Below are 49,903 nucleotides of genomic sequence, written 5' to 3'. Positions count from 1 at the left end.
GGCATTTGTATAGGATTGGGTGCCTGACCAATCGGTTTATCACTGATAATTTCTGCATGCACTCGAGCAAAAAATAGTGGCAATATCGGATTAATTAAGTTGCTATCCCATAATAAATCGAGTGTACTTTGCCCTGCATCTCGTAAACCACCCAATATCTGTAAGGGGACATCTTGATACCAGGCTCGGTGTTGTGCTTGGCGGTCAAAGACGACATCCACTAATTTTATATCCGGCTCAAGATTGACGTAAGCGTGTCCTCGACTATCAAGTTGACCCTGATAAATCATTCGTTGATTACTGTTATTAAATAACGTAAAAGAGTGATTCGGTAAGTTTTCGACACTGAATTCTATCCAGTTATTATCATCAAAGAAAGACAACTCCCGTTCCCGTATTTCTGCCGGGGTTAATCTACGTGGCTCTTTGTTACTCGGTAGTCTTAAAAAATTGGTTTGAGGCGGTAATAATCCACAATCAAATGTGAGTGGTTTTTCAATTAACAACGCCCGACCGGTTGTCAGTGCTTCTGTTAAGGCTTGCGTAACTTTGGCGTTATCATGACCATAGTGATTGTTGCCATAATATAACCCCAAGTTTTCCAGTGTCGGGTAAAGCTGTTGACATTGTTCAGGATGTTGAACGCAATGAGCAATAGCTTCTTCTTGTGCTGCGCTGTAATCGTAACGAACGGTGTTATAACCGGATGCTTGTAACTGTGTTTTGGGAAACTCATAAAACCCATACTGGGCTAACAGACTTTCGGGGGCTTTCTTTTGTAGTGCCAGCCACTCTTTTTGAGTAATCAATTTATAACATTTCATACAGCTTGTTGTTCTCTATCCCTTATATACCAAATCCGTAATGCATAAGCTTAAACTGACGATTTAAAGCTAACATTTTGCATTTTATGGTTTTATTTTGCATTTTTATATAAAACCATTTTTTTAGGATAGATTATTTTTTGACAGGCGACAAGCTTTTTTTTCTTTTTTAGAAATAAATACGCAATTTATTGGAAATGATTACCCGTTATTTTTTTAATCTCAACAAACAAATTCTAATTATAAATCATTAATCAAATGGTATTGCACAAGCAATAGCCGATCAAAGTTAGAATAATTAATTTATTTTTGGCTCTTTTAATCTAGGTATAATTTCTTTATGTTTGGTTTAATCATCAATTGTTAAATTGCGTGTCGTTAAATCAAATGGTGTTAATTGATAGACATAATAGTTAAGCCAATTGCTGAACAATAAATAAGCGTGACTACGCCATGTAGCTTTAGGGGTTAAGTCTGGATTATTATGAGGAAAATAATTTTCTGGGATAGTTGGCTGAATGCCAGCTTTAAGATCACGGAAATATTCATTGGCTAAAGTAAAAGAGTCATATTCAGGATGCCCGGTAACAAATGCCATCCGTTTATCTGCTGTTGCCATTAAATAAGGCCCAGTGATATCTGAATCTGCCAGTATTGAAAGATCGGTATAATTTTTTATTTTTTCAATCGGAAAATCTGCATACCGTGAATGCGGTGCTAAAAAAGAGTCATCGAATCCTCGGGTTAAAATGGCATTAGGTTGTAAAATCTGATGCTGATAAACCCCAGATAATTTATGTGATCGTGTAAATTTTGGTAAATCATAAAGTACATTCAATGCGGCTTGTACTGCCCAACACACAAACATGGTTGAGGTGACATGTTCTTTTGCCCATGTGATAATTTCAACTAATTTTGACCAATAGACTACATCCGTAAAGGCCACTTTTCCTAACGGTGCGCCAGTGATAATAAGCCCATCAAAATTTTGTTCACGTATATCGTCAAAATCACAATAGAAACTATTTAAATGCTCGACTGGTGTATTTTTCGATTCACGCTGATCAATACGTAATAGTTGAATATCGACTTGTAATGAGGAGTTAGAAAGTAGTCGTAAAAATTGGTTTTCTGTCTCTATTTTTTTAGGCATAAGATTAAGAAAGAGCAGTTTTAGCGGACGAATTTCTTGTGTATTTGCACGAGAAGATGTCATGATAAAAATATTTTCTTTACGAAGTACATCAACGGCTGGTAATGAATCAGGAATACAAATAGGCATAGCAAAAACTCCTAATAATCAACAATCTTTTAAAACCTAAAATAGACGTCTAGAAATCTGTATAGCTAAATATAAGATGTTTTAGATTATTTGTCGAGGTTTTTATTTTGATTAGCTAAATCCAATATCTCAAAGAAAATCATGATACTACTATATACGAATAACGTTAAATTCGCATTGGTCTTTTTTAGATTGGATAATTGACAACAGTAAGGGAAGAGTTAAAAAGCCCGTGTATCGGTGCGCCATGAGTCAGCGGTTAACGCTTCGCCAAAATAGCTATTAACGAGTTTTTGCGTGATATCACTAAGTGGCGAGGCTAACACTTCGGCGGTATTCCCGTATTCAACAAGTTCGCCTTTGTGCATCACTAAGATTTGATCACTGATATGCTTCATCATACCTATATCTTGAGTCACATAAATATAAGAGATGTTATGCTCGGCTTGTAATGACAACATCAAATTAACAATCTGTGAACGCATCGAGATATCTAATGCGGCTAACGCTTCGTCTAAAATAATAACTTTAGGTTTTAGAATTAATGCTCTCGCTAGGGCGACCCGTTGTTTTTGCCCCGATGCCATCACCGCTGGATAATAAGAAGCATGTTCAGGCAGTAACCCAACTTGCTTTAATACGTCGCTTATCATTTTTTCACGTTCAAACGCATCGTAATGTGTATTGTGTTTGAGTGGAATTTCAAGCAATTGACCAATGCGAAGTCTTGGATCAAAAGAGCTTTCAACATGTTGAAAAATCATGCGAATAAGTTGACAACGGTAACTATAATCGCCGTATTCGACTTTTGTGCCATCAATCCAAATATCACCACTATCCGGTTTGACCATTCCAACTAACATTTTAGCTAATGTTGATTTGCCCGATCCATTCTGACCAATAATTGCCAAGGTTTTTCCTTCATTGATCGAAAAAGATATTGGTTTAACAGCATCAATGTATAGATGCCCCAAAAATCCTTTAGGAATTTTAAATTGCTTTGACAAATTACGCACTTTTAAAATTGGGTTCATGGTTTAGTCCTGGTATTGATAATTTTACTCATCAGTATTTAAAGGAAAATGACAAGCAACAAAGTGATCTTTAATTTGGATTAATTCGGGTGCTTGAATACATTTTTTTTGTGCATAAGGACAACGTGGGCCCAATCGACAGCCAATAGGTAAATGCTCAAGTGACGGAATAACACCCGGTAAAGTATTTAACGGGCTTTTATGTGGCATTGCCTTACCAAAATCTGGAATGGCGTAAATGAGTGCCTGTGTATAAGGGTGATAAGGCGATTTTATTAAATCTTCGCTATCCGCCACTTCAACCGTCTGTCCACAATACAATACATTAATTCGATCTGTCCACCTTGTAATCATTTGCAAATCATGGCTAATAAGTAAAATCGTGGTGCCCATATTTTGATTCATGCTAGCCAGTAGCCTAAAAATTTGGGCTTCTGTCGTGGCTTCCATGGCATTAGTCGGCTCATCGGCAATGAGTAATTTAGGTTGATTGGCCAATGCAATGGCTATCATGACTTTTTGACATTCACCTTCTGTCAGTTCAAACGGATAAGACTTTAATATTTCTTTATGCTCTTTGATTCCAACCCGATGCAATAGTTCAATCGCACGATTTTTACGCCAAAATAGCCGTTGCCACCAATGACCTTTAAAGGTGCGTCTAGGTATCGCCTCGATCAGTTGTTGCCCAATTTTCATTGATGGATCTAAACATGATTGTGGTTCTTGGAATATCATGGAAATATTCGCACTAATAACTTTACGGCGTTGTTTAGGCGTAAGTTTTAATAAATCAATATTATTAAAATGAAAGCGATCTGCCGAAATTTTCCAATTGTGATTGGTGATCCCTAAAATCGCTTTCGCAATTAAGCTTTTACCAGAACCGGATTCGCCTACTAATCCTCGAATTTCACCTTCTGATAATCTAAGGTTAACCCGGTCGATAGCACGTAACAGACCGTCAGGAGTAATAAACTCAATCGTTAAATTACGAATATCTAACAATGCCATGATTAATGCCCTGCTCGTCGACCATTTAATCCAAAGTTTAATAAATAAACAAAGATAATGGTAGCTGAAACCGCAATTCCGGGGGATAAAAAGGCCAAGTAATTGGTACCAATAATGTCTTTCATTTTAAACATCATCATCCCTAAATCGGGTCTGGAGGTATCGTTAGCAAAACCTAAAAAGGTGATGCTGGTAATGGCTAAGATAATTGAGCTAAATAACGATACAATTTCAGTTAAATAGACCGGCAGAATATTAGGCAAAATATAGTGATTTAAAATCGTTATTTTGGATAAACCATCAAGCCGATAAGCCGTGATATAAGTTTTATTCCACTCCTTAATCACTCGTTGATGGATATTGTATATAAATCGTGGTGAATAAGATAACCCAATGATTAACAACATATTGGTTATGTCATCTTCAAATAACATACTGACAACGATAACCCCCAATAAAGGCGGTACGACCATAAAAAATCGGAAAATCAATAAAATAAAAGATCGTAGAAATGGAATAAAGAACATTAAATAATTAATTAATCCTGCAATCACAACAACATAAAATACCGCTTTTAGTGTCATCGATAAGGTTGAGCGATAACCAATTAATAAGTAATCAAAGATATCTTGTCCTTTAGCATTGGTGCCTAAAATGTGATTAATATCGCCATTCATAAACCATGCTGGCGGTAAGGAACTTGCATAAATAGGATCTAAATGAGCATGAAAAAACCACTTTGTTGAAACAGCAACAAAGACAATTGCCATAATGCCATAAAAGCCAACAATTGAATAAAGATTACTATGTAGCTTATTAAAACACAATGCCACGCTATTTAATAACCTTGTTACCTTAGACATGATGTTCCTTATGACGTAATGGATAAATAGCCACAGCGGTAATTTCGCCCAATAGTGTTAAAAAGCTTATCACCGTTCCACAAGCAAAAATAGCAATTGAGATAATAAAATAACTATGATGATGATAAGCACCCATGACCCATTGTCCTAAGCCAACACGGTTAAATAATATTCCGACAATCATTGTTGAAAACAACAATGTAGTCGTATTATAAGTCAATTGAGGAATAGTTGCTGGAATGGTATTGGGCAATAAATGTCGTCGTAAAATTTTTAAAGGTGACCTTTCTCGAATTGCAGCCATTTTTATGTAGTTCTGGCGTGAGGTATTTTTGACATTTTGGCTAATAAGCTGAATAGTCATAATGCTAGGCTGTATCGCAAGAATGATTATCGGAAGTTTCAAATATTGAAACTGCTCAATCAATAAATCTATTTTATTCTGTTTATCAGACAGTAAAATTTCCAATAACGATGTACCAATAGCGGAGGAAGAGGTATCAAAATGTATTGATACAGACCAATTTGGAGAGACCCAAAACATAACAATCACAATTAGCATCACAATAGGACATGAATATAGTAATAAGCACCCTAACCGAATTGTGCTATTTAACCAATTAATATTACTTAGTCCTAAAAAGATACCCAACGGTAAACCAACAATTAGTGCTACCGCTAAGGCTAGAATACACAGTTCAATCGTCGCGGATAAAGTATAAAGAAACGAGACCTTTTCCCCTGAAGTTAATGTGAATTGTCCTTGCAATAATTGCCTAAAGAAAGAACTGTAAGCATCAACAATATGAAGATGATTAAACATAGAATGGGGCGAAAAATAGACAAGGCAAAAGCTGATCTGAGCCAAAATGCAGATAATTAATACAAAAGTGACTATTTTTTTCAAAATATAAATAATCATGTTTATCTTATCGCTTTTATTTGTCTAAGTAGGAACAGAAGTGGTCTGATGACCACTCTGTTTATAAATATCAGTTTTGAAACTATTATTCTGAAGGATAGGAAGGTTTACTTGCTTTAGCAAAGGCATGGTTTTGAGAGCTTAAACCGCCCGCTTCTCCTTTCCCTTCAAAGTGATAGTCTGATTCTTCCCGTAGTTTGAAACCAATTTCAGAATCCACATACTCTGGTGCAGGGGCTTTAGTCATCACTGACGAAGCGTGACCCGTAGCTTGAGACACATCAGTATTCACATCGCTATCATGACTTTCTTGTTCACTGTCTTTTGCAGCATCATGAACTTGAGTTGATTCAGAATTGATAGATACATCATTCAAATCAGCTGTGTCAATTGTCGGTTCAGAACGGGCTTCTGTCACTTCATTTTTAACGATAACAGGTAATAAAAGTGAAGGAATAACAGGAACCACATTACTTGGTTCATCTTGTGTGATTTGACTATAATCAATCGCAACCCGACCTAATGCCAATTCAAGAGATGCAGCAGCAAATTGTAACGGCATAGGTGATTTTTTAAGATCGCCACTTCGTACCCGTCGTTTATTACGTTGTCCATTCATACGTAGATGTCTGGAAGTGCGTCGTTGACGTTTTGGTTGTGACTCTAAAACAGGTGTTGTCTCAGCCTGTTCAGGCACTATCACCGGTAATAATAACGATGGAATAACAACACGCTCTTCATTGACTTGAATCGGTGCTTCACTATTTTTCACACGTACGCTTTTTGTCAATGAACGTTGTTGACGTCTTGGTTTCACTTCTTTTTGTTTCGGTGTGACCACTTCATTACTATTCGCTGTTTTTTCAGCTTTAGTCGCATTTACCGCATTCGCCGAATGACTATTATTTTGCTTAGTACGACGACTGTTACTACGAGTAGTCTCTTTCACGTCTTCTGTTGCTGCGCTGTTATTAGCATTTGCACCATTGCTATTACGACTATTACGCTGACGGCGACTATTCGAACGATTATTTTCACGTCTTTTAGTCGGTTTTGGTTTAACTTCTGGTTCAGGTTCACTTTTTTCAGCAACAAATAATTTGCGTAACTTACTAAATAATCCACTGAACAAGCCCCCAGATTTTTCAACTTTAGGCTCGCTCTTTTCTTTCGATGTCGTGTTCGCTTCGACTTTTGGTCCCGATAATACCGCTTGTTCGACGATGATTTCAGCCGCTGCGTCTTCTTCCTCTTCTTCCAATTCTCGGATTAATTTCGGTAAGTTATAACTCAGTACATCAGTCTCTTCGCCAACACGTTTACGAATCACTTTATAAAGTGGCGTTTCCATCTCTTCATCACCCACAATGACAATTTTTACATCAGGGTGCATTCTTTCGATATTATTAATCGCACGACGTTTTTCATTTAATAAATAGCTGGCAATTGGCACTGGCACGATAACATCAATTTGGACAGTGTTATCTTTCATCGCTTCTTCTTGAATTAATCGAAGAATAGAAAGCGATAATGAATTATTATCACGAATCGTTCCCGTTCCTTGACAACGTGGACAAATGTGATGAGTCGCTTCACGCAAAGACGGACTTAATCGTTGGCGTGACATTTCAAGCAGACCAAATCGAGAAATTCGTGTTGTTTGAATACGTGCTCTGTCTGTTTTCATCGCCTCTTTTAAGCGATTTTCAACTTCACGTTGGTTACGAATTGGTGTCATATCGATAAAATCGATAACAATCAGACCACCTAAGTCACGTAAACGTAGTTGACGAGCAATTTCTTCAGCTGCCTCAAGATTAGTGTTAAAGGCCGTTTCTTCAATGTCACTGCCCCGTATCGATTTAGCGGAGTTAATATCGATTGCTGTTAATGCTTCGGTCGCATCAATTACAATAGAACCGCCAGAAGGTAAACGCACTTCACGTTGAAACGCAGATTCAATTTGACCTTCAATTTGAAAATGGTTGAATAGAGGTACATCCCCCTCATAAAGTTTTAGTCGATTAACGTATTCAACACGCCCCAAATCAACTAATCGTTTTTTAGCGATCTCAAGGACTTTCGGATTATCGATTAATATATCACCCACATCATCACGTAAATAATCACGAAATGCTCGGGTAATAATATCACTTTCCTTGTGGATTAAACTTGGTGCTGGATGATTCTTAGCTTCATTTTGAATCGCTGCCCAATAATTGACTAACGCATCTAAATCTTGTTGTAACTCTTCTTGGCTTTTACCAACACCCGCCGTTCTGGCAATTACGCCCATGCCTTTAGGCTTTTCAATAGCGTCAATAATACGTTTTAAATCTGCACGATCTTCACCTTCAATTCGGCGAGACACACCACCAGCACGTGGATCATTGGGCATTAAAACTAAATAACTACCGGCAAGACTAATATAAGTCGTTAACGCAGCACCTTTTTTGCCTCGAATCTCTTTTTCAATTTGAATGAGAACTTCTTGACCTTCTTCAAGATGTTTAATGGTGCGACGACCGGTCATATTGGATGGAAAATAACTATCGGCAATCTCTTTTAATGGTAAAAAACCATCTCGCTCTCCACCATATGAAACAAAAGCCGCCTCTAAACTTGGATTGATTTTAGTAATTTTACCTTTATAGATATTGGCCTTTTTCTGCTCATGCCCAAGACTTTCGATATCTAAATCATATAAGCGTTGGCCATCAACAAGCGCAACTCGCAGCTCTTCTTGCTGGGTTGCATTGATTAGCATTCTTTTCATTATTCTACACTCTTCATTAATCTTAATTAATTGTAGGTAGAATCGTATTATTGATAAATGCTTATTTTAACAATGATAAAAAAAGTACTTAATTCGATATTTCTATACAGTGTTCATTATTTTATTTGTGTTATTTTTGTTATTATTTTATGTGACACCGATTTCACATTGACTACATTAAAATAATATTTTAGGGGGATAACCGCTAAATTCAAAAGTACAAATGACACGCCGAATTATTCCTAAATATATAATTTATTGATATTATTTCAATGGTTAATTTGCAAACCTTCATTTTATTGGTTCTAGCAAATAAACTAAATCTTTATATGATTGTTTAAAATAAACATATTATCTAATTATCTTGATTCTACTTACGCTATTTTGTTTTGACAAACTGTAATGTCTAACGCCATTGCTGCATTACAAGGATAAAAATATCCCCCCTTATTATTCACGTTTCGGCAAAGGATAGCAAGAAAATTAAACTTCATATTTCATCGATAGTTAGATTAATATTTTGAGTTATTTACAAATAATATTTATCATTTCAATAAAATCATATTAGATATATTAAAAATTTATATTAACCACACTAAAAAGCCAAAATTGCTTTACATTTTTTTACGCATTATTTGAAAAATAAAAATTTGGAACTTACTCAGTAGAACATAAAGAGACTTAATTTGTATAATAGAAGAAAAATATAAAACAAATTCAAAAAAGAGACTTAACTTATTTATGAAATCACCCGAAAAAACAGCCTTACTTGATTTTACTTCTCGTTGGATGACTCAATTTGATTATGCCCCTAAAAGTGAAGAATTACATGCCATTCCTTCACCTTGTATACTAAAAACAGCGCAACTTGCAGTATATTGGCAACCTTTTTTATTAGAGCCGGCAAGAGATCTAACTATTGTAGAACAAGTCGTTAACATCAATCTGTGTCAAAGTGCTCATGTTTTTTATGGCACACAATATGCCGGAAATATAAACGCAAACTTTGCTGATACTCATTTAGTATTACTACAAGCATGGAATGATGACGATTTCTCAAATTTAGAGCAGAACTTAATTGCCCATTTGTCGCAACAAAAAAGATTAAAACGAATACCAACTATTTTTATTGCCTCTACCGATGAAAGTACCGAAATTATCGCCATAAATAATTTAACTGGCGAAGTGGTTAAAGAAGATCTCATTAGTGGAGAACTGACGATATTAGCTGAAAATTTAACATCATTTTTTAATAATCTTTCAATTTAATGTAAAAAAATAATTCATAAAAATTAACAAGATTATCGTCTAAACATTTATTCACAAATTGTATGTATCGAAATTGTGTATTATAAAATATTATGTATATAATGCGATGAAAGTGATTAGACGAAATAGGTGAATTATGTTTGAAAGTTTAACAGCAGCACCGGCCGACCCGATACTTGGATTAGCCGATCTTTATAATAAAGATGAACGCACCAGTAAGATTAATTTAAGTGTCGGTGTCTATAAAGATGAAACCACCCAAACACCTATTTTAGAAAGCGTCAAAAAAGCCGAACAATTTTTATTAAATAACGAAACCACAAAAAGTTACTTATCCATTGACGGAATCAAAGAATTTAATATCGCTACACAAATCTTATTATTTGGTAACGAAAATGAACGAGCCAGAACGGCACAAGCACCTGGAGGCACAGGCGCTTTACGAATCATGGCCGATTTTTTAGCTCGCCGAACCAAAGTAAAACGTATTTGGGTCAGTAATCCTTCATGGCCAAATCATCGAAGTGTCTTCCAAACTGCTGGTCTTGAAGTGCGAGAATACCGTTATTATGATGCACAAACCCATAGCTTAGACTTTGATGGATTGATGCAAGATTTAAGTAAAATTGCAGCAGGTGAGGCGGTACTTTTTCACGGTTGCTGTCACAATCCAACCGGTATCGATCCAACTCCTGAACAATGGCAAGCCATTTCAGATTTAGCCTTAAAAAATGGTTGGTTACCGTTGTTTGACTTAGCTTATCAAGGATTTGGACAAGGTATAGAAGAAGATGTGTATGGATTACGACTATTCACCGATCATCACCCAGAATTATTAATTGCTAGCTCATACTCTAAAAACTTTGGGCTATATAATGAACGAGTTGGTGCTTTTACCTTAATCGCTGCTGATACGGAGATTGCGGATCGGGCTTTTAGCCAAGTTAAAACCATTATTCGTGCCAATTATTCTAATCCACCCGCTCACGGCGCCAAAATTGTATCTTATATTTTAAATAACAAGGAATTAAAAGAAGAGTGGATCGATGAATTGACAAGTATGCGTCAACGTATTCATCGTATGCGCCAATTATTTGTCAAAACATTACAAGATAAAGGTGCAAATCAAGATTTTAGCTTCATCGCTAAACAAAACGGCATGTTTTCTTTCAGTGGATTAACAGAACAACAAGTACTGAAACTGCGTAACGACTACGGTATTTACATTGTGAACTCGGGAAGGATCAATGTCGCTGGCATGACCCTTGATAATATGTCACGCCTGTGTGAATCGATAGTTGAAGTGTTATAAACCTATTTTGTGATGTCAATTTTTAGGCATTATTGTTGATTAACTGTTGTGTTAGTTTGATAAAGACAGCATGAGGGATTGATAATCAATCCCTCTGCATATTAAGGATATCACGACTTATCTGGTAAATTTTTTAAATAATAAACAGGCAAATACAATATCTAACACACACAGTGAAATCAGCACTAAAAACGAGCCTAAAACACCGCTTGAATCTAATCCTAAACTAAACAGATACGGATAGCCAAACACGCCAATAAAGTAGCTTAAACTAAAAATAGTTAAATAAATACTTCGCTTTTCAGCATCGATATCTTTAACCATTTGAGTTTGAATTAACGGATAAACCAAACCATAACTTATGCCTAATAATGATGACGGTACAATATAAAAAATATTATTTGTCGTAACCAAAAACAGACACAAAGCGATCAACATAATGAATAACAAGCCGATCATGGCTAACTGCTGTGACAGTTTTAAAATAAATTTAGCCAGATAGAATCGGGCAAATAATAATGAAAAAGTATAAGAAATATAAAATATCGAAAAGTTTAAATTCTTCTCTTTCGCAAACACAAATTGAAAGTTCATCATTGAAATGTAAATACAGGCGCCTAAAAAAACCATTATCAACGGAATGACCGCATTTGAAGTAACAATGGTTTTCATTACTGGCAAAATCGATAATTTACTGCTATTTTGCTTATTGGATAAGGTTACATTAAAAAATATCCCACCGGCTAACAAACTCAACAACACAGCAAACATAAACATATATTCAATAGCAATATTATAATCGAGCAGTGTTTTGACTATCACTGGCGATAATCCGGCACCTAACATATTAAATGCCGAAATAAACATAAAATGACGACTTAATTCGGCAGTATTACTGGTTGACGACACCATAATCGGCCCCAACGTATAAATAATCCCCCACCCTGCACCAAGCAACAAACCTGCAATATAAAGAAAAACACCACCTGTATACAAAATCAATGCGATAGCAAAGGCATAAATTAACGCCCCCATTGCAGCAATAACATTAGTAGAAACAGATTTCAACACATAAGGAATCGACAAAATCGACGCCACCACCCCAATGATCCCCATTGAAATAATTTCACTCGACATCACCAACGAAAGCTTTAAAGTGTCGGTTAAAAATAACGGCAGCGTTAACATCACGCCATAGGCAAAAGAGGTCAAAAAAGAGCCTAAGCAGACTAATTTAAATAATTGGTTATTCATCACTATTTATTCCTTTTTATTAAGCAGGCTCACGTTGTCCCCACGATGATAACATTAAAGAGATCAAGTATCGTGCATAATACGAATAAAAAATAAGAAATTTTGAAAAAATTCCCCTATTTAAGTCTATTCATCAAAACGAAATAAACATTCAACAATTAACTTCCTCAATCACCCGTGATCAAAACCCAACAACCTTAATTCTTTTTAGTTATATCCATAGTCCAAGAGGATATTAGACGCTGTTTGAATAATCTTTAATAATTGAATAATAAAACATTAATTAATCTTTGAGGATATTTCGGTGGCGTCACATGTTATTGATTATTTGATTTTAGGTAATAATTTTAGTACCAGTGAAATGCGAGCGATTTGGTCAGAACAAAATCGCTTAGAAAAGCAAGTTGCTGTAGAAGTCGCACTAGCAAAAGCACAAGGTGAACTAGGTGTCATTCCTTGCGATGCCGCTGATGCAATCGTTACTAAAGCCGATGCTTCGAAACTGTCCATTGAACAAATTGCCAAACAAGCTGCGAAAGCCAAGCACTCTTTAATGTCAACGATCAATGCGCTACAAGATCAAGTTGGCGATGCCGGTCAATTTATTCATTATGGTGCAACCACGCAAGATATTGTCGATACGGCAACCGTTTTACAACTTAAGCAATCATTTGCCATTATTGAACGTGATACCAAACTGGTGGCATGTGAATTAAAAAAGTTAGCCAAGCAGTATCAATATTTACCTACGGTTGGACGCACTCATGGTATGCAGGCACTTCCTACTACTTTTGGGTTTAAACTTGCCGTTTGGTTGGATGAGTTTGTTCGCCATTTACAGCGGTTAAGTGAAATTAAACAGCGGGTTTTAGTGGGTAATATCAGTGGTGCAATTTGTACTTATGCCGCCATGGGCGAATTAGGGGTACAAGTTGAAGCCAGAACATTAACTTTATTAGACCTCAATACACCCAACATTGGTTGGCAAGCTGCACGTGATCGGTTTTCCGAATATGCATCCGTCATTGGATTAATCAGTGGGACGCTGGGTAAAATGGGTAATGAGTTTTATAACTTAATGCGCACTGAAATTAACGAAGTTGAAGAGCCCTTTTCTGACGGAAAAATCGGTTCAACCACTATGCCTCATAAACGAAATCCCGCCGCATTAGAAGGCTTAGCTAGCTTAACCGCACCATTATTAAAAAGTGTCGCTTTAATTCATGAATCCATGAAAGTTGAACATGAGCGAGACGCCATGAGTTGGCGAGCCGAGTGGATAGCTCTTCCTGAAATTAATCTCTACCTTTCTTCACAACTACAAACGGCATTAGCTGTACTACAAGGGTTAAAAGTCAATGCTGAACGCATGTTAACTAACTTAACCTTACAAAATGGTTTACTACTGTCTGAAAAAGTGATGTTTGAAATAGGCAAGCGATTAGGCAAACAGACCGCTCATCGTTTGGTTTATCAAAGCGCCATGCAAGCTTTTGAGCAAAATAAAACCTTTAAAGCAGTGTTATTAGCTGATCCTATCTTGAATAAAGACTTTACCGAAGATGAACTCGATAGTTGGTTAGAACCCGTTAATTATGTTGGTTTAGCACCTGAAAAAGTGGAACAAGTAATCCGGTATGCTGATCAAAGTGGAGTCTTAGTATGACGTTCCGCCTAATGACGCAAAATGATATCCCAGCTTATCAAACGCTATTGCATAATGCTTATCAAGCAACCCTACAACTTGGTATTCATTTTGCTGCTGCGACAGTTAATCAAAAACAAATTGCCGATCATATTGAATCAAATGCTGTTTATCTCTATGAAAAACAGGGTAAATTAATTTCAACATTAACGATTCGTTTTCCATGGGGCAATAATCCCGGACCTTATGGATTACCGCATTTAGGTTGGTTTGCCACTGACCCACAATATAAAGGTCAAGGCTATGGTCATGCGTTATGGGATTTTGTTGAACAACAAATCTTAATTAAACAATTAAGACTTCCTGCGGCGACATTAGGAACAGCCGCAAATCATCCATGGTTAGCCACACTTTACATCAACAAAGGTTATAAACCTATTGGGCAAGCCGATTTAACCTCTGATCACACCACACTCTATTTTGAAAAAATTTTTAATTATAAAAACTACACTGAATGGAAAAAAAGGAATCACAAACAATGAAAACAATCAAAACTATTTTCTCTGCGATACTACTCGCCAGTTTAACATTATTATGCGGATGCGATACAAATAGCCAAGATTCGACCACAAAGCAGCCGATCATAAGAGTCGGTTCAACCGGTCAAAGTTATCCAAATGGTTATAAACAACAAGATAGATTAATCGGATTTGATGTTGAACTGACAGAAGCCATTGCCAATGAACTGGGTTATCAAGTCGAATGGGTAGTTGCTGAATTTGGCGGCTTAATGGGACAGTTTGATTCTGGACGTTTAGATACCATTGCCAATGCCGTTGCAATCACACCTGCTCGCCAAGCTAAGTATGATTTTTCTCAGCCTTATAGTTTTTACGGTAGTCAGATTGTTACCCATCAAGAAAATAACGATATAAATACGTTATCTGATTTTAAAGGTAAAACCATTGCTGGCGTGTTAGGTTCAAATCATATCAATAATTTGAAAAAAGCCTTTCCAAATAATGAAGTGACGATCAAAACTTACGAAACCCGTGACGGAGCCATGTATGATACCGAATATCAACGGGTTGAAGGTTATGTTAATTCAAAACCCATCTTACTGGCTGAAATCAAACGTAAAAATCTTCCATTTAAATTAGTAGGCGAGCCAATAACGATTGAGCAAGTTGCTTTTCCATTTAGTAAAGATGAAAAAGGTCAAGCATTACGTGAAAAGTTTAATCAAGCTTTGGACAAGTTACGCAACAACGGCACGTTAAAAAATCTTTCGATTAAATATTTTGGTGAAGATATTACCTCATGAACTTTAATGTAAACTATTTTTTAAGTGTGTTTCCTCAGATATTACCGTATCTACCGGTCACACTTTTTATTGCGGTGGTGTCAATTTTATTTGCTATGGTGTTAGGTCTGACTATTGCATTGTTACGTAACAATAAAATCATCATTGTTGACGCAATTTTTTCGCTGTTTATTTCGCTATTTCGTGGGATTCCCTCGGTCGTATTGCTCTTTATTATTTATTACGGTTTACCGCAGATCTTTCCTGTATTAAAGCACATGGGAGCAACAACCGCCGCTATTGTCTGCTTTAGCTTAAAATATTCGGCTTATCTAGCCGAAATTTTCCGTGCCGGTCTGGCGTCAGTCGACCCAGGACAAAAAGAGGCAGGACTAACCTCGGGACTAAGCACGATTCAGGTTTACCGAAACATTATTTTGCCACAAGCATTGGTCAATGCTTTGCCTAATACCGGTAACATGTTTATTTCATTACTCAAAGACTCGTCTGTCGCTTTTTTTGTTGGCGTACAAGAACTGCTAGCAGCAGGCAAAATGCTAACGGCGAGCTCCTTTCTCTATTTTGAAACCTATTTAGCGGTCGGCATTGTTTATTGGCTAACGGTTGTTGCTTATTCATGGCTACAAAAACAGTTAGAACGTAAATTAAGCAAACCGTATTACCGTTAAGGAGCAAGCTCATGATTTCTGTATCACATCTGTCTAAACGGTTTGGTCATCATCAAGTATTAAAAGAGATAAACCTTCATGTAAAACAAGGTGAAGTTGTCGCCATTATTGGGCCTTCAGGCTCAGGTAAATCCACGTTATTACGTTGTCTGAATTTATTAGAAAAACTCAATACGGGTACAATTCGAATAGGTGATGTCATTCTGGATAGTGAACATTATCGTCATAAAGAAGAAGTCCAATTACGCAAACAATCAGCGATGGTATTTCAACACTATAATTTATTTAAAAACAAAACGGCGTTAGAGAACATTACTTATCCTTTGATTCTGGGTAAAAAAATCAATAAAAGCGAAGCCAAACAACAAGGATTGATGCTATTAAAGCGGGTGGGCATGTTACCTTATGCAGACCAATATCCAATAACATTATCCGGCGGGCAACAACAACGGGTGGCTATTGCCAGAGCATTAGCGGTTAGACCTAAAGTTCTATTATTTGATGAACCGACATCGGCACTCGATCCAGAGCGTGTACACGAGGTGCTGCAAGTCATGTTACAGCTTGCTAAAGAAAATATCACGATGATCATTGTTACTCACGAAATGGAATTTGCTAAATATGTCGCTGACCGAATTATCTTTATGGCAAATGGCGTCATTGTAGAAGAAGGCTATGCTAAAACTCTTATCGATCATCCACAAAACGAGTTAACTCAACGTTTTTTGCGTCAGCTAACTGATGATATTAATTTCGAAATTTAATAAAGAAAAAAATCGTTCGATCACTGAGCGCTTATATCGAGACAAGAAATTAGGGGGATTTTACATCGCCCCCCTATTTAGAATTCACGTAATAGTAAATATCATCTTATTAACAAACTTTAATTTTTATTCTTTTAAGTGAATCAAGATTTTTCAACTATAACTTAACTATATAACGCTTTATAAAATCGCTGACATCTAACCCTTTTGCAAATGCTTGGATATCTTGGCTTAGCGCTATTGCAGTTGGTTGATCATCAATAGCGTTTACGAGTTTTGCTGTCATTTCATTTTGGCTGTATGGATTCTTTGGTGATCCTTTGGGAAGGTCGATGCGTTGGCTGATTTTTTGACCGTTATTAAGTAATATCTCAACCACCACATAACGACCGTTATAAGCTTGAGGATGTGGTGCAAGGGTGATGTGATAACTGCGTTGCATTTTTTGCATCAGTTGTTGAATGTTGTCAGCGATTGGCGTTGCCGAAAATGCTTTAAAATCAGTGGGTAAACCTAATAAAATTAAGGCCAAAATATATTCAGCTGAAAAGCGCCCTTGCTCAGCAAGGGTTGGCTGTTGATAAATTAATGCAGCATCACTCTTAGGTGGCGCAAAGTAAAGGGTAATGTTAGCCACATTCTCAACACGAAATTGCGGATGTTGAGAAAGTAATTGTCCGGCATCCGCAATATAGGCTCCAGCGGAACAAAAACTATAAGTTTTAAACCACAATCCAGGGTCAATTATCTTCCAAGGCTTTGCCCAACTGGTTAAATTCAACGCCGTATTCCCTTGTCCATACATGGCGAGAAATCCTAAATTTTCATCTAAAAAATTTTGATCTGCTTGTAGTCCTGCTCTTAACCAATCAACAGTTTGGATGGCATGTTGCGCAGCCAGTCCTGCATGTAAAAATTTTATGGGTGTGCCCATTAACAAGCGCATACCCGAAGCTTGGGTTGCTGCAAGTGCTAATGCTTGCGATAAAAAAGGTTCATTATACAAATAACAAATTGCAGCTGTGGCTGCTATACCACCAAGCGTAATAGTGGCATGCCATCCTTTTTCATAATGTTGTGGATTGACGCTTTTACCCAGCAACGCCATGACTTCTATACCAATAACATAAGCCGTTAAAAACCGCCGTCCATTTATCTTGAATGGTGAATGATCTAATCGAATACTGGCAAACAGTGCCGATAAAATCACCGCTGAAGGATGGCCTCGTATATCTGAATGAACATCATCATAATCTAAACAGTGAGCTTGAAAACCATTGAATAATGCAGTTTGACGTGGTGTGGCTAACTTTTTTTGACCAATAAGCCAAGACCGCTCATGCCCGCCTTCTTCTTTTATCCAAGCGAGTAATCTTTGAACATTCATATCCTGACGAGCTTGTAAACAACATGCAAAATAATCGACGATGCCATTCATCGCATTATTAATAACGCAGGAATCATTAAGAACAGGGGTATTTTTAATTAACAAGCATAATTGTTGGTTTAAGTTCATCATATATTCACTCATCAAACTATCATAAATAGACTTGACCAAAATAGCGTAAAATCAGCGTTAAGTTAAAGATTATCTAGTTATATTTTAATAACTAAACTTAATACTATTGCATCAAGCAGTCGTCTTTTTCCCTTCATATAACTATTTTTGACTCATCATTAGTATGCTAATATAGATGACAAATGATTAACCTAAAATTTCACTTATCTAATTATGTCAACTTGTTATATCGCGTTAGGAAGTAACCTTGACGATCCTTTTGCTCAAGCAAATCGAGCAATAGCCGCTTTAACTCAATTGCCTCATACTCAGCTGATTAAAGTCTCGCCTTTTTACCGCAGTAAACCTTTAGGGCCACAAGATCAAAATGATTATCTCAATGCAGTGATTAAGTTAATAACCAGCCTTTCACCAATTGAATTATTAGATGCCTTACAATCGATTGAAAAATCACAAGGGCGAGTTCGCAAAGATAATCGTTGGGGGGCAAGAACTTTAGATTTGGATATTCTTTTATATGATGATTTGATTATCAATAGTGAACGATTAACCATACCGCATTACCACATGAAAAACCGAGAGTTTGTCCTTTATCCACTCTTTGATATTGAGCCAGAACTCGTCTTTCCCAATAATGACAAATTGTCAGATCTTGTTGCTAAGTGTCCTAAAAATGACATGAAACAGTGGGTAGCATAATTATATACATTAATACATATAGTTATGTTAATTTGCTCTAATTATGTAAAAAAAATCATAAAAAAATTTTGCCAATGGCTAATTTATTGCTATAGTTTAGCGCTTGCAAATAATCTGTACTTAAGGGGATTGCTGTGAAAAAGGAACAAAAAGTTAATACATCTTCTCTTAGCCTGCTTTCAATTGCTGGGCTTGAGCCTTATAAAGAGGCGAAAGGCGAGGAGTATATGAACCCTAAGCAATTGAAACATTTCAAACTTATCTTAGAAGCATGGCTTGCGCAATTACAAGGCGAAATGGGCAAAACAGTCTCGCACATGCAAGATGAGGCTGCAAATTTTCCAGATCCAGCTGACCGAGCAACTCAAGAAGAGGAGTTCAGTCTAGAGTTAAGAGCACGCGATAGAGAACGTAAACTGATCAAAAAAATTGAAAAGACATTAAAGAAAATTGAAACTGATGATTTTGGTTTTTGTGAATCTTGTGGCGTTGAGATTGGTATTCGTCGCCTTGAAGCTAGACCTACGGCGGATCTATGTATCGATTGTAAAACGTTAGCGGAACTTCGCGAAAAACAAATGGGAATGTAATTTTAATTACTTTCCTCAAACATTACACTACCAGATAAGCCCATGTGCTATATTGGTCGTTTTGCTCCCTCACCATCCGGACCATTACATTTTGGTTCGTTGGTGACGGCTCTCGGTAGCTATTTACAAGCTAAAGCTTATCAAGGTAAATGGTTAGTCCGTATTGAAGATATCGATCCACCACGCGAAGTCAAAGGCGCTTCCTCACTCATTTTAAAAACATTAGAAATATTCAATCTGTTTTGGGATGATGATGTTCTATACCAATCAACATGTAGTGAACGTTATCAATCGGTATTGCAATCATTACTTTCCAAACAGCAAGCCTACTATTGCGACTGTTCGAGACAACGAATCCATCATCTTACCAATCATATTTATGATGGCTTTTGCCGTCAGCGAAATTTAACCCCGAACCACCAGCAGCATTTAGCCATTCGGTTAAAGCAAACCCATCCCATCTTTGAATTTGAAGATAACATTCTTGGATTACAAACAGTTGAACCAGCAAGTGCGCAAGAAGATTTTATTATTCATCGAAAAGATGGACTATTTGCTTATAATTTGGTGGTCGTTCTGGATGATCATCAGCAAGGCATTACCGAAATAGTTCGTGGTGCTGATTTGCTACCGGTTACCGCAAAACAGATATCACTTTATCAACAGTTAGGCTTTACCGTTCCAACCTATTGCCATTTACCACTCGTCTTAGATCATAATGGTAATAAGCTGTCGAAACAAAATCATGCTAAACCAATCGAATTGGATAATCCAACCTCATTAACCATCCAAGCACTGCAATTTTTAGGGCAACAGATACCACAAGATTGGCAAGATGCAACCCAACAACAATTGTTAGATTGGGCAATAGCACATTGGCAGCTTTCAACTATTCCGAAACAAAATGCAGTATTAACCACCAATGTAAGATAAGTTAGGCATCATACCCACTTGATTATCGTGTAATCGATGTTTTTCTGGTTTGACTACCAATGAGGCAAGAATGCGTGATTTAAGTTGTGCTTTTTGGTCTGCACTGACCAGTAAATCACGTAAATCAATCGCCGAATCTCCAAACAGACAATAGTGTAACTGCCCAATTGATGACACTCGCAATCGATTGCAACTTTTACAAAAATCTTTTGAATATGGCATGATAAGACCAATTTTGCCTTGATAATCATCATGCGCATAAACTTTTGCCGGCCCTGATAGAGCTTGCTTCGGTTGTAACTGCCAACCTTGCTCAATTAATTGACGTTCAATTGATTGACCAGCTAAGTGATAACGATGAAATAGATTACGGCTTTCATTGGTTTCCATAAGCTCGATAAAACGCAACTCAACTGGTCTGTATTTAATCCAAGATAAATAGTCTGATAAATGGCTATTGAGATCTTTCATTAAAACAGTATTAATCTTCACTTTCGGTATGCCAATTTCTAACGTTTTTTCAATGCCAGCAATCAGCTCTTTCAGCTTATCTTGACCTGTGATTAGTTTGAATATATGGGGGGAAAAACTATCTATACTAATGTTGATTGAATTTAGACCGGCTTGATGCCAATGGTTGATATTTTTTAATAACCGTGTGCCATTGGTCGTGATAGCAAGCTCACGAATACTGGGATAAGCCGAAATAACCGACAAAATTTCGGTAAAATCTCGACGCAATGTCGGTTCACCACCTGTAAGTCGAATTTTATGAACACCAAGCTCAGCAAATGTTGACACAATATTATCAATTTCATTAAGCGATAAAAAATGGTGAAGCTTATTCGGATGATAACCATTGGGTAAACAATACTGACATTTAAAATTACATAGTTCGGTAATCGACAAGCGCAGATATTGAAATCGACGCTGATAATTATCCACTAATTGCATATAAAAAAAACACCTTATCCAAATCGGGAAGCATAGCCATTTCTGCGCTATACCGCGGCTAATTCACCATATGAAACAGGCCAAGGCAACACTTAGGTGAAAAAGCTTCAGAGTTTGGTTTAGTCTAACATAGACAATATTTTTTGACTATAATCAATTAATCAATTCGAACATTCTGAATAAAATTCTAAGGTTAAGTTGATTCATCACTGTTTTCACCATTCTCAACTATTTAGAATAACAATTACTGCTTTCTCAACGATTATTCGCTTTAAATTAATCATTTAGCACAACAATATTAATTGATTTATTTACATCCAAATAAAGTCAGAGGTATATTAATATCAAATAAATTTAATTATGATAAATCAATCCTTTTGCTGTATTTCAATTATTCAATGGGATAATTACGATAAAATTGAAAAAAGTTCATTTTATAAACTTTACTTATTCAATCTGTTTGAGTATATAATAACTCCTTTGTCGATAAAACCGTCAAATGGAGGTTGTGATGATTACCACCCATATAAGTCCATTAGGATCTATGGATTTACTCGCTCAAGCTGAAGTGGATATTCTAAAGAGATCAGCAAATAGTGAATTATATCAATTATTTCGAAATTGCTCATTGGCAACACTGAATGCGGGTAGTAAAACCGATAATACGAAAGAGCTATTAGATAGGTTTCAATCGTTCGAAATTAATGTGATTAGTAAAGAACGAGGCGTTAAGCTAGAGCTCATCGATGCACCGGAAAGTGCTTTTGTAGATAAACGCATCATCCGTTCAATTCAAGCTAACCTTTTTGCGGTGTTGCGCGATATTCTTTTTTTAAATAGTCAAATCAGTGCTGTTAAGCAATTAGTGTCGAATGTCAACCTTGATAAGGATCATTCCTATTATATTACTAATCTGGTTTTTTCGATTTTACGTAATGCTAATGCGCTACATGTCGGCGAAGAGCCTAATCTTGTGGTTTGCTGGGGTGGTCACTCAATTAATGAAAACGAATATTATTATGCCCGTCAAGTCGGCATGCAGTTAGGGCTACGTGAGCTTAATATCTGCACTGGCTGTGGCCCCGGTATTATGGAAGCTCCTATGAAAGGCGCCGCTGTTGGTCACGCTCAGCAACGCTATAAAGATAGCCGTTTTATTGGGATGACTGAACCATCAATTATTGCCGCTGAACCACCTAATGCTTTGGTCAATGAGCTTATCATCATGCCAGATATTGAAAAACGGCTTGAAGCTTTTGTCCGTATGGCACACGGTATTATTATCTTCCCTGGTGGTCCGGGTACTGCTGAGGAACTGCTCTATATTTTAGGCATTATGTTAAACCCAGCAAATAAAGATCAGACATTGCCACTTATCTTAACTGGCCCTAAAGAATGCGAAGGCTATTTTGCTGCCATTGATGACTTTATTCGCCAAACCTTAGGCGAAGAAGCCACCAAGCTTTATCAAATTATTATTGATTCTCCAGAACAAGTTGCACGTATTATGAAAAAAGGGGTTAAACATGTAAAATCCTCACGCTTAAAAACAGGTGATGCTTACGGTTTTAACTGGCTCCTTAAAATTGATGGTTCGTTACAACAACCTTTTGAACCCATTCATGAGAATATGGCTTCATTGAATTTACACAAAGATCAGCCTGTGGAATTATTAGCCGCTGATTTACGTCGTGCATTTTCGGGAATTGTTGCCGGTAATGTGAAGGAGTTTGGTATGAAACAAATTGCTGAACGAGGCCCTTATAAGTTACAAGGCGATAAGGAAATAATGAAACAGTTGGATGATTTATTACGTAGCTTTGTTAAACAAGATCGGATGAAATTACCGGGTGGAACGGCTTATCAACCTTGTTATGAGATCTGTTATTAACACATCATCTAAAATAGCTTATTCAACTGTTATTTTGCCGGTATTTTTTATCGGCAAAATAACAGACGCATCAACCAATTAGCTATAAATCATTCAAAATATCTAAAGCTTCAGAAACTTTTTTGACACCAAAAACTTGCATATTTTCAGGTCTCTTTTTCGGCATATTGGCAATCGGTACTATCGCTTTTTTAAAGCCATGTTTTGCCGCTTCAGAAATCCGCTCTTGACCACTTGGCACAGGGCGAATCTCGCCACCTAAGCCAATCTCGCCAAAAATAACCACATCTTGTGGTAGTGGACGATTTCGAAAACTTGATACTAAGGCGGCAATCAATGCTAAATCGGCACTGGTTTCAGTAACTTTTACACCACCGACGACATTAACGAAAATGTCTTGGTCAGCCATTTGTAATCCACCATGCCGATGCAAGACAGCCAGTAAAAGGGCTAATCGATTCTGATCAAGTCCAACTGTTACGCGTCTTGGATTCCCATACATTGAATGGTCTACCAGCGCTTGAATCTCAACCAATAATGGACGTGTCCCTTCCCATAACACCATCACCGAGCTACCGGGTAGCATTTCATCCCCACGACTTAAAAAAATCGCTGATGGATTACTGACTTCTTTCAATCCTTGCTCGGTCATGGCAAAAACGCCTAATTCATTTACTGCACCAAACCGGTTTTTATGGCTACGCAACGTCCTAAATCTGGAATCCGCATCACCATCTAATAAAATTGAACAATCGATGCAGTGTTCAAGGACTTTAGGACCGGCAAGTGACCCATCTTTAGTAACATGTCCAACCATAATAATGGCTATGCCTTTGGTTTTAGCAAAACGAGTTAAATAAGCAGCGGTTTCCCGCACTTGTGCAACACTCCCCGGCGATGATTGAATGTCGGCAAGATGCATAACTTGAATGGAATCAATAACCATGAGTTTAGGTTGTGATTGTTCAGCCAGCAAACAGATCTGCTCAATACTGGTTTCTGACAGCATATTAATATTATCGGTTGGTAGTCCTAAGCGATGAGCACGCATAGCCACTTGCTGTAAGGACTCTTCGCCCGTCACATAAAGGGTGTTCATTTGCGTTGAAAGCTTACTCATGGTTTGTAATAACAGGGTACTTTTACCGGCACCTGGATTACCCCCAATGAGAATTGCACTACCAGGGACAACACCGCCCCCTAACACTCGGTCAAATTCGGAAAAGCCGGTAGAGAATCTAGGCAACGCTTCTAAACTGATTTCAGACAGTTTTTGAATTTTTGCCTGTCCAACGCCACTACCTGCATAACCGGTTAACCGATCATTGCGTGATGATGCACTTGCCAGCCTAACTTCGGTAATGGTATTCCAAGCATGACATGCACTACATTGACCTTGCCAACGAGGATAATCTGCACCACAATCATTACAAACAAAAGCACGTTTAACGGTTTTTGCCAACTTAATCTCCTAACCTTCACTTAATAAACTGGTCGATAAGATACACCATAATCCAGTTAAATCTGCATAATTAATGCTAATTCGTGCCTTTTCAACCACTTTAGGTTTACCATGATAAGCCACACCAAGACCTGCAATTCGAATCATCATTAAATCATTCGCACCATCGCCAATAGCAACCGTTTGTTCAATAGGTATATCTAACGATGCAGCTAAATTCTGTAATGTTCGAGCTTTAAATTTGGCATCGACTATTTGACCCGTTACTTTACCGGTTAATTTATCATTTTTGATTTCTAACTCATTTGCATAAGCATCGACCAATTTTAATTTTTGTTTTAAATGGTCGGCAAAATAGGTAAATCCCCCTGATGCGATAGCGACATACCAATTTCTTTTTTGTAATTCTTTAACTAGATAAGTCAGTCCCGATGTCAATGGTAATCCATTTTTTACTTGCTGTAAGAGTTCTTGAGGAGCTCCTTTCAAGGTTGCAACTCGCTTACGTAAGCTGGTCGCAAAGTCTAACTCGCCCCGCATAGCTTGCTCGGTAACAGCCGCTACTTGATGTCCAACACCATATAATTTGGCAAGTTCATCGATGCATTCAATTTTAATCGCCGTGGAATCCATATCCATAACAAGCAAACCCGGTGAGTGTAAGGTGGGTAAATTATCAATAGGTGATACATCAATGCCTAATGCTAGGGAAATAGATTTTGCCTTTTTAGGCATAACGCCAGCAATCCGGACAATTTGGTAAGTTTTAATTTTCCAAGAAGAAACTATCACCATTGGCATCGCCAACTGATTTTGGAATTTTGACAGTATCGTTTTATTTAATTTTTTACCATAGATGATCCAACCTGTTTTACCTGCATTATAGTCAAGCGGAACCACTTCACAACCATTCAAAGATAATGGTAAACCTTGCCAGTTTTGAATATTTTCGGGGAGATCACTATAGGTGAGAGTATAAGCCATTACAAATATCTTTATAACACAAAATAAACCGAGAATTTACCACATCTACTAAAAATTGTCCAAGCGACCAATAATTAACCTATAATTTAGTTTATACTAGTATTATTTTTATACTAGTATATAGTTTATACAATTGAGTAACGTGCATTTTTTACATAAAAGGAAAGGAAATTACTATGACATTAATGATTTTAGGCCATCCCAATATGGCGCAATCCATTGCTAACAAAACAATTATTGAGACATTACAGCAAACTGTTACCGATCTTGAAATCCGAAATATACATCAACTTTACCCTAATTATCAAATCGATGTAGAACAAGAACAAGCCGCATTATTGAGACATGATCTTATTATTCTTCAATATCCTATGTATTGGTTTAATATGCCAGCTATATTAAAGTTATGGTTTGATGAAGTGTTGACTTACCAATTTGCTTATGGCTCACAAGGTGATAAATTAAAAGGTAAAAAGTTATTGCAGAGTTTAACAATAGGGCAAAAAAGTTACCAAGAATACGGTGAAAATTTAATTGACCACTTTCTTGAATCAGTAAAATTTTCGTCTCTGTATATACAAATGGAATATCTTCCACCGGCTTTATTATATGGTGTATCACCATTTGATGATAAAACAGAAATAAAAACCAAAGCCTTAAAACATGGACAGGAATTAGCTGAATTGATAAAAAGTTACTGCTAATGACAAAATGTGATGATATAGCGTGAGGCAGACATCATCACATTAAACGTTCTGTTAGCTATGTTTGGTTAAAACCGCATAAAAAAACCCATCACCGCCGTTGTCGGTAGGTAAAAACTGTTTAACCTCGCCTTGCAATTTTGCATCACTATTTTCATGTAAAAAACGCTCAATTTGCAATCTATTCTCTTCTGGAAGAATTGAACAAGTCGCATAGACTAAAGTACCACCTGTTTTTAAATAAGGCCAAATATTCGTTAAGATCGCATGTTGTAACTCAGTGAGTTGGGCTATATCACTATCACGACGTAACCATTTTATATCTGGATGACGCCGAATAACGCCCGTAGCTGAACATGGGGCATCAAGTAAAATCCGGTCAAATTGACGCCCTGCGCACCATTTTTCTGGCGTTAATCCATCACCAACTTTCACTTCAGCACATTGTTTTAAACGCGTTAAATTATCATTAATCCGTTTAGCACGACTCGCATCAACATCAACCGCTAATACTTGAGCATTTGGGGCGACTTCTAAAATATGTGTAGTTTTACCACCAGGTGCGGCACACATATCTAAAATTTGCTCGCCATTTTGCGGGGCAAGTAGATAAGCCGCATATTGTGCAGACAAGTCTTGTACGGTCACCGCACCTTCAGAAAAATAAGGTAATTTGGTCACATTAACGGGCTGTAATAACCTAATGGCAGAAGGTATATCGGTAAAAACTTGCGATTCAATGCCTGCTTCGGTAAGCAGTTGTTGGTACTCACTCACTGAATAGTGATTAAGATTCACTCGCAACCACATCGGAGGTTTTTGATTATTAGCCGCTACAATTGCTTGCCACTGCTGTGGATAGGCTTGCTTAAGACGCGTTAGTAACCACGTCGGATGGAGAGTTCGGGCTGTATCTTGTTTACTGTCTTGCGTGAATTGGTTTGTTAAAACAGCTTGTTGACGTAAAAATTCCCGCAACACACCATTAATTAATCCTTTGAGAGCGATTTTTTTTAATTCCTTAACCGCGTTAACTGTTTCTCCTACTGCTGCATGCTCCGGAATACGGGTATAGAGAACTTGGTAAACACCCACTAACAATAAATAGTGTAAAATTCTATTTTTACCAGTAAGCACTTTGTTCATCAAGCTATGAATATAGAAATTCAGTTCAGGTAATACCCGCATTACCCCGAAACAGATTTCTTGAACTAACGCTTTATCTTTATCGGCAATTTTAGGATTTAAAGTCATCAATGCAGAGCTGAGCGATTGCCCTTCTTCCAACACATTAAAAATAGCCTGAGCACAAACCGCACGGATATTTTGATATAACTTGTTATTCATAAGCAATGACAGCCTTTATTGATGTTATTACAGAATTAACGATCCAACCCAACCCGCAATAAATAAAGGGATATTAAAATGGGTGAATGTTGGAATAACACTATCACGAATATGATCATGCTGACCATCACTATTAAGCCCAGCCGACGTTGCTAAAATAGTATCAGAAGGCGGAGAACCAGCATCACCAATCGCTCCAGAAGCACCAATTAAACAGACTGTTGCAATAGGTGAAAAGCCAAGCTGAATACAAAGTGGGACATAGATTGCCGCAATAATAGGCACCGTCGAGAATGACGAACCGATACCTAACGTAATCACCAATCCGACTAACATCATCATAAATGAAGCAATAACTTTATTACCCGCGAATAAAGCAGCACTGTTAATCACTAACGGTTCAATATCATTTGTTTGTTTTAGCACTTCAGCAAAGCCTTGGGCAGAAATCATAACAAAACCAATCATGGCCATCATTTTAATACCATCAGTAAAAACGCCGTCTGCTTCACCCCATTTAATGGTTCCCGAAACAATAAAGCAAATAAAACCAATTAGCGCCCCTAAAATCATTGAACCTGTATAAAGTTGGATAGCAAAAGAGAGAACAATCGCCAATAAAGACACAATAAGTGAACGCTTATTTACACTATTTACCGTTTCTAAATTCGTCTCTTCACGAATAATTTTATATTCTCTTGGTTTACGGTAACTGACAAAAATTGCCCAAAGTAGCCCAACAAACATCCCTAGCGCTGGTATCGCCATAGCATGCATTACATTCACATGACTAACATCCATGCCAGATGCAGTGATATTTTTTAATAAAATTTGATTTAAAAAGATATTACCAAAACCAACCGGTAAGAACATATAAGGTGTAATGAGTCCAAATGTCATTATACAGGCAATCATTCGTCGATCTAACTGTAATCGAGACATCACATATAATAGTGGTGGGATTAACAGTGGAATAAAAGCAATATGGATAGGTATGATATTTTGTGAAGAAATACTGACCAACGCAATAATAATAATTAATAACCATTTTATGCGTTTTTTAGCACTGCTCGTTGTCAGCTGTTTAACCGCTTTATCAGCTAATAATTCAGGCAATCCCGATTTTGAAATTGCAACCGCAAAAGCACCAAGCATAGCATAAGAAAGAGCGATATTTGCACCATTGCTAATACCTGTATTGAATGCATCAATGGTTTGTTTTAACGTTAAATGGCTAAATAAACCACCAACAAAGGCACCAATAATTAAGCTAATTACCACATGAACACGGCAAAGAGATAAAATTAACATACAAATTACCGCAATAACCACAGCGTTTATTGACGATAAAAGCTCAAAAACTGTATTCATAGATATATTCTCTTAAATAAACAAAGTTAATTATTTTAGTGGATGACTATAGAAAGTGCAATTGATAGTAAATGCTGGCTTGTAACCATGATTATTCTAAAAATAGTTGACGTCTAAATGGATTTTAAGTGACACATTAAAATAAAAAGCAAAATCAACACATTGCTCAATAAACTCCCCATATTTTTTATAACTGTCTGATTAATTTTTTATTGATAAAGATCTCATTTTGATAAAAATCCTTTTTTTATCCTTGCTAATTACAGAATAAATGGCTATTTTAAATAATAGATATTTTTAATAGAAATCATTATATTTATAGAAATATAATAATGAATCATAATGTGGCTTATTTAAAAATTACACTAATTTTATGCTTTAGATGAATTAAATTTTTAATTAAGGAGAAAGATATGTCTAACCGTCCAATTGGATTGGCAGCGTTAACTGTCTTAGATGTTTCACCTGCTAACCAAGTCCTCGTTGCAGCAGAAGCGGGTTATACTCATGTCGGTTTGAGGCTTATACCGGCTACGCCAACTGAGCCGGTATATGCGACCGTCGGCGATACGCCATTGGTTCGAGAAATTGAACACCGTTTAAAAGAGACAGGAATTAAGGTATTAGATATAGAAATCTTTCGTTTAAAACCCGATACCCGTGTCATTAACTTTTTACCCGTACTGGAAACGGGCGCAAGATTAGGTGCCAGTCAGGTACTTTTGGCGGGTAACGATCCCGATCAAAATCGACTAGCCGATAATTTTGCCCAGCTTTGTGACATTGCCGCTCCCCTTGGCATTGCCATCAATATCGAACCGATGCCATGGACAAACATCCCTGGCGTCAATGCCGGTGTTGAACTGCTAAAAAAAGCGAATCAAAACAATCAAGGTATGATAATTGATCCCCTGCATTTTGATCGAGGTCCAAATACCCTTGACGATTTGAAAAAAGTACCTAAAGATTGTTGGCGTTATATGCAACTGTGTGATGGTACTAAAGAAAAACCTCAAGACACAGAAGGACTACTTTATCAAGCCCGTAACTATCGTTTATCCCCGGGGCGTGGTGGTATTGACCTTGTATCTTTGTTGAAAGCTTTACCTGAAATGCCGATTTCAATTGAATGTTGTAATGACGAATTAGCTTTATCTAAATCCCCAATTGAACGCGCTAAAATGTATATTGAAGATACACGTGCATTATTAAAACGTGTTGCTGAACAATCTTAATTGTTAACGCTTTATTGAAAAAAAGCGTGTAGTGGAGACTTTTTAATGAGAAATAATATTGACGGCCATTATTTATTGATTGGTTTAATGGCTTATCCAATACGTCACAGCTTATCACCGCAAATGCAAAACACTATTTATTCAAAACTAAATATCCCTTATGTTTATTTGGCTTTTGAAGTTGATCAAGAAAAATTACCCGATGCAATAAAAGGTCTTCGTGCCTTAGGTTTGCGAGGTAGTGCGGTATCGATGCCCAATAAACAATTGGTTTGCCAATATCTTGATAAGTTAACACCTGCGGTTGAAATGAGTGGGGCTTGCAATACAATTTCGAATGATAACGGCATATTAACCGGTTATAACACCGACGGCATTGGCTATATGCGCATGTTGAAAGAAGCAGGCATTGATGTCATAGGTAAAAAAATGACGATTCTTGGTGCAGGCGGTGCAGCAACAGCCATTGTAGTACAAGCTGCGCTTGATGGTGTGAAAGAGATCGCCATCTTTAATCAGAAAGATGACTGCTATGCAAAAATTGAAGCAATTGCAAAAAAATTAAATGAAAACACACCATGTAAAGTCAGTGTGACCGACCTTGCTGATAAAGAGCAACTCCGTCAAGCCATTGCCACCAGTGAAGTACTTTGTAACGCTACAGGTGTTGGAATGAAACCATTAGAAGGGCAAAGTTTAATTACCGATCCAACGATGTTAAGACCGGATCTTGTCGTAACAGACTGTATTTATAGCCCACGTAAGACCAAATTGCTTGAAATCGCAGAACAGCAAGGTTGTAAAACCTTAAATGGGATTGGCATGATGCTTTGGCAAGGTGCAGCGCAAATCAAAATTTGGACGGGTGAAGATGCACCTATTGAGTATGTAAAAGAAAAAATGGGATTTAATGATTAGTCGATAAGTAATCTTTTTACCTAATAATTCAATTAAAAATAAGTTAGCAGATTATTTTGTGTTATTGTCTGATTTGAATCACACAATATAAGATTAATCATTATCAATATAATCTTTTACCAACAGGATATAAAATGAAAACAGTTACAACCAAAAATCTAGTTATAGGATCGGGTGCGCCGAAAATTATTGTCCCAATTGTGGGGAAAACTGAAACCGAACTGCTTGATGAAGTGACATTTTTACAATCGATAGATTTTGACGTTTTGGAGTGGCGAGTGGATCACTTCACCCAAGTTGATAATATTGATGCTGTGAAAACTGTTGCTAAAAAAATTGCAACCTTATTACCGAGCAAACCTATTTTATTTACCTTTCGTACCGCTAATGAAGGTGGAGTAAAACCGTGGCCACTAACCGATTATCTCGAATTAAATAAAGAAATAGCTAAGAGTGGACTGGTCGATCTGATCGATGTTGAAGTCTTTATCGGCGATCAATACGTAAAAGAAATTATTAATGTAGCGCATCAACATAATGTATTGGTTGTCACATCCAACCATGACTTTGAAAAAACACCTGCGAAAAACGATATCATTTCTCGATTACGTAAAATGCAAGATTTGGGTGCTGATATTCCCAAAATTGCGGTTATGCCACAGACCACAGATGACGTCCTTACCTTATTAGCGGCAACCACAGAAATGAATGAAAAATATGCAACCAGACCCATCATTACCATGTCAATGGCAGGGCTGGGGGCAATTAGCCGAGTGGCAGGAACAACATTTGGTTCAGCAATGACATTTGGAGCAGCTAAAAATGCCTCAGCACCGGGGCAATTAGATGTCAAACAGTTACGTTATATTTTAGATGTGTTGTATCAAAGTAAACAGTAGGTTAAATAATTTGGTACTTACTTTGACATTAAGATTTAATCAAACAGAAAGATATGCGAAGAAAGTACAAATAAAAGTTATCAATTTGAACAATAGGAGTTTTTATGAGCCAAAGTTGGTTAGGATTAGAAAATGATGTTTGTGTCATCACAGGTGCAATTGGTGGCATGGGCTCCGAAATTTGCCGTGAATTTGCTAAACAAAAAGCGAATCTTGTACTTATCGATTTAGATGAAACAAAATGTCAACTACTCGCTAAATCGTTAAGTAATGAATACGGTATAAAAGCAATTGGTCTTGCCTGTAATACCACTAACGAAGCACAAGTAGATGCAGCGGTCGCAAAAGTAAAACAAGAATTTGGACGTTGTGATGTACTGGTTAATACCGCAGCGATTTTACGTTTTTGTCCGATTGAAGACCTTCCTCTTGATGAATGGAATACTACCGTTAATATTAACCTAACAGGATATTTCCTTATGTCTCAACGTTTTGGGCGTTTAATGATTGAGCAAAAATCAGGTCGTATGGTGCATATCTCAACGGTGGCGTCGCACACGCCTGAAACTTACAGTGGTGCTTACAGTTCAACCAAAGCTGGTGTTTCGATGATGTCTAAACAATTTGCTGCTGAATGGGGACAATTTGGTATTCGCAGTAATGCAGTCTGTCCATGTTTTGTCAAAACACCTTTATCAAAAAAATTCTATGAAGATAAAGAAGTTGAACAAGGTCGTACCCGTATGATTGCCAGCCGTCGTATTGGTGAAACCATCGATATTGCTAATGCTGTTTTATATTTGGCAAGTAAACGTTCTGATTATTCAAATGGTACTGAGCTTGTGGTTGATGGTGGTTACGAAGTGATGCTTGGAGATTTAGTCCCACGTCCAGGTGGTCGTCGCCAATTTGCAGAACAACAACATGCGGCTTCGAAAGCATCGAACAAATAAAAAATATCAGTCAATTAGGCTTATAGCTCACGACCGTGATCATGGTGGTTAATTGGCTTTTTAGGATTTGAAAACCATAATCAAAATAGAGAATAACCATAAGGAATATCGATGTGTGAGCTAAATATTATTGCAATACATGAGGTAAAACCAGAGTGGGTAAAGGAATATCAACAAGCTGCCCTAAAAGTGCGGAATGAAAGCAGAAAAGAAGCTGGTTGCATTCGTTATGAACTCAGTCTGGATACCAATAACCAACATATTTTTATTTTCTCAGAAATATGGGCAAACCAAGCTGCCATTGAGTTTCATAATACGACTGCTCATTTTATGGAATTTAAACAATTCTTAGAGAATAAATTAGTCGATAGAAAATGGTATAAAACGAAAAAATTCTAATTAAATAGATAACGATTTCTCATAATGGCTCGCGCTTAGCATAACGCGAGCCATTCTAGTTTTCATCTATTTATAGATAAAATGAATAAATTAAACTTGATCTATAAAATATAAGCATAAGTTAGCAATGGATTTATTATTAACTTTAACACGTTTAGAAGACTATTTTGCAATGTTTGATAGAGAAATTATTTAAATAAAAAGGAGACAAATATGCCCAATTTTTCAGCTATATTTGAACCGTTTGTAATTAATAAAACAACTATACGCAACAGAATTGTCATGCCACCGATAGGGACTAACTTTGCCACATTACATGGCGAAATGGTGGATGACCATATTCAATACTATGAACAACGAGCAAAAGGCGGAACTGGGCTTATTATCCTTGAAAACGTATGTGTTGATTTTCCTTATGGTACTAACGGTACCACACAACTGAGAATCGACAACGATCAATACATTCCCGGATTGTATAAATTTACTGAACGTATGCACAAACATGGGGCATCGGTCGCAGTACAAATTAATCATGCAGGCGCATCCGCTTACCCCGGTCGCTTAAATGGCTTGCAACCTATTTCTTCATCCAATATACCGTCTAAAACAGGTGGCAATATTCCCAGACCAGCAACGATTGAAGAGCTTCATGATATTGTTAAACAATATGGACTAGCAGCTCACAGAGCCCAAAGAGCCGGTTTTGATGCTGTTGAAATTCATGCCGGACACTCGTATTTGCTGAGTCAATTTTTATCACCGCTGTATAACAACCGTACAGATGAATTTGGAGGCAGTATCGAAAACCGAGCACGATTAATTCGTCTGGTTATTGATGAAATGCGTAGCAAAGTCGGCCCTTTCTTTCCAATCCTTTTACGGATTAGTGCGGTCGATTTTGTAGATGGAGGAAATACTTTAGATGATACCTTAGCTATTTTAGAACACCTGAGTGAGGGTGTGGATGTTTTTGATGTATCTGCCGCACAAAATGATACTATCCAATTTCAGATTGATCAGATGAATCTCCCAGACGGTTGGCGTTCTTACATGGCAAAAGCTGTGCGAGATAAATTTAATAAACCGACCATTGCGTCTGGTAACTTTCGAGACCCATCAATCATCGCCAAAACAATTGAAGAAGGGATTGCTGATTTTGTCGTTTTAGGACGAGGGCTAATTGCCGAACCTTATTGGGTTGAAAAAGTACAAAATAACGAAATCGACACATTAAGAAAATGTATTTCATGTAATATTGGTTGTGCAGATCATCGCATTGCGAGATCTAAACCAATTCGCTGTACAGTTAATCCGGATATTATCAGTTATGAAGACTATAAACGCTATCAGATCTCAACCCCGCTTAATGTTGTTGTAGTGGGAGGCGGAACGGCTGGACTTGAAGCAGCATGCACAGCAGCAGAAGTCGGATGTAATGTTACATTATATGAAGAAAAGCCTTTTTTGGGTGGTCTGTCAATGATGATTTCTCGATTTCCATATAAACAACGTATTGCCGATTTGCCTAAATTTCTTATCAACCGTGCCAAAAGTTTAAAAAATCTCACAATCAATCTTAATACACGAGCAACGCCTGAAATAATCGAAAAATTACAACCCGATTTAGTGATTAGTGCAACCGGTTCAAAACCTTTATTACCCCCTATTAAAGGATTACACGATCAGCTTAGAGCACCAAACAGACAAGTATTTTCGATTTTTGACATCATGGAAGACTTCAATCAATTTACCGATATTGCCAATAAAAAAGTGGTTGTCATCGGTGGGGGAGCTGTCGGGCTGGATGTCGTTGAATATTTTTCTGAAAACAACGCCAAGGCGGTTTCCATTGTTGAAATGAAGCCTGCTATGGCTGAAGATTTGGATTATATTGGTCGCATTTCTATGATGACCATGCTCAAACATAATCAGGTTGATGTTCATCTTTCTACAACTTTACTGGAAGTCGCTGAAAATCACTTTTTAGTTAAAGATAAAGATGGTCACCAATTTAAATTAGAATTCGATTATGGTTTTGTCTGTTTAGGAATGCTAAGTGAAAACACCTTTAGCCAAGCTTTTTCTGAACATGCAACTAAAAATAACTATGTTTATCATAAAATTGGCGATTGTAAACAAGCTCGTAAACTTATCGATGGCATGCGTGAAGGACGAGATGTTATTACCCTGATCCAACGATTGGAGAGGATAAAAAACAAAGAGATTCGTGGAGTTGATATCAATAAACCTTTATAATGCTTTCAACTATCGTTATAAATAGAGTTATTTAACTCAAACTATATCGACGAAAGATTGTGCAAATTAGCTAACGTTTAAATGATAACAAGTATATACTTAGTGTTTTCTCTCTTATTTAAACAATAAGAGAGATTCACTATTATGATTTAAATACTAATTTCTGTATTAGCTTGATTAAGTATATTTCATTATTTAAGCCTATAATTAGCGAAATACGATGAGGTTTATTTTTATGTTTTCGTGGTGGACTAAAGTTTCTTTTTCACTAATCCAAATCCCAATTAAATTATTTGTTAAAAGTAAACCTATACCAGCAGATCCGGTTTCTGAATTAGGTCTTGATACTAATAAACCCATATTATATGTTTTGCCCTATAATTCTAAGATTGATCTTATGGTTGTTCGTTCTTTATGTTCCAAGTTCGGCTTACCTGATCCGCTAGAAGGCATCGATATTAATGGTAATATGGTTCCTTCATATATTTTTATTGATAAAGGCCCGGGTATTTTTGCCTCTAATCAACAAAAAACAAAAGCAATTGACATTTTAAGAGAATATATTTCTGCTCATCAAGAAAATCCCGAGTTGGATATTCAAATGTTACCGGTTTCGGTGATGTTCGGACGCAGTCCAGATAAAGAAGGCAAAAAAAGCCCTTCTCTACAAGTGCTGGGAGCAACTTATAAATTATATAAAATCATTGTTTCAGGTCGAGATTGCTATACCCGTTTTTCAAGAACCGTGTCATTAAAAGATATTGAAATCAATAATCAACAAAATATTTCGGTCTTAGCCCATAAGCTTGCTCGTGTTGCACGTATTCATTTTACCAAACAAAGAATGGCTTCAGTGGGTCCTAAACTGCCTGTTCGGCAACAAATGCTGAATAAATTATTAACTAATCCTAGCCTTTCTGATGCAATTCAAGAAGAAGCCAAAAGCAAAAATATTAGTCTTGATAAAGCGAAAAAAAATGCACTGGCAATGTTAAACGAAATTGCCGCTAATTTTTCTTATCGAATGCTAAGAATTACCGATATTGTTTTAACTTGGGCATGGAACAGACTTTACCAAGGTTTAAAAGTAACCAATGCCGATCCAGTTCGAGAACTGGCGCAAAATGGACATGAAATTGTTTATGCACCGTGTCATCGCAGTCACATGGATTATCTTTTATTATCTTATGTTCTTTATCGACAAGGATTAGTACCACCTCATATTGCTGCTGGTATCAACTTGAACTTCTGGCCTGCTGGTCCGATTTTTAGACGACTAGGTGCCTTCTTTATTCGTCGTTCGTTTAGAGGAAATAAACTCTATACTTCTGTTTTCCGTGAATATTTAGCTGAGTTATTTATTCGAGGCTATGCTGTTGAATATTTTATCGAAGGTGGGCGTTCACGTACCGGTAGATTGCTCGATCCGAAAACAGGCATGCTCATGATGACCATCCAAACGTTATTGCGTGGCGATGCAAGACCTATCACCGTTGTACCGGTTTATATTGGTTATGAACACGTTTTAGAAGTGGCGACTTATGCCAATGAATTACGCGGAGCAAAAAAAGAAAAAGAGAGTTTATGGCGTACGCTAAAAGCCTTTTTAAAATTAAAAAAATTAGGTTTTGGCTATGTTAATTTTGGTCAACCTATCCCACTGAACCAATTTTTAAATCAACAAATACCAGAATGGCGTGATGCAATTGAACCAACTGGCACCGCTCGCCCAAATTGGTTGACACCCACTACCAATGTGCTGGCAAAACAGATCATGGAGCGTATCAATGCCTCAGCAGCTATTAACGCCATGAATTTATGTTGCTCTATCTTATTAGCTGCGGATCAACGGGCATTAACTAAAGTTAAACTTATAGAACATATTAATTATCTTCTTACATTATTAAAAAATATTCCTTATTCTGATTTGATAACGATTCCCGCTCAAAGCGCAGATGAACTATTTGAACATGCTAAACAAATGGGTAAATTTGTTATCACAACCGATGAGGCTGGCGAAATTGTCGGTTTAACCACTGAACAAGCGGTTTTAATGACTTATTATCGTAATAATATTCAACATTTGCTGATCATTCCTGCAATCGTTGCCAGAATTCTTGTGAAGAATAATCGCATCTCCTCAGAAGCGGTTTTAGAACAGGTAAAATTGCTTTTCCCATTAATTAAATCTGAACTGTTTTTATATCATAATGAAGCGCAGTTAGTTGAATATGTAAACCAAATTATCGCCACCTATTGTGACTTAAATTTAATTAGTTGTACGTCAGATAAATTAGTGCTCAATTATGCAAAAATGTCGGGGTTACAATTAATTGCTTCGTCATCAAAAGATACCTTACAACGTTATGCGATTGCTTTTTCGCTTTTGCAAAAAGACCCTTCAATTAGTCGAGCTAATTTAGAAAAAGAAGGTCGATTAATTGCGGAAAGATTATCGGTATTACATGGAATCAATGCGCCAGAATTTTTTGATAAAGGGGTCTTTTCAACACTGGTTGCATCACTACGAGAACAAGGTTATCTGGACGATCAAGATAGTGCCAGTTTTCAAAAAATTGAAAACATGAATAATATCTTAAAACCTCTCATTACTCATCGAGTCTTGCAAACAATTGAGGAAATTAATCCTTAATCACGAGTTGGTATCGATAGAGTTTGCCCTTTTATCAGTGGCAAGCTCTATCAATATTGTTGGATATAGCAAAATCCACAATGCCAATCGATTCACCTGATAGCTCATATATTGATAATAATTTTAAGTTTTGTTAGGATGAGCTTTACGCAATTATTGCAAAGTGCTGTTAACAATTTTAGATAAAATTTAATAAAAATTATCGGATCTTTTCTTCTGATTTTTTGATCAAAGTCAAATTTTAACCATTGATATCTGTTTTTTCCTTTATTTCCAATTAATAAACGATTATTATGAATTATTATCCAATAGGGATATTAGTACCTACCAATATTATAAATTAAAATGTAATGTCAGCTTTTAAGGAGTTCATATGCTATTTAACCGTAGACAGTTCTTTAAGATCTGCGCTGGTGGCATGGCAGGAACAACAGTTGCCACGCTTGGACTTGCTCCCAATGTGGCGCTCGCACAAACTCGCCAATTCAAATTATTAAAATCGAAAGAAACCCGCAATAACTGTACCTACTGTTCGGTTGGCTGTGGAATGTTACTTTATAGTCGAGGAGATGGAGCTAAGAATGCCGAATCTTCTATTTTTCATGTAGAAGGCGATCCTGATCATCCAGTTAGTCGTGGCTCACTCTGCCCAAAAGGTGCTGGGGTGCTAGACTATATCAAAAGTGAACAACGTGTTAAATATCCCGAATATCGTGCTCCTGGCTCTGATCAATGGCAACGTATCAGTTGGGATGAAGCGATTGATCGTATTGCTCGATTGATGAAAGAAGACCGAGATAAAAACTTTATCGAAAAAAATGAACAAGGTACAACCGTGAATCGCTGGACATCAACCGGTTGGTTGGTTACTTCAGCTGCGAGTAATGAAACGGGTTGGCTAGCGTTCAAAATAGCTCGCTCATTAGGTATGCTAAGTCTTGAAACTCAAGCAAGGGTTTGTCATGGTCCGTCGGTATCAAGTCTTGCAGCAACGTATGGGCGTGGTGCGATGACAAATAACTGGAATGACATTAAAAATGCCAATGTCGTCATCGTTATGGGTGGAAATGCCGCCGAAGCTCATCCGGTTGGTTTTAAGTGGGCGATAGAAGCTAAAATCACAAATGGCGCTGAACTTATCGCTATTGATCCTCGTTTTCACCGCACGGCTTCGGTTGCCGATAAATATGTTCCGATTCGTGCCGGTTCGGATATTGCCTTCTTACTAGGTATTATTAATTATCTCATTACCCATAACGAGGTTAATTTTGAATATTTAGTCACACACAGTAACGCTAGCTTAATTGTGAGTGATGACTTTAATTTTGATGAAAATAGTGGTCTATTTAGTGGCTATAATGCTGATAATCACCAATATGATCAAGCCAGTTGGACATATCAAAAAGATGAAAAGGGTTATGCGCTTCGAGATAAAACACTCACGCATCCACGCTGTGTTTGGAATCTGTTAAAACAACATGTAAGTCGATATACACCAGAAATGGTAAACAAAGTTACCGGAAGCCCGATAGACGGATTTTTACATGTTTGTCGATCTCTTGCCAGTACGAAAACCAATGACCGAGCAGCAACATTTTTATATGCCTTAGGTTGGACACAACATACTTATGGTACCCAAATTATTCGTACTGCTGCCATGATTCAACTTATTTTAGGTAATGTGGGTGTCATGGGTGGGGGAATTAATGCCTTACGTGGACACTCAAATATTCAAGGTTTAACCGATGTCGGACTTTTATCCAATCGTTTACCTGCATATTTGGATTTACCTAAAGACTCGCAAGTTTCGCTTGAACAGTATCTGGATGAAAAAACCCCTAAACCGTTAGGCGCCAATGAGGTGAACTTCTGGGGTAACTATCCCAAATTCTTTATCAGTTTTATGAAGGCGATGTATGGTGATAAAGCGACTAAAGACAATCAATGGGGATTTGATTGGTTACCTAAATGGGATAAAACTTACGATATCTTACGCTTTAGTAAAATGATGCGTGATGGTCAAGCCAATGGTTTTATTTGTCAAGGATTCAACCCACTTGCTGCCTTACCTGATAAAAATAGTATTCGTGAAGGTTTATCTAAACTCAAATTCTTGGTGAGCATTGACCCATTACCCACTGAAACAGCCGAATTTTGGAAAAACCATGGTGAGTCAAACGATGTCGATTCAAGCAAAATTCAAACCGAAGTCTTTCGATTACCGACTAACTGTTTCGCTGAAGAAAACGGTACGATTGTCAATTCATCACGTTTATTACAATGGCATTGGGCAGCAGCAAAGCCTCCTTATGAATCGCTATATGACCCCGAAATCATTTCACGTATCTTTCTAAGAATCAAAGAACTTTATGCTGAAGAAGGCGGTGCTTATCATGAACCAATTAATAATCTTTCTTGGGATTACCAAGATCCAGAAGGACCAGCAGCAGAAGAATTAGCCCAAGAGTGTAATGGTCGTGCTCTTGCTGACCTTACGGATACCAACGGTAATGTGATTCTGAAAAAAGGTCAATTATTAAGTGGTTTTTCTCAGCTTAAAGATGATGGTACCACCTCTTCAGGTATCTGGATATTCTGTGGTTCGTGGACTGAACAAGGTAATTTAATGGCAAGACGTGATCCAACAGATCCATCTGGTAAAGGTATCCATGCTGGTTGGGCATGGTCATGGCCAATGAATCGACGTGTACTCTATAATCGGGCATCGGCAGATGAACACGGCAATCCATGGGATCCAAACCGAGTATTGATAAAATGGAATGGTTCTCATTGGGATGGCAATGATGTTGCTGACTTTACCGCTACCTTGTCTCCAAGTTCTGGTGCTGGTGCCTTTATTATGAATAACGATGGTTTAGGTGGATTATTCTGTTTAAATCGTCTGGTTGATGGGCCTTTCCCTGAGCACTACGAACCATTTGAAACGCCAATTACCAATAATCCGTTGCATCCAGAACAAATCAATAATCCGGTTGCTCGAGCATTTAAAGAAGATTTAGCGCGTTTAGGTTCAGCAGATGAATTTCCTTATGTGGGAACAACATACAGTATTACAGAGCATTTCCACTTTTGGACACAACACGCAAGATTGGCCTCAATTACGCAACCAGAACAATTTATCGAACTAAGCGAAAATCTTGCCAATAAAAAAGGAATCAAATTAGGCGACACCGTTAAAGTGACTTCGTATCGAGGCTATATAAAAGCGAAAGCGGTAGTAACTAAACGCTTGCCTACGTTAACGGTAGACGGTAAAGAGATCGAAACCATTGGAATCCCAATTGTTTGGGGATTCACTGGACAAACTAAGAAAGGATTTTTGGTCAATGAATTAACTCCTCATTTAGGTGATGCAAATTCACAAACGCCAGAATATAAATCATTCTTAGTTAACATCGAAAAAGTTACCACCGTGGCATAGGCAGGAGGATTAATTATGTCATTACAAACTCAAGATATTATTCGTCGTTCTGCAACTAATGATTTAACGCCTGCGCCGCGAGCACGTGATTATCAACAGGAAGTGGCCAAATTAATTGATGTCACCACCTGTATTGGTTGTAAAGCATGCCAAGTCGCCTGTAGCGAATGGAATGACCTGCGAGCAGAAGTAGGCAATACGGTCGGTGTTTACGATAATCCTGCTGATTTGGAGCCTAAAGCATGGACGGTAATGCGCTATTCTGAAGTTGAAATTAACGGAAAATTTGAATGGCTAATTCGCAAAGATGGGTGTATGCACTGTTCTGAGCCTGGCTGTTTAAAATCTTGCCCTTCTGAAGGTGCTATCATTCAATATGCTAACGGAATAGTCGATTTTCAGTCGGAACATTGTATTGGTTGTGGCTATTGTGTAGCAGGTTGTCCGTTTAACATTCCTCGTATCAGTAACGAAGATAATCGAGCCTATAAATGTACCTTATGTGTTGATCGTGTTTCGGTTGGACAAGAGCCGGCTTGCGTTAAAACCTGCCCGACTGGTGCTATTCATTTCGGGACTAAACAAGATATGATTCGACATGCTGAGCACCGAATAGCCGATTTAAAAAAACGGGGGTTTGAACATGCAGGGCTTTATAATCCTCAAGCGGTCAATGGAACACATGTTATGTATGTATTACATCACGCTGATCAACCCGATCTGTATCACGGTTTGCCAGATGAACCCCATATCAGTGAACTGGTTAGATTCTGGAAAGGCCCTTGGAAACCACTTTCAGCTGCCGCCTTTATTGCTACTTTTGGTGGATTACTTTTCCATTACATGGGCGTCGGTGCAATTGAAGTAGACGAAGAAGATATCGAACAGGAAAAACAAGCGGATAAACAAGCAAGAAAACGATTAGGATTACCTATTTTTGGTCGTAAAAATAGTGCCGACATACCACAAAAGGAGGAACATCATGAATAAAAAAGGAATGATTCTTAGAACACCACTTATTGTACGTTTTTGCCATTGGTGTATGGTGTGTCTTTTCATCTTAACGGCATTATCTGGTTTATCGTTATTTTTTCCGTCCATTAAACTATTTGGGCTTTTTCTTGGAACCCCTCAACTGGTTAGAGCGTTACATCCCCTAATTGGATGCATCGTCTTTATACTGCTGATGTTCATGTTTGTAAAGCTTGCTCATCATAATATCCCTAATAAAAATGATCTGTTATGGATCAAGAATTTTAAACACGTCATCATGGGCAAAGAAGAAGGTATACCTATTGGCAAATATAATGTTGGTCAGAAATTTTTATTTTGGTGTATCATGAGTTTAATCACTGTGTTATTCGTAACCGGTATGATTATGTGGCGAAGATATGTTTCAGATTATTTTTCAATTGAAATTGTTCGTATTGCAATCTTTTTCCACTCGTTTGCAGCTATTTGCTTAATCTTACTCGCCATTGGTCATGCTTATATGGCTATCTGGGTTAAAGGTTCAATTAAAGGGATGATTACAGGGTATGTATCTCGAGCTTGGGCTCGAAAAAACCACTCTTCATGGTATGAAGAAGAAATGCAAAAAATCTATCAAAAGGAACTGGAAGCAGATAAACCTGTAGACATGAAGCAAACAACAAAAGTCGAACAAAAAACAGCTTTATAGTTGTTTCTAAAATATATCTATCTTATCCGCTGATACTTTTCAGCGGAATTATCTCAATCACGAAATCGATTATGGATAAAATAATCATGAATGGTAACCAATAATGAGTATAAAAATCATCCCACAAGTCCAGCTTGAAGAACAAAATATCAATTCCGTTATCAGACAAATTCCCTTACTTTTTTATCCTTCACCAACAACGCTCTATTTGCATCGAGCTAATAGGCTAAAAGAATTAGCAAAAAATAGTCCATTTAGTGATTATCTCTGTTTTTGTGCTCAATTAGCGCAAACGCAAGCAGACTTAGTTAGCCAAAAACCACTAAATAAAGAGCTTATCGAGCCATTAAATAATGATTTACCGCCACTGAGTATAGAAAACCTTTCATTACCCTACTCTTGGCAGGATTATTTAAAGGCGTTATTACAATCATCATCAAATTTAACCGATGAAATTTCAATCGTGATTGAACAACTGGATAAAAACAGTATTGAACAATTACAAAATAAAGCTTTGCATTTACTTAAAGGCGAATTCCACGCAGTTGATGGCAATGAAGCCGTATTTATTTGGTCTGCACTCTCTGTTTACTATAGCCAGCTAGCTAGCCAAATAAAAGGTAAAGCAGTATCCGAAAATAGTGATAAAAATTGGCTATGTCCCGTATGTAATAGCATGCCGGTTGCCAGCGTCATTCAACTGGGTGGTCATAATGGATTGCGTTATTTACATTGTAGTTTATGTGAGAGTGAATGGTATGTGCCAAGAGTAAAATGTACCAGCTGTGATAATATGAAAAATATTGAATATTTTTCGCTAGATAGTGAATTATCAGCGACTAAAACAGAATGTTGTGATGCTTGCCACAGCTATTTAAAAATCTTTGATCAGGATAAAGATCCGCATATTGAAGTTATTGCTGATGATATTGCCTCTTTAATACTTGATATCAAAACCGAAGAAGAAGGTTTTGCAAAAAGTGGTATCAATCCCTTTGTATTTGCACAATAAGAATTTAGCTTCGAATAAATTTAGAATTAACCTTGAATAGGTAACTGAACAATATTAGCAGCTATTTTTAGCTTTTTTTCATGAAAAGCAGGATAAAAAACCAATAATCTGATTATTATATTCTTAATTTGCTTGAAATTTTAGCGTATTTTTATATTAATCAGATAATGCCTCATCCTTTTAAAAAATAAGAATGACAAAAAAGTCCAATTACACCTTAACATTTTGGTTGAATCAGTTTAGAATAATACTATTGTACTAGTTTGCGAGTTTATTTTTATGAAACGCTTTTTTTTATTCAGTTGTTTGATGCTAATTACCCCTTTTATGTGTATAGCCAATACGGTAAAAAGTGTTGCCATAACTGCAATTGTTGAACATCCATCACTAGATCAAATCCGAGATGGTGTAAAAGATGAATTAACAAGCAGTGGTTATCTATTAAATGAAAATTTAACGGTTAAGTACAAAAGCGCCCAAGGCAGTAGCGCGACTGCAGCACAAATTGCCAGACAATTTATTGCCGATAAACCCGATGTTATCGTCGCTATTGCAACTCCAAGTGCACAAGCAACAGCCGCAGTAACTAAACAAATCCCACTCGTATTTGCAGGAATTACCGATCCCATTGCCGCAAAGCTAGTTAAAAATTGGGAACCAACCAATACCAATATTACGGGTGTATCTGATTTTCAAGAGATTGGGCCTCAAATCGACTTTATGAAAAAAATTGTCCCGAATGTAAAATCGGTAGGATACATCTACAGTCCAAGTGAAATCAATTCCACTGTGGTAATGAAAAATTTGAAAGCACAACTTGCAGAACAAAATATTTCATTGGTTGCAGTGCCCGCACAACGAACTGCGGATATTTCCACTGCGGCAAATTCGTTAAAAGGCAAAGTTGACTTGATTTATACGACAACCGATAACAATGTTGTATCTGCTTATGAATCATTAGTGAAATTTGCTAATGAAAACAAAATTCCTTTATTAGCATCTTTTCCTGATGCAATTGAAAGAGGCGCCGTTGCGGCTTATGGCATGAGTTATTATGATGTTGGTCGTCAATCAGGCAAACTTGTTGTTCGCATTTTGAATGGAGAAAAACCCGGCAGTATTGCGCCAGAAATTGGACAAGCATTACGACTGGTTATCAATATTGAAGCCGCGAAAAAACAAGGCGCAACATTATCGCCTGAAGTTATTCAGTCCGCTTATAAAGTCATTGGTGAATAACATAATCCCATTTATGCTTTGCTGAATCAATCAGCAGAGCATACCCCTATTATCAACAGAACTCGCTTACTCTCGAACGAATGATTATTTTCGTTTTTTTTATCTATAAAAGAAGCAAAATATACCCAATTTTTGTCGATTAAAAGTGCTTTACAATCACTAGTTATAACAGATTGTAATTAAAAATTTACAGCTAAATAAAGTGATATTCCTAGAAAATTATTTAAATATGATTTATAGTAAACACATATTTATCTAAGTTGTAAAAAAATTATTACAAAGGTACCTATATGCGTAATCATATTTGTAAACTTATTATGCTACTCTGTTTATCAACCCTTACTTTTTCATCGTTTGCTGATACAGCAAAGGAACAAAAGTATGTTGCTATTACAGCCATTGTTGAACATCCTGCATTAGATAATGTTCGAAGAGGGGTGGAAGATGAATTAAAAGATAATGGTTATATCAACGGTGAAAACTTAAAATTACAGTATGCCAGCGCTCAAGGCAGTAGTGCTAATGCTGTTCAAATCGCTAAACAATTTGCTGCTAATAAACCCGATGTGATTGTCGGAATTGCAACACCTAGCTCACAAGCTTTATTAGCGACGACTAAACGTATTCCAATCATTTTCACGGCTGTAACAGATCCCGTTGCCGCAAGATTAACCCCTAGTTGGGAAGCGTCAAAAACCAATGTAACCGGTGTTTCTGATGCACTACCGTTAGATGCGCAAATAGATATGATGTTAAAAATCAAACCAGATGCGAAAAACATTGGTTATGTCTATAGTCCTAGCGAAGTCAATTCAACTATTGTACTTAAACAATTACAATCAGCACTAGAAAAACGTGGTATGCAAATTATCGCAGCTCCTGCTCAACGTACTTCAGATATTTCTACAGCAGCAAGAAGTTTAAAAGGTAAAGTTGATCTGATTTATACCACTACCGATAACAATGTCGTTTCGGCTTACGAGTCTTTAGCAAAAGTCGCTAATGAAAGTAAAATACCTTTGTTAGCCTCCGATCCTGACTCAGCCGAACGCGGAGCCATCGCTGCCTTGGGAATGAGTTATTATGACTTAGGACGCCAAGCTGGTAAAATCGTTATCCGCATTCTTAATGGTGAAAAACCTGGCGATATTCCGCCACAAATAGGTAACATTACACAGTTAACAATCAATAAAAAAGCAGCTGAGCGACAAGGCGTCGTATTATCTGAAGATGTATTGAAATCAGCAACGAAGATTGTTGAATAGTTTTTTAATTTTATCACGATACCGCTAATATTAGCGGTTAATTTTAATAGGTTTTTTTCATGTCTTTTGAATTTTTAATAGGCTCGCTGGGAATTGGACTTATTTATGCCATTGTGAGCTTAGGTGTTTTTATATCTTTCCGTTTACTCGATTTTCCAGATCTAACAGCCGATGCCAGCTTCCCGTTAGGTGGCGCAGTATGTGGTTTATGTATTTATATTGGTATTGACCCTTGGATTGCCACACTTTTAGGTATGTTTGCGGGGTGTATCGCCGGTAGTTTGACTGGATTGCTTTATGTTAAGCTCAATATTTTGCAATTATTATCCAGTATTATTGTCATGATAGGTTTGTATTCAATCAATTTAAGGATATTAGGGCTTGGACGTTATATTACTCACGAAACAACTGAATATTCAGGATCACCGAATCTTGCGTTATTGGATGCGAAAACTATTTTTTCACCCTTTATTTCAGAAGACTACAGTAACCAATATATTGTTCAATCCGTTATGGTTTTTGGCTTTGTTGTTGTGGTTTGGTTATTGCTACATTTATTTTTAAACACCCAAATGGGATTGGCATTGAGAGCTACCGGTACAAACCAAAGAATGGCTAGATCTCAAGGTGTCCCAACGGGCAGCATCACCATTTTAGGTATGGCTATTTCCAATGGCTTAATCGCATTAGGTGGTTCATTATTTGTGCAAACCCAAGGCAGTGCTGATATTACCATCGGTGTGGGGACAATCGTTATTGGTCTTGCTTCTATTATCATTGGTGAAAGTATCTTCCCAACAAAACGTATATGGGCAATTATGCTGGCAGTTATTCTAGGTGCTATTCTTTATCGTTTATTCATAGCTGTTGCACTTAGTAATGAGTTTTTACACAAAATAGGCGTAGGCACGGAAGACTTAAATCTTATTACCGCAATATTGGTTGTACTTGCTCTTGTACTACCTAAGCAATTAAAAAAATACTCGAAAAAAAGAGGAAATAAACATGCTTAACGTTGAACAATTGCAATTAACTTTTAACCAAGGTACACCTATTGAAAATCACGTATTACGTGGCTTAAATTTAAATATAAAAGAAGGTGAGTTTGTTACGATTATTGGTAGTAATGGTGCGGGTAAAAGTTCGTTACTTAATATTATTAGCGGAGATTTACTTTGTGACTCAGGGCATGTCATCATCAATGGCAAAGATGTAACACGAGTTCCTGCCTGGAAAAGAGCAGGAATGGTTGCCAGAGTGTTTCAAGATCCGATGGTGGGAACCTGTGAAAATTTAACCATCGAAGAAAATCTTGCTATTGCTTATAATCGTGGACGTTGTTTTACATTACGCCCTGCACTTAATCGCAAAATTCAGTCCATATTTAAGGAAAAGCTTGCGACTTTAAATTTAGGTCTCGAAAATCGTTTATCCGATATGATGGGGTTACTTTCAGGAGGACAAAGACAAGCAATAAGTTTATTGATGTCGACCTTACAACCATCTAAAATTTTGTTACTCGATGAACACACCGCTGCACTTGATCCAAAAACAGCTCAATTCGTTCTAGATCTGACTAATGAAATAGTGGGCAAAAACCACTTAACGACCATGATGGTAACACATTCAATGAAACAAGCTCTAGAATACGGAAACAGGACCGTAATGCTTCATCAGGGACAAGTCGTACTTGATGTTTCTGGTGAACAACGTGATAAGATGACGGTAAATGACTTATTAGCTATGTTTGAAAAAACACGCGGTGAAAAAGTTACTGACGATGCCTTACTTTTAGGCTAATATTTACAAACAAGCAATATTCCTTAATAGGAGTATTGCTTTCTCTTTTTGTCTGTCCAATCAAACTCTCCAAACTTTAAGCTCTTTCAATTGCTCACATAATGTTATCAAAGCATAAGTTAATCAAAGATCACTTTTTCATATTAATGGATGACCAATAATAAAGTACCTTAGCTAACGCTTTTTTTAAATATTTAATCTACAGACATTAACTTCGATTCAATATCTTTCCAATAAAGAGCATAAATTTGACTCATTGTTATTATTGAGAGCACTTGGCTTGGCTATTCGCCAGTTAAGTGTTAACCATTTAATCTTTAATGGAATTTTATAATCAAAAATCTAGTCTAAATAACAGATATGTTATTAGCATCAAACAAGTTTATCACTCATTGGGCAGGTTAAATCTACAGATTAATATTTTTCATGCTATGAAAATTGAACTACGACATTACACTGATATAACAATAGATATTTAATGGAGTTTTGTAATCGACGACTTAATCTAGATAATAGACATGTTATTAACATCAAACAAACTTATTAATATTTGTAATAAGCATTAGGTAGATCCAATCTGCTGTTTGATATTATTCATGAGATACCGCTTTAAATGGTTTATTAAAAAGCGATTAATGAGCTCATCTCAAATCATATACCTCTCTGACTGTCAGTTTGATTGATTTTAATTTGTTATTCTGTAAATAGCAAAAAAGCCCAGCATCTCTGCTGGGCTCTCGCTCTTA

Annotated in this window: 41 protein-coding genes and 1 riboswitch; of the genes, 27 read left to right on the top strand and 14 right to left on the bottom strand. The window is 37.0% G+C overall.

Annotated elements, in window-relative coordinates; all coding sequences use genetic code 11:
• The 7 genes from ACGH46_RS10480 to rne form a co-directional block, all read right to left on the bottom strand.
• Positions 1-824: hypothetical protein (locus tag ACGH46_RS10480; protein ID WP_411605572.1), on the bottom strand; the 824-nt coding region annotated here is incomplete at its 3' end.
• 349 nt (positions 825-1,173) lie between these two features.
• Positions 1,174-2,106, bottom strand: a complete 933-nt coding sequence (metA, locus tag ACGH46_RS10475; RefSeq protein ID WP_220216007.1) for a homoserine O-acetyltransferase MetA — start codon at positions 2,104-2,106, stop codon at positions 1,174-1,176.
• A 221-nt stretch (positions 2,107-2,327) separates the two neighbouring features.
• The gene (locus tag ACGH46_RS10470) at positions 2,328-3,140 is read right to left on the bottom strand and encodes an ATP-binding cassette domain-containing protein (protein WP_220216008.1); all 813 of its coding nucleotides are present in this window, start codon (positions 3,138-3,140) and stop codon (positions 2,328-2,330) included.
• 24 nt (positions 3,141-3,164) lie between these two features.
• A complete protein-coding gene (gene sapD / locus ACGH46_RS10465) occupies positions 3,165-4,154 on the bottom strand; it encodes a putrescine export ABC transporter ATP-binding protein SapD (RefSeq protein ID WP_065559789.1) in 990 nt (329 codons plus the stop codon).
• A gap of 2 nt (positions 4,155-4,156) precedes the next feature.
• Entirely contained in the window at positions 4,157-5,017 is an 861-nt protein-coding gene (locus tag ACGH46_RS10460) for an ABC transporter permease subunit (protein WP_220216010.1), read from the bottom strand.
• Positions 5,010-5,939: an ABC transporter permease subunit gene (locus ACGH46_RS10455; protein WP_267360668.1), complete on the bottom strand. Its 930-nt coding sequence runs from the start codon at positions 5,937-5,939 to the stop codon at positions 5,010-5,012. Before ACGH46_RS10455 ends, ACGH46_RS10460 begins: the two co-directional genes overlap by 8 nt.
• Positions 5,940-6,024: 85 nt before the next feature.
• Entirely contained in the window at positions 6,025-8,706 is a 2,682-nt protein-coding gene (gene rne / locus ACGH46_RS10450; RefSeq protein ID WP_411605574.1) for a ribonuclease E, read from the bottom strand.
• A 750-nt stretch (positions 8,707-9,456) separates the two neighbouring features.
• Between rne and syd the strand changes: the two genes are divergently transcribed.
• Positions 9,457-9,984 carry a SecY-interacting protein gene (gene syd, locus ACGH46_RS10445; protein ID WP_220216013.1) on the top strand — a complete coding sequence of 176 codons (528 nt, stop codon included), beginning with the start codon at positions 9,457-9,459 and terminating at the stop codon, positions 9,982-9,984.
• 136 nt (positions 9,985-10,120) lie between these two features.
• Positions 10,121-11,296 (top strand): aromatic amino acid transaminase, encoded by a 1,176-nt coding sequence (locus tag ACGH46_RS10440; RefSeq protein WP_411597403.1) that lies wholly within the window; start codon positions 10,121-10,123, stop codon positions 11,294-11,296.
• A 117-nt stretch (positions 11,297-11,413) separates the two neighbouring features.
• Here ACGH46_RS10440 and ACGH46_RS10435 read toward each other — a convergent pair whose 3' ends face one another.
• A complete protein-coding gene (locus ACGH46_RS10435; RefSeq protein ID WP_411605570.1) occupies positions 11,414-12,550 on the bottom strand; it encodes an MFS transporter in 1,137 nt (378 codons plus the stop codon).
• A 304-nt stretch (positions 12,551-12,854) separates the two neighbouring features.
• Between ACGH46_RS10435 and purB the strand changes: the two genes are divergently transcribed.
• From purB to ACGH46_RS10410, 5 genes are read left to right on the top strand one after another with little or no spacing between them, the layout of a single operon-like run.
• Positions 12,855-14,216, top strand: coding sequence for an adenylosuccinate lyase (purB, locus tag ACGH46_RS10430; RefSeq protein WP_411605568.1), 1,362 nt, complete (start codon positions 12,855-12,857; stop codon positions 14,214-14,216).
• Positions 14,213-14,737, top strand: coding sequence for a GNAT family N-acetyltransferase (locus tag ACGH46_RS10425; RefSeq protein ID WP_411605566.1), 525 nt, complete (start codon positions 14,213-14,215; stop codon positions 14,735-14,737). Before purB ends, ACGH46_RS10425 begins: the two co-directional genes overlap by 4 nt.
• Positions 14,734-15,519, top strand: coding sequence for an amino acid ABC transporter substrate-binding protein (locus tag ACGH46_RS10420; protein WP_411605564.1), 786 nt, complete (start codon positions 14,734-14,736; stop codon positions 15,517-15,519). The genes ACGH46_RS10425 and ACGH46_RS10420 overlap by 4 nt, the downstream gene beginning before the upstream one ends.
• Positions 15,516-16,187 carry an amino acid ABC transporter permease gene (locus tag ACGH46_RS10415; protein ID WP_220216019.1) on the top strand — a complete coding sequence of 224 codons (672 nt, stop codon included), beginning with the start codon at positions 15,516-15,518 and terminating at the stop codon, positions 16,185-16,187. The genes ACGH46_RS10420 and ACGH46_RS10415 overlap by 4 nt, the downstream gene beginning before the upstream one ends.
• Before the next feature lie 11 nt (positions 16,188-16,198).
• The gene (locus ACGH46_RS10410) at positions 16,199-16,951 is read left to right on the top strand and encodes an amino acid ABC transporter ATP-binding protein (RefSeq protein WP_267378986.1); all 753 of its coding nucleotides are present in this window, start codon (positions 16,199-16,201) and stop codon (positions 16,949-16,951) included.
• A 157-nt stretch (positions 16,952-17,108) separates the two neighbouring features.
• Here the strand turns inward: ACGH46_RS10410 and ACGH46_RS10405 are convergent, their stop codons facing one another.
• Positions 17,109-18,470 (bottom strand): MmgE/PrpD family protein, encoded by a 1,362-nt coding sequence (locus ACGH46_RS10405; protein ID WP_411605562.1) that lies wholly within the window; start codon positions 18,468-18,470, stop codon positions 17,109-17,111.
• A gap of 213 nt (positions 18,471-18,683) precedes the next feature.
• Here ACGH46_RS10405 and folK point away from each other — a divergent pair, with 213 nt between their 5' ends.
• The 3 genes from folK to gluQRS all read left to right on the top strand — a co-directional run bounded on the left by folK (position 18,684) and on the right by gluQRS (position 20,692).
• Positions 18,684-19,169 carry a 2-amino-4-hydroxy-6-hydroxymethyldihydropteridine diphosphokinase gene (folK, locus tag ACGH46_RS10400; RefSeq protein WP_267378980.1) on the top strand — a complete coding sequence of 162 codons (486 nt, stop codon included), beginning with the start codon at positions 18,684-18,686 and terminating at the stop codon, positions 19,167-19,169.
• A gap of 134 nt (positions 19,170-19,303) precedes the next feature.
• The gene (dksA, locus tag ACGH46_RS10395; RefSeq protein WP_065559802.1) at positions 19,304-19,759 is read left to right on the top strand and encodes an RNA polymerase-binding protein DksA; all 456 of its coding nucleotides are present in this window, start codon (positions 19,304-19,306) and stop codon (positions 19,757-19,759) included.
• 42 nt (positions 19,760-19,801) lie between these two features.
• Positions 19,802-20,692, top strand: coding sequence for a tRNA glutamyl-Q(34) synthetase GluQRS (gene gluQRS, locus ACGH46_RS10390; protein ID WP_220216023.1), 891 nt, complete (start codon positions 19,802-19,804; stop codon positions 20,690-20,692).
• Here the strand turns inward: gluQRS and moaA are convergent.
• On the bottom strand, positions 20,672-21,646 hold the full coding sequence (moaA, locus tag ACGH46_RS10385; RefSeq protein WP_267378974.1) for a GTP 3',8-cyclase MoaA: 975 nt from the start codon (positions 21,644-21,646) through the stop codon (positions 20,672-20,674). The two genes, gluQRS and moaA, sit on opposite strands and share 21 nt — an antisense overlap.
• Positions 21,641-21,771, bottom strand: a riboswitch (molybdenum cofactor riboswitch). Its footprint overlaps the gene before it by 6 nt.
• Before the next feature lie 389 nt (positions 21,772-22,160).
• Here moaA and ppnN point away from each other — a divergent pair.
• Positions 22,161-23,537 carry a nucleotide 5'-monophosphate nucleosidase PpnN gene (gene ppnN / locus ACGH46_RS10380; RefSeq protein WP_220217316.1) on the top strand — a complete coding sequence of 459 codons (1,377 nt, stop codon included), beginning with the start codon at positions 22,161-22,163 and terminating at the stop codon, positions 23,535-23,537.
• A gap of 82 nt (positions 23,538-23,619) precedes the next feature.
• Here the strand turns inward: ppnN and radA are convergent, their stop codons facing one another.
• Positions 23,620-24,999 (bottom strand): DNA repair protein RadA, encoded by a 1,380-nt coding sequence (radA, locus tag ACGH46_RS10375; RefSeq protein WP_267349586.1) that lies wholly within the window; start codon positions 24,997-24,999, stop codon positions 23,620-23,622.
• 9 nt (positions 25,000-25,008) lie between these two features.
• Entirely contained in the window at positions 25,009-25,983 is a 975-nt protein-coding gene (gene serB / locus ACGH46_RS10370) for a phosphoserine phosphatase (RefSeq protein ID WP_267349584.1), read from the bottom strand.
• A gap of 176 nt (positions 25,984-26,159) precedes the next feature.
• Between serB and ACGH46_RS10365 the strand changes: the two genes are divergently transcribed.
• Complete coding sequence (locus ACGH46_RS10365; protein WP_411590887.1) at positions 26,160-26,687, top strand: NAD(P)H-dependent oxidoreductase; 528 nt, start codon at positions 26,160-26,162, stop codon at positions 26,685-26,687.
• 54 nt (positions 26,688-26,741) lie between these two features.
• Here the strand turns inward: ACGH46_RS10365 and rsmB are convergent, their stop codons facing one another.
• Together rsmB and ACGH46_RS10355 are read right to left on the bottom strand one after the other, a co-directional pair.
• A complete protein-coding gene (gene rsmB, locus ACGH46_RS10360) occupies positions 26,742-28,034 on the bottom strand; it encodes a 16S rRNA (cytosine(967)-C(5))-methyltransferase RsmB (RefSeq protein ID WP_411605560.1) in 1,293 nt (430 codons plus the stop codon).
• 27 nt (positions 28,035-28,061) lie between these two features.
• Positions 28,062-29,405, bottom strand: coding sequence for a Na+/H+ antiporter family protein (locus tag ACGH46_RS10355; RefSeq protein ID WP_220216029.1), 1,344 nt, complete (start codon positions 29,403-29,405; stop codon positions 28,062-28,064).
• A 413-nt stretch (positions 29,406-29,818) separates the two neighbouring features.
• On the opposite strand from ACGH46_RS10355, the gene ACGH46_RS10350 reads away from it, so the two are divergent.
• The 15 genes from ACGH46_RS10350 to ACGH46_RS10280 all read left to right on the top strand — a co-directional run bounded on the left by ACGH46_RS10350 (position 29,819) and on the right by ACGH46_RS10280 (position 49,157).
• The gene (locus ACGH46_RS10350) at positions 29,819-30,640 is read left to right on the top strand and encodes a sugar phosphate isomerase/epimerase family protein (protein WP_411605558.1); all 822 of its coding nucleotides are present in this window, start codon (positions 29,819-29,821) and stop codon (positions 30,638-30,640) included.
• A 45-nt stretch (positions 30,641-30,685) separates the two neighbouring features.
• Positions 30,686-31,558, top strand: a complete 873-nt coding sequence (locus tag ACGH46_RS10345; protein ID WP_220216031.1) for a shikimate dehydrogenase — start codon at positions 30,686-30,688, stop codon at positions 31,556-31,558.
• Between the two features lie 134 nt (positions 31,559-31,692).
• Positions 31,693-32,457, top strand: a complete 765-nt coding sequence (aroD, locus tag ACGH46_RS10340; protein ID WP_411597414.1) for a type I 3-dehydroquinate dehydratase — start codon at positions 31,693-31,695, stop codon at positions 32,455-32,457.
• Between the two features lie 104 nt (positions 32,458-32,561).
• The gene (locus tag ACGH46_RS10335; RefSeq protein ID WP_411605556.1) at positions 32,562-33,410 is read left to right on the top strand and encodes an SDR family NAD(P)-dependent oxidoreductase; all 849 of its coding nucleotides are present in this window, start codon (positions 32,562-32,564) and stop codon (positions 33,408-33,410) included.
• Positions 33,411-33,521: 111 nt separating this feature from the next.
• The gene (locus ACGH46_RS10330; RefSeq protein ID WP_267349572.1) at positions 33,522-33,809 is read left to right on the top strand and encodes a putative quinol monooxygenase; all 288 of its coding nucleotides are present in this window, start codon (positions 33,522-33,524) and stop codon (positions 33,807-33,809) included.
• 213 nt (positions 33,810-34,022) lie between these two features.
• Positions 34,023-36,065: an FAD-dependent oxidoreductase gene (locus ACGH46_RS10325; RefSeq protein ID WP_411605554.1), complete on the top strand. Its 2,043-nt coding sequence runs from the start codon at positions 34,023-34,025 to the stop codon at positions 36,063-36,065.
• Positions 36,066-36,300: 235 nt separating this feature from the next.
• Complete coding sequence (plsB, locus tag ACGH46_RS10320) at positions 36,301-38,718, top strand: glycerol-3-phosphate 1-O-acyltransferase PlsB (protein ID WP_267349568.1); 2,418 nt, start codon at positions 36,301-36,303, stop codon at positions 38,716-38,718.
• Positions 38,719-39,091: 373 nt separating this feature from the next.
• On the top strand, positions 39,092-42,160 hold the full coding sequence (fdnG, locus tag ACGH46_RS10315; protein WP_411605552.1) for a formate dehydrogenase-N subunit alpha: 3,069 nt from the start codon (positions 39,092-39,094) through the stop codon (positions 42,158-42,160).
• 15 nt (positions 42,161-42,175) lie between these two features.
• A complete protein-coding gene (gene fdxH / locus ACGH46_RS10310) occupies positions 42,176-43,150 on the top strand; it encodes a formate dehydrogenase subunit beta (RefSeq protein ID WP_294825775.1) in 975 nt (324 codons plus the stop codon).
• Positions 43,143-43,841, top strand: a complete 699-nt coding sequence (locus tag ACGH46_RS10305) for a formate dehydrogenase subunit gamma (protein WP_267349565.1) — start codon at positions 43,143-43,145, stop codon at positions 43,839-43,841. Before fdxH ends, ACGH46_RS10305 begins: the two co-directional genes overlap by 8 nt.
• Positions 43,842-43,944: 103 nt before the next feature.
• Positions 43,945-44,853: a formate dehydrogenase accessory protein FdhE gene (gene fdhE / locus ACGH46_RS10300; RefSeq protein ID WP_411605549.1), complete on the top strand. Its 909-nt coding sequence runs from the start codon at positions 43,945-43,947 to the stop codon at positions 44,851-44,853.
• 279 nt (positions 44,854-45,132) lie between these two features.
• The gene (locus tag ACGH46_RS10295; protein WP_267349561.1) at positions 45,133-46,092 is read left to right on the top strand and encodes an ABC transporter substrate-binding protein; all 960 of its coding nucleotides are present in this window, start codon (positions 45,133-45,135) and stop codon (positions 46,090-46,092) included.
• A 290-nt stretch (positions 46,093-46,382) separates the two neighbouring features.
• On the top strand, positions 46,383-47,357 hold the full coding sequence (locus ACGH46_RS10290) for an ABC transporter substrate-binding protein (RefSeq protein ID WP_411605547.1): 975 nt from the start codon (positions 46,383-46,385) through the stop codon (positions 47,355-47,357).
• A 59-nt stretch (positions 47,358-47,416) separates the two neighbouring features.
• Positions 47,417-48,370, top strand: a complete 954-nt coding sequence (locus ACGH46_RS10285) for an ABC transporter permease (RefSeq protein WP_267360713.1) — start codon at positions 47,417-47,419, stop codon at positions 48,368-48,370.
• Positions 48,363-49,157 carry an ABC transporter ATP-binding protein gene (locus ACGH46_RS10280; protein WP_411590877.1) on the top strand — a complete coding sequence of 265 codons (795 nt, stop codon included), beginning with the start codon at positions 48,363-48,365 and terminating at the stop codon, positions 49,155-49,157. Before ACGH46_RS10285 ends, ACGH46_RS10280 begins: the two co-directional genes overlap by 8 nt.
• Positions 49,158-49,903 lie beyond the last annotated feature (746 nt).

Source organism: Gilliamella sp. CG22 (assembly GCF_046635725.1).
GTDB classification, from domain to species: Bacteria; Pseudomonadota; Gammaproteobacteria; order Enterobacterales; family Orbaceae; genus Gilliamella; species Gilliamella apicola_I.
Note: the sequence above shows the minus strand (reverse complement) of the source record. Positions and strands in the feature narration are given on the sequence as shown.

Coding starts and splice junctions, on each gene's coding strand:
- aroD (WP_411597414.1), top strand. CDS start 31,693: ATGAAAACAGTTACAACCAAAAATCTAGTTATAGGATCGGGTGCGCCG.
- ACGH46_RS10335 (WP_411605556.1), top strand. CDS start 32,562: ATGAGCCAAAGTTGGTTAGGATTAGAAAATGATGTTTGTGTCATCACA.
- fdxH (WP_294825775.1), top strand. CDS start 42,176: ATGTCATTACAAACTCAAGATATTATTCGTCGTTCTGCAACTAATGAT.
- ACGH46_RS10330 (WP_267349572.1), top strand. CDS start 33,522: ATGTGTGAGCTAAATATTATTGCAATACATGAGGTAAAACCAGAGTGG.
- moaA (WP_267378974.1), bottom strand. CDS start 21,646: ATGCAATTAGTGGATAATTATCAGCGTCGATTTCAATATCTGCGCTTG.
- gluQRS (WP_220216023.1), top strand. CDS start 19,802: ATGTGCTATATTGGTCGTTTTGCTCCCTCACCATCCGGACCATTACAT.
- ACGH46_RS10365 (WP_411590887.1), top strand. CDS start 26,160: ATGACATTAATGATTTTAGGCCATCCCAATATGGCGCAATCCATTGCT.
- folK (WP_267378980.1), top strand. CDS start 18,684: ATGTCAACTTGTTATATCGCGTTAGGAAGTAACCTTGACGATCCTTTT.
- ACGH46_RS10295 (WP_267349561.1), top strand. CDS start 45,133: ATGAAACGCTTTTTTTTATTCAGTTGTTTGATGCTAATTACCCCTTTT.
- ACGH46_RS10290 (WP_411605547.1), top strand. CDS start 46,383: ATGCGTAATCATATTTGTAAACTTATTATGCTACTCTGTTTATCAACC.
- fdhE (WP_411605549.1), top strand. CDS start 43,945: ATGAGTATAAAAATCATCCCACAAGTCCAGCTTGAAGAACAAAATATC.
- ACGH46_RS10420 (WP_411605564.1), top strand. CDS start 14,734: ATGAAAACAATCAAAACTATTTTCTCTGCGATACTACTCGCCAGTTTA.
- metA (WP_220216007.1), bottom strand. CDS start 2,106: ATGCCTATTTGTATTCCTGATTCATTACCAGCCGTTGATGTACTTCGT.
- ACGH46_RS10285 (WP_267360713.1), top strand. CDS start 47,417: ATGTCTTTTGAATTTTTAATAGGCTCGCTGGGAATTGGACTTATTTAT.
- ACGH46_RS10280 (WP_411590877.1), top strand. CDS start 48,363: ATGCTTAACGTTGAACAATTGCAATTAACTTTTAACCAAGGTACACCT.
- ACGH46_RS10350 (WP_411605558.1), top strand. CDS start 29,819: ATGTCTAACCGTCCAATTGGATTGGCAGCGTTAACTGTCTTAGATGTT.
- ACGH46_RS10435 (WP_411605570.1), bottom strand. CDS start 12,550: ATGAATAACCAATTATTTAAATTAGTCTGCTTAGGCTCTTTTTTGACC.
- ACGH46_RS10405 (WP_411605562.1), bottom strand. CDS start 18,470: ATGATGAACTTAAACCAACAATTATGCTTGTTAATTAAAAATACCCCT.
- ACGH46_RS10440 (WP_411597403.1), top strand. CDS start 10,121: ATGTTTGAAAGTTTAACAGCAGCACCGGCCGACCCGATACTTGGATTA.
- ACGH46_RS10345 (WP_220216031.1), top strand. CDS start 30,686: ATGAGAAATAATATTGACGGCCATTATTTATTGATTGGTTTAATGGCT.
- ACGH46_RS10455 (WP_267360668.1), bottom strand. CDS start 5,939: ATGATTATTTATATTTTGAAAAAAATAGTCACTTTTGTATTAATTATC.
- ACGH46_RS10305 (WP_267349565.1), top strand. CDS start 43,143: ATGAATAAAAAAGGAATGATTCTTAGAACACCACTTATTGTACGTTTT.
- ACGH46_RS10415 (WP_220216019.1), top strand. CDS start 15,516: ATGAACTTTAATGTAAACTATTTTTTAAGTGTGTTTCCTCAGATATTA.
- ACGH46_RS10470 (WP_220216008.1), bottom strand. CDS start 3,140: ATGAACCCAATTTTAAAAGTGCGTAATTTGTCAAAGCAATTTAAAATT.
- plsB (WP_267349568.1), top strand. CDS start 36,301: ATGTTTTCGTGGTGGACTAAAGTTTCTTTTTCACTAATCCAAATCCCA.
- ACGH46_RS10325 (WP_411605554.1), top strand. CDS start 34,023: ATGCCCAATTTTTCAGCTATATTTGAACCGTTTGTAATTAATAAAACA.
- ACGH46_RS10425 (WP_411605566.1), top strand. CDS start 14,213: ATGACGTTCCGCCTAATGACGCAAAATGATATCCCAGCTTATCAAACG.
- serB (WP_267349584.1), bottom strand. CDS start 25,983: ATGGCTTATACTCTCACCTATAGTGATCTCCCCGAAAATATTCAAAAC.
- ACGH46_RS10460 (WP_220216010.1), bottom strand. CDS start 5,017: ATGTCTAAGGTAACAAGGTTATTAAATAGCGTGGCATTGTGTTTTAAT.
- syd (WP_220216013.1), top strand. CDS start 9,457: ATGAAATCACCCGAAAAAACAGCCTTACTTGATTTTACTTCTCGTTGG.
- rsmB (WP_411605560.1), bottom strand. CDS start 28,034: ATGAATAACAAGTTATATCAAAATATCCGTGCGGTTTGTGCTCAGGCT.
- ACGH46_RS10355 (WP_220216029.1), bottom strand. CDS start 29,405: ATGAATACAGTTTTTGAGCTTTTATCGTCAATAAACGCTGTGGTTATT.
- rne (WP_411605574.1), bottom strand. CDS start 8,706: ATGCTAATCAATGCAACCCAGCAAGAAGAGCTGCGAGTTGCGCTTGTT.
- sapD (WP_065559789.1), bottom strand. CDS start 4,154: ATGGCATTGTTAGATATTCGTAATTTAACGATTGAGTTTATTACTCCT.
- ACGH46_RS10410 (WP_267378986.1), top strand. CDS start 16,199: ATGATTTCTGTATCACATCTGTCTAAACGGTTTGGTCATCATCAAGTA.
- fdnG (WP_411605552.1), top strand. CDS start 39,092: ATGCTATTTAACCGTAGACAGTTCTTTAAGATCTGCGCTGGTGGCATG.